Annotated in this window: 46 protein-coding genes and 2 pseudogenes (1 of these 48 running past the window's edge); 38 read left to right on the forward strand and 10 right to left on the reverse strand. The window is 34.9% G+C overall.

Annotation, left to right across the window (positions count from 1 at the left end; genetic code table 11):
- The coding region (locus SB773_RS11400; protein WP_410589973.1) for an LPXTG cell wall anchor domain-containing protein at nt 1-575 on the forward strand (575 nt) is incomplete at its 5' end.
- Nucleotides 576-796: 221 nt separating this feature from the next.
- Here the strand turns inward: SB773_RS11400 and opuD are convergent.
- Nucleotides 797-2347, reverse strand: coding sequence for a glycine betaine transporter OpuD (opuD, locus tag SB773_RS11405; protein WP_113734799.1), 1551 nt, complete (start codon nt 2345-2347; stop codon nt 797-799).
- 226 nt (nt 2348-2573) lie between these two features.
- Between opuD and colA the strand changes: the two genes are divergently transcribed.
- The 7 genes and pseudogenes from colA to SB773_RS11440 all read left to right on the forward strand — a co-directional run bounded on the left by colA (nt 2574) and on the right by SB773_RS11440 (nt 12854).
- On the forward strand, nt 2574-5471 hold the full coding sequence (colA, locus tag SB773_RS11410) for a collagenase ColA (RefSeq protein ID WP_410589975.1): 2898 nt from the start codon (nt 2574-2576) through the stop codon (nt 5469-5471).
- Between the two features lie 398 nt (nt 5472-5869).
- Nucleotides 5870-6418, forward strand: a complete 549-nt coding sequence (locus SB773_RS11415) for an NfeD family protein (protein ID WP_088032433.1) — start codon at nt 5870-5872, stop codon at nt 6416-6418.
- 12 nt (nt 6419-6430) lie between these two features.
- A complete protein-coding gene (floT, locus tag SB773_RS11420; protein WP_060750494.1) occupies nt 6431-8005 on the forward strand; it encodes a flotillin lipid rafts scaffold protein FloT in 1575 nt (524 codons plus the stop codon).
- A 262-nt stretch (nt 8006-8267) separates the two neighbouring features.
- Nucleotides 8268-9305 (forward strand): annotated as a pseudogene (locus tag SB773_RS11425) (HAMP domain-containing protein); the annotation flags it as partial.
- Nucleotides 9306-9425: 120 nt separating this feature from the next.
- Nucleotides 9426-10244 (forward strand): methyl-accepting chemotaxis protein, encoded by an 819-nt coding sequence (locus tag SB773_RS11430; protein WP_370671442.1) that lies wholly within the window; start codon nt 9426-9428, stop codon nt 10242-10244.
- Nucleotides 10245-10551: 307 nt separating this feature from the next.
- Nucleotides 10552-12162: an ATP-binding protein gene (locus tag SB773_RS11435; RefSeq protein ID WP_002010387.1), complete on the forward strand. Its 1611-nt coding sequence runs from the start codon at nt 10552-10554 to the stop codon at nt 12160-12162.
- Complete coding sequence (locus tag SB773_RS11440) at nt 12162-12854, forward strand: response regulator (RefSeq protein WP_044444439.1); 693 nt, start codon at nt 12162-12164, stop codon at nt 12852-12854. The genes SB773_RS11435 and SB773_RS11440 overlap by 1 nt, the downstream gene beginning before the upstream one ends.
- Before the next feature lie 69 nt (nt 12855-12923).
- Here the strand turns inward: SB773_RS11440 and SB773_RS11445 are convergent, their stop codons facing one another.
- Entirely contained in the window at nt 12924-14228 is a 1305-nt protein-coding gene (locus SB773_RS11445; protein WP_410589978.1) for a CitMHS family transporter, read from the reverse strand.
- Between the two features lie 255 nt (nt 14229-14483).
- Between SB773_RS11445 and SB773_RS11450 the strand changes: the two genes are divergently transcribed.
- The 20 genes and pseudogenes from SB773_RS11450 (at nt 14484) to SB773_RS11540 (ending at nt 34991) form a co-directional block, all read left to right on the forward strand.
- Nucleotides 14484-14738, forward strand: a complete 255-nt coding sequence (locus SB773_RS11450) for a hypothetical protein (RefSeq protein WP_060750498.1) — start codon at nt 14484-14486, stop codon at nt 14736-14738.
- Nucleotides 14739-14874: 136 nt separating this feature from the next.
- Complete coding sequence (locus SB773_RS11455; RefSeq protein ID WP_044444442.1) at nt 14875-15378, forward strand: nitrous oxide reductase accessory protein NosL; 504 nt, start codon at nt 14875-14877, stop codon at nt 15376-15378.
- 290 nt (nt 15379-15668) lie between these two features.
- A complete protein-coding gene (locus tag SB773_RS11460; RefSeq protein WP_410589981.1) occupies nt 15669-16541 on the forward strand; it encodes an ankyrin repeat domain-containing protein in 873 nt (290 codons plus the stop codon).
- Nucleotides 16542-16711: 170 nt separating this feature from the next.
- Nucleotides 16712-17392, forward strand: a complete 681-nt coding sequence (locus SB773_RS11465) for a GNAT family N-acetyltransferase (protein ID WP_044444443.1) — start codon at nt 16712-16714, stop codon at nt 17390-17392.
- A 307-nt stretch (nt 17393-17699) separates the two neighbouring features.
- Complete coding sequence (locus SB773_RS11470; protein WP_044444444.1) at nt 17700-18266, forward strand: glycerol-3-phosphate responsive antiterminator; 567 nt, start codon at nt 17700-17702, stop codon at nt 18264-18266.
- Nucleotides 18263-19360 (forward strand): ABC transporter ATP-binding protein, encoded by a 1098-nt coding sequence (locus SB773_RS11475; protein ID WP_410589984.1) that lies wholly within the window; start codon nt 18263-18265, stop codon nt 19358-19360. Before SB773_RS11470 ends, SB773_RS11475 begins: the two co-directional genes overlap by 4 nt.
- A complete protein-coding gene (locus SB773_RS11480) occupies nt 19360-20292 on the forward strand; it encodes a carbohydrate ABC transporter permease (RefSeq protein WP_044444445.1) in 933 nt (310 codons plus the stop codon). The genes SB773_RS11475 and SB773_RS11480 overlap by 1 nt, the downstream gene beginning before the upstream one ends.
- Nucleotides 20289-21110: a carbohydrate ABC transporter permease gene (locus SB773_RS11485; RefSeq protein ID WP_044444446.1), complete on the forward strand. Its 822-nt coding sequence runs from the start codon at nt 20289-20291 to the stop codon at nt 21108-21110. The genes SB773_RS11480 and SB773_RS11485 overlap by 4 nt, the downstream gene beginning before the upstream one ends.
- 27 nt (nt 21111-21137) lie before the next feature.
- Nucleotides 21138-22514 carry an ABC transporter substrate-binding protein gene (locus tag SB773_RS11490; RefSeq protein ID WP_107887615.1) on the forward strand — a complete coding sequence of 459 codons (1377 nt, stop codon included), beginning with the start codon at nt 21138-21140 and terminating at the stop codon, nt 22512-22514.
- 419 nt (nt 22515-22933) lie between these two features.
- On the forward strand, nt 22934-23638 hold the full coding sequence (locus SB773_RS11495; protein ID WP_289403015.1) for a metallophosphoesterase family protein: 705 nt from the start codon (nt 22934-22936) through the stop codon (nt 23636-23638).
- Between the two features lie 212 nt (nt 23639-23850).
- Nucleotides 23851-24522: a response regulator transcription factor gene (locus SB773_RS11500; RefSeq protein ID WP_002091066.1), complete on the forward strand. Its 672-nt coding sequence runs from the start codon at nt 23851-23853 to the stop codon at nt 24520-24522.
- Between the two features lie 11 nt (nt 24523-24533).
- On the forward strand, nt 24534-25772 hold the full coding sequence (locus tag SB773_RS11505; RefSeq protein WP_410589988.1) for a sensor histidine kinase: 1239 nt from the start codon (nt 24534-24536) through the stop codon (nt 25770-25772).
- Between the two features lie 232 nt (nt 25773-26004).
- Nucleotides 26005-26826, forward strand: coding sequence for a hypothetical protein (locus SB773_RS11510; RefSeq protein ID WP_060750507.1), 822 nt, complete (start codon nt 26005-26007; stop codon nt 26824-26826).
- Between the two features lie 43 nt (nt 26827-26869).
- Nucleotides 26870-27598, forward strand: coding sequence for a C39 family peptidase (locus tag SB773_RS11515; protein WP_410589991.1), 729 nt, complete (start codon nt 26870-26872; stop codon nt 27596-27598).
- 434 nt (nt 27599-28032) lie between these two features.
- Nucleotides 28033-28935: pseudogene (locus tag SB773_RS35360) on the forward strand (HAMP domain-containing protein); the annotation flags it as partial.
- A gap of 120 nt (nt 28936-29055) precedes the next feature.
- Nucleotides 29056-29874, forward strand: coding sequence for a methyl-accepting chemotaxis protein (locus tag SB773_RS35365; RefSeq protein ID WP_434476221.1), 819 nt, complete (start codon nt 29056-29058; stop codon nt 29872-29874).
- 78 nt (nt 29875-29952) lie between these two features.
- Nucleotides 29953-31551: a sensor histidine kinase gene (locus tag SB773_RS11525; RefSeq protein ID WP_410589993.1), complete on the forward strand. Its 1599-nt coding sequence runs from the start codon at nt 29953-29955 to the stop codon at nt 31549-31551.
- 1 nt (nt 31552) lies between these two features.
- A complete protein-coding gene (locus SB773_RS11530) occupies nt 31553-32260 on the forward strand; it encodes a response regulator (protein WP_060750776.1) in 708 nt (235 codons plus the stop codon).
- A 122-nt stretch (nt 32261-32382) separates the two neighbouring features.
- A complete protein-coding gene (locus tag SB773_RS11535) occupies nt 32383-33729 on the forward strand; it encodes a 2-hydroxycarboxylate transporter family protein (protein ID WP_016121435.1) in 1347 nt (448 codons plus the stop codon).
- A 59-nt stretch (nt 33730-33788) separates the two neighbouring features.
- Complete coding sequence (locus tag SB773_RS11540) at nt 33789-34991, forward strand: NAD(P)-dependent malic enzyme (RefSeq protein ID WP_088031327.1); 1203 nt, start codon at nt 33789-33791, stop codon at nt 34989-34991.
- Between the two features lie 69 nt (nt 34992-35060).
- On the opposite strand, the gene SB773_RS11545 is transcribed toward SB773_RS11540, so the two are convergent.
- Nucleotides 35061-35585, reverse strand: a complete 525-nt coding sequence (locus SB773_RS11545; protein WP_002029695.1) for a DUF4871 domain-containing protein — start codon at nt 35583-35585, stop codon at nt 35061-35063.
- Nucleotides 35586-35766: 181 nt separating this feature from the next.
- Entirely contained in the window at nt 35767-36693 is a 927-nt protein-coding gene (locus SB773_RS11550) for a DMT family transporter (RefSeq protein WP_410589996.1), read from the reverse strand.
- Between the two features lie 120 nt (nt 36694-36813).
- Between SB773_RS11550 and pdxR the strand changes: the two genes are divergently transcribed.
- Nucleotides 36814-38214, forward strand: coding sequence for a MocR-like pyridoxine biosynthesis transcription factor PdxR (gene pdxR / locus SB773_RS11555; protein WP_410589998.1), 1401 nt, complete (start codon nt 36814-36816; stop codon nt 38212-38214).
- Between the two features lie 34 nt (nt 38215-38248).
- Here pdxR and SB773_RS11560 read toward each other — a convergent pair whose 3' ends face one another.
- The 3 genes from SB773_RS11560 to SB773_RS11570 all read right to left on the reverse strand — a co-directional run bounded on the left by SB773_RS11560 (nt 38249) and on the right by SB773_RS11570 (nt 41120).
- Entirely contained in the window at nt 38249-38761 is a 513-nt protein-coding gene (locus SB773_RS11560) for a GNAT family N-acetyltransferase (RefSeq protein ID WP_410590000.1), read from the reverse strand.
- A gap of 146 nt (nt 38762-38907) precedes the next feature.
- A complete protein-coding gene (locus SB773_RS11565; RefSeq protein ID WP_002188251.1) occupies nt 38908-40371 on the reverse strand; it encodes a sensor histidine kinase in 1464 nt (487 codons plus the stop codon).
- Nucleotides 40372-40448: 77 nt separating this feature from the next.
- Nucleotides 40449-41120 (reverse strand): response regulator transcription factor, encoded by a 672-nt coding sequence (locus SB773_RS11570; RefSeq protein WP_002010439.1) that lies wholly within the window; start codon nt 41118-41120, stop codon nt 40449-40451.
- Nucleotides 41121-41449: 329 nt separating this feature from the next.
- Between SB773_RS11570 and SB773_RS11575 the strand changes: the two genes are divergently transcribed.
- The gene (locus tag SB773_RS11575; RefSeq protein ID WP_002125145.1) at nt 41450-41572 is read left to right on the forward strand and encodes a hypothetical protein; all 123 of its coding nucleotides are present in this window, start codon (nt 41450-41452) and stop codon (nt 41570-41572) included.
- Nucleotides 41573-41934: 362 nt separating this feature from the next.
- On the opposite strand, the gene SB773_RS11580 is transcribed toward SB773_RS11575, so the two are convergent.
- A complete protein-coding gene (locus SB773_RS11580; RefSeq protein WP_002010444.1) occupies nt 41935-42441 on the reverse strand; it encodes a GNAT family N-acetyltransferase in 507 nt (168 codons plus the stop codon).
- Between the two features lie 502 nt (nt 42442-42943).
- On the reverse strand, nt 42944-43750 hold the full coding sequence (fdhD, locus tag SB773_RS11585) for a formate dehydrogenase accessory sulfurtransferase FdhD (protein ID WP_002125147.1): 807 nt from the start codon (nt 43748-43750) through the stop codon (nt 42944-42946).
- 295 nt (nt 43751-44045) lie between these two features.
- On the opposite strand from fdhD, the gene fdhF reads away from it, so the two are divergent.
- The 8 genes from fdhF (at nt 44046) to SB773_RS11625 (ending at nt 56178) form a co-directional block, all read left to right on the forward strand.
- Nucleotides 44046-46988, forward strand: coding sequence for a formate dehydrogenase subunit alpha (gene fdhF, locus SB773_RS11590; RefSeq protein WP_410590004.1), 2943 nt, complete (start codon nt 44046-44048; stop codon nt 46986-46988).
- A gap of 12 nt (nt 46989-47000) precedes the next feature.
- The gene (locus tag SB773_RS11595; protein WP_002010449.1) at nt 47001-47483 is read left to right on the forward strand and encodes a helical membrane plugin domain-containing protein; all 483 of its coding nucleotides are present in this window, start codon (nt 47001-47003) and stop codon (nt 47481-47483) included.
- Nucleotides 47484-47637: 154 nt separating this feature from the next.
- Complete coding sequence (locus SB773_RS11600) at nt 47638-49509, forward strand: glycerophosphoryl diester phosphodiesterase membrane domain-containing protein (RefSeq protein ID WP_410590007.1); 1872 nt, start codon at nt 47638-47640, stop codon at nt 49507-49509.
- 370 nt (nt 49510-49879) lie between these two features.
- On the forward strand, nt 49880-51013 hold the full coding sequence (gene ald, locus SB773_RS11605) for an alanine dehydrogenase (RefSeq protein ID WP_002140333.1): 1134 nt from the start codon (nt 49880-49882) through the stop codon (nt 51011-51013).
- A gap of 103 nt (nt 51014-51116) precedes the next feature.
- The gene (locus SB773_RS11610) at nt 51117-52532 is read left to right on the forward strand and encodes an amino acid permease (protein ID WP_002125151.1); all 1416 of its coding nucleotides are present in this window, start codon (nt 51117-51119) and stop codon (nt 52530-52532) included.
- Between the two features lie 126 nt (nt 52533-52658).
- Complete coding sequence (locus tag SB773_RS11615; RefSeq protein ID WP_410590010.1) at nt 52659-53210, forward strand: class I SAM-dependent methyltransferase; 552 nt, start codon at nt 52659-52661, stop codon at nt 53208-53210.
- A gap of 209 nt (nt 53211-53419) precedes the next feature.
- Nucleotides 53420-53797, forward strand: a complete 378-nt coding sequence (locus SB773_RS11620; protein WP_002010461.1) for an ArsR/SmtB family transcription factor — start codon at nt 53420-53422, stop codon at nt 53795-53797.
- A gap of 20 nt (nt 53798-53817) precedes the next feature.
- Nucleotides 53818-56178, forward strand: coding sequence for a heavy metal translocating P-type ATPase (locus SB773_RS11625; protein ID WP_410590013.1), 2361 nt, complete (start codon nt 53818-53820; stop codon nt 56176-56178).
- Nucleotides 56179-56402: 224 nt separating this feature from the next.
- On the opposite strand, the gene SB773_RS11630 is transcribed toward SB773_RS11625, so the two are convergent.
- Nucleotides 56403-57671: the 3' portion of a nicotinate phosphoribosyltransferase gene (locus SB773_RS11630; RefSeq protein ID WP_002010465.1), read on the reverse strand. The gene runs 195 nt beyond the window's last position; the window shows 1269 of its 1464 coding nt (coding positions 196-1464); the start codon falls outside the window, past its right edge; the stop codon is at nt 56403-56405.

Consider the following 57671-nt stretch of genomic DNA (forward strand, 5'->3'; position numbering starts at 1 on the left):
TAAAAGAAGTTGAAGAAATAAAAGAAGAAGTAAAAGAGCCGGTAAAAGAAGTTGAAGAAATAAAAGAAGAAGTAAAAGAGCCGATAAAAGAAGTTGAAGAAACAAAAGAAGAAGTAAAAGAGCCGGTAAAAGAAATTGAAGAAACAAAAGAAGAAGTAAAAGAGCCGGCGAAAGAAATTAAAGAAACAAAAGAAGAAGTAAAAGAACCAACAAAAGAAGTTAAAGAAGCAAAAGAAGAAGTAAAAGAACCAACAAAAGAAGTTGAAGAGGTAAAAGAAGAAGTAAAAGAACCAACAAAAGAAGTTGAAGAGGTAAAAGAAGAAGTAAAAGAACCAACAAAAGAATTAGCAACTGGATTGAATCAAAAGCCAAAAGGGAATAATCAAGTTATTGAAAACGAAGAGAGAAAAGCAGACAATTTAAATAAACAACATGCTAATAAGCCAGAGGAAGGTAAGAAATCTTTAGCATCAACAGGCGGTGAAGCTAGCACATCGACTTTACTTTCTGGAATAACACTTGTTCTTTCCGCACTAAGTATGTTCATATTTAGAAAGAGATTATTTAAGAAGTAAATAACGTTTAATCTTATTATTATATATAACTATTTTTTCTTTTTTGAGAAGACATTATCATGGCAGTTTCATTAGAAACATGCATATGATGATGTCTTTTTGTATGAGAGAGAGTAAAAAACCCATTCGTATGAAATATAACTTTCATACGAATGGGTTTTATTAATTTACTTTTTCCCCTCAGTCATTACGGATTCAGAAGTAATTTGAGGTGCCAATTGTTACATAACCTTTTTTATTTTTTGCGGAACTTCTTTCGTTTGCGAATTAACATCTTCTTTTCGCAACTCTTTAAAGAGCGAGGTGACCATCAGAATGACTACAATAGAAAATGGTAGCGCAGCAATTATAGCTGCGATTTGTAGTGCATTCAATCCACCTGCCTGTAATAAAATAGCGGCAATTATCGCGATTGTTAATCCCCATATAAGTTTTAAACTATTTTTCGGTGATAAGCTTCCGTTACTCGTTTGCATAGCAACAACAAATGTTGCAGAATCAGCAGAAGTAACGAAAAATGTCGCAACTAAAATTAAGCCGATAATGGTTAAGAAAGTTGAGAATGGTAAGTGTGAAATGACAGCGAATAGCCCAATTTCAGTACCATTTTTCGCGATTTCATCAGCGATTCCAAGTGATTGGAACATTTCCATATGAATAGCTGTGCCACCAAAGACAGCGAACCAAAATGTACAAATGAATGTTGGGATTAATACGACGCCGATAATAAATTCACGAATTGTACGTCCGCGAGACACACGAGCAATGAAAGTACCGACGAATGGAGACCAAGAGATCCACCAACCCCAGTAGAAAATAGTCCAATTTTCAATCCAAGAAGAAGATTCTTTACTAAAAGCACCTAAATTTAATCCCATGCTTGGTAGTGCTCCAATATAAGAACCTAGTGTAGAAGTAAAATACTTCATGATAAAGACAGTTGGTCCTAAAATTAAAAAGGAAACGAGTAATATTCCGGCGAGGGAGAAGTTTAAGTTACTCAAATATTTAATCCCACGATCTAAGCCAGTTTGTGCACTTGTTAAATAGAGTACAGTGAAAATGGCAATAAGTACGAGTTGTGTACCAATTGTATTATTGATAGAAGGGAATAAATAGCTTAATCCTCCAGCGATTTGTTGTGCACCGATTCCGACAGAAGGTACAATCCCAAATACAGTTGCTAAAACAGCTAAAATATCGACTGTTTTTCCAATAGGAGAATTTTTCGATCGATTAAATAATGGAGTAACTGTAGCACCAATTGTACTACCTTTTTGTTTTCGGAATGTAAAATATGCAATTGTTAGAGCAACCATTGCATAAAGTGACCAAGGGAAGAGGCCCCAGTGGAAAAATGAATATTGCATAGCAAGTTTAGCGCTTTCCTCAGTTCCAGGTTCGCCAGTAAGCGGTGCCCCAAAGTGTGAAATGGGTTCAGTAATTCCATAAAAGAGAAGTCCGATTCCCATTCCTGCTCCAAATAACATGGAAAGCCAAGAGAGGTAACTATATTTCGGTTTTTCATCATCTTTACCAAGACGAATGGATCCATATTTTGAAAATGCTAAATAACCAGCTAAAAAAATCATTGTGGTCATAAGTAGAGAGTAAAACCAACCAAACTTATTGAGGATAAATGAGTTTAAGGAAGAAGTAACGCTTTGTAAATCATAGCCTTGTATCCAGCCTGCTGGAATTACACCCCATATAATAAATAAGGTTGTAAGCAAGATGGAGATATAGAATACACTGTTTTCTTTTTTTATCATAGAATCCCACCTTTATTTAATAAAGTTAACAATTATATTAATCATAACAATAAATCTAATAATTGTCAAAAAATTCATTTTTTATGATAGCTGTGTATAAGGAAAATCTTGTTCACGATATGGTCAAAATGTAGGAAGAAATCATATGAAATATTGCATTTTACATCATTTTATCTAGATAATATGTTAATTTCGTAAATGGAATATTTAAATAGGGGGCAATGATATGAACAAGAAATCGAAGTTTAATAAAGTGATGCTTAGTATTAGTACAATGGCTCTATCGCTCGGAGCAATTCAAACGAATGTATCAGCAGAAGAAAAGGTACCGTATAATGTATTGCATTCGAAACCAGTTGGAATTGAAAAACCAGTAGATGAGATCGGACACGCTTCTAAAGCCGAGGAAACATTATCATTTCAAGAACGTTTAAAAGTAGGAGATTTTTCACAGCGACCAGCATCTATTACGAAGAACTCGGCAGTAAAGCAAGCTAAAGAAAGCTATTCAATGGCTGATTTAAACAAAATGAATGATCAAGAATTAATTGAAACGTTAGGCAGTATTAAGTGGCACCAAATTACAGACTTATTCCAGTTTAATGAAGATGCAAAAGCTTTTTATAAAGACAAAAGAAAAATGCAAGTAATTATAGACGAATTAGCTCATAGAGGTAGTACATTTACGAAAGATGATTCAAAAGGCATTCAAACGTTTACTGAAGTGTTACGTTCAGCTTTTTATCTTGCATTTTATAATAATGAATTAAGCGACTTAAATGAAAGAAGCTTCCAGGACAAATGTTTACCAGCGTTAAAAGCTATTGCGAAAAATCCCAACTTTAAGCTTGGAACAAATGAGCAAGATACAGTCGTATCTGCATACGGAAAATTAATTAGTAATGCATCAAGTGATGTTGAAACAGTGCAATACGCAGCGAATATTTTAAAACAATATAATGATAATTTTCATACATATGTAGACGATCGTATGAAAGGACAAGCTGTATACGATATGATGCAAGGCATTGATTATGATATACAGTCTTACTTAAATGAGGCTCGTAAAGAAGCGAATGAAACGATGTGGTATGGAAAAGTAGATGGGTTTATTAATGAAATAAATCGTATTGCTCTTCTAAATGAAGTAACGCCAGAAAATAAATGGCTCGTTAATAATGGAATTTATTTTGCTAGTCGTTTAGGTAAGTTTCATAGTAATCCAAATAAAGGATTAGAGGTTGTTACACAGGCAATGCATATGTACCCGCGTTTAAGTGAGCCGTATTTTGTTGCAGTAGAACAAATTACAACAAACTATAACGGGAAAGATTATAGCGGGAATACGGTAGATTTAGAGAAGATACGTAAAGAAGGAAAAGAGCAATACTTACCAAAAACGTATACATTCGATGATGGATCTATTGTATTTAAAACTGGGGATAAAGTGTCAGAAGAAAAAATTAAGAGATTATATTGGGCTGCGAAGGAAGTAAAAGCGCAATATCACCGTGTGATCGGAAATGACAAAGCTTTAGAACAAGGTAATGCAGACGACGTATTAACGATAGTAATCTATAATACTCCAGACGAATACCAGTTAAATAGACAATTGTATGGATATGAAACAAACAACGGTGGGATTTATATTGAAGAGACAGGCACATTCTTTACATATGAGCGTACGCCAGAGCAAAGTATTTATAGTTTAGAAGAGTTATTCCGTCATGAGTTTACTCATTATCTTCAAGGGAGATATGAAGTTCCCGGTTTATTTGGAAGAGGGGATATGTATCAAAATGAAAGATTAACTTGGTTCCAAGAAGGGAATGCAGAATTTTTCGCAGGATCTACTCGTACAAATAACGTTGTACCAAGAAAGAGCATCATTAGTGGATTATCATCTGATCCTGCAAGCCGTTATACAGCAGAGCGTACACTATTTGCTAAATATGGTTCTTGGGATTTCTATAACTACTCGTTCGCATTGCAGTCTTACTTATATACTCATCAATTTGAAACGTTTGATAAAATTCAAGATTTAATTCGTGCGAATGATGTGGGAAATTATGATACGTATCGTGAGACTTTAAGTAAAGATTCTAAGTTAAATAAAGAGTATCAAGAGTATATGCAGCAGCTAATTGATAATCAAGATAAGTACAATGTGCCGGAAGTAGCAGATGATTATTTAGCTGAACATGCACCAAAAGCACTAACAGAAGTGAAGAAAGAAATTAGTGAAACGTTGTCTATGAAAGATACAAAAATGACAAAGCATACATCTCAATTCTTTAATACATTTACATTAGAAGGCACGTTTACAGGTAGTGTAACAAAAGGTGAATCAGAAGACTGGAAAGCAATGAGTAAAAGAGTAAATGAGGCTTTAGAACAATTGACGCAAAAAGAATGGAGTGGCTACAAAACGGTTACAGCATACTTCGTTAATTATCGTGTGAATAGCTCTAATCAATTTGAATATGATGTAGTTTTCCACGGTATCGCAAAAGATGACGGAGAAAATAAAGCTCCAACGGTTAATGTAAACGGACCTTATAATGGGCTTGTAAAAGAAGGAATTCAATTCAAAAGTGATGGGTCAAACGATGAAGATGGAAAAATCGTTTCTTATTTATGGGACTTCGGGGATGGAAGTACAAGTACAGAAGTTAATCCAGTACATGCATATGAAAGAGAAGGAACTTATAAAGTAGCGTTAAGAGTAAAAGATGATAAAGGTAAAGAGAGCAGAAATGAAACAACTGTTACGATTAAAGATGGGAGTTTAACAGAATCTGAACCAAATAATCGTTCAGAGGAAGCAAATCGTATTGGGTTAAACACTACTATAAAAGGTAGCCTTATCGGTGGGGATCATACCGATGTTTATACATTTAATGTCGCATCAGCGAAAGATATCGATATTTCTGTTTTAAATGAGTATGGAATCGGGATGACATGGGTACTTCACCATGAATCAGATATGCAAAATTACGCAGCTTACGGTCAAGCTAATGGAAATCATATAGAAGCAAAATTTAATGCAAAACCAGGTAAGTATTACTTGTATGTATATAAATATGATAATGGTGATGGAACATACACATTATCAGTAAAGTGAAACTTTAATCAGTGGGGGTTCTGTTCATCCCCCACTGATTATTAGTTGAACCAATCGGGCATTTACGGGCAGTTGATCTCCCACCTAACTTCCGCGCATTCGCCGAATTTTGAAGTGGGAGTCTTACTGCCCGTTAATGCGGGATAAAATAAGTACTCTTCCAATGTATGTTTAACTTTACTTTTTGTGGAAAATAGTATATTATATAGATATACAATATATCGGTTATTTACTAGGAGGAGCCTGTCACAATAGGTTTCTCCTGTTCTTTTTTAGAGACCTGTCTTACAGGTTTTTCTTTAAAAAGTAAATAACTGAAAATTAAGATTAATGATTTTTGAAAGAGGTGGGGCATACACATAACAAAAAAGGGATTGTTTAAGAAAGGGGGATAAGAAATGGTCTTGTTTGGTTATCCACTTGAAACAATTTATTTATACGGATTTATAATTGCAACTATACTTACTGTCATTTATATCTTCTTTGGAGATATATTTGAATCAATATTTAGCTTTGGTGGAGGATCTGTATCCATTGTAACTTTATTACTTAGTTTTTTTGCAATGTTATGTGGATTTAGTTATATAGGAGAATATTTATTTTCCTTTAATAGCATTATTATTTTTGGTGGCTCATTTGCTATATCCTTTATTGGTGTTTTCATAATGAAAATATTAATTTTAAAACCGATTGCAGAGGCAGAGCAAAATACAATGCACCGCATGGATGAATTTATTGGACGAAAAGGAGAAGTAATTATATCGATTCCGAAAGAAGGATTTGGAGAAGTATTAATCTCATCCCAATTTGGAAGTAATGCAATACCAGCGAAAACAATTGGGAAAAAAGATATTTCACAAGGAACCGAGGTCATTATCGAGGGAGTTCAAGATGGTGTTTTGCTTGTACAAAACATCGCTTATTCTTTAAAGAAACCAAAATTATAAGGGGGAATTTACATGACGATTCCATTAATTATCGGTGGAGTTTTACTCGCAATTTTACTTCTACTCATTTTAGTATTCATTACGAAGTATCGTACAGTTGGTCCAGATGAAGCATTAATTGTAACAGGGAACTGGCTTGGTGGTGGAAAGAATGTTGTTATCACTGATGATGGAAAGAAGATCAAGATTATCCGCGGTGGTGGTACTTTCGTTGTTCCAATTATGCAACGAGCAGAACTTCTTAGCTTATTAAACTACAAATTAGAAGTTGGAACACGTGATACGTATACGAAACAAGGTGTACCAATTACAGTAAACGGTGTTTCTATTATTAAAGTAGGATCGACAATTGAAGAAGTTTCTACAGCAGCTGAACAATATTTAGGAAAAGAAACGGAAGAGTTAAAAGTAGAAGCAAAAGAAGTTTTAGAAGGGCATCTACGTGCTATTTTATCTTCCATGACAGTAGAAGATGCTTATAGTAATAGAGAGCAATTCGCACAAAAGGTGCATGAAGTGGCTTCTACTGATTTGAAAAAGATGGGACTTCGCATCGTTTCCTTTACAATTAAAGAAATAATGGATAAAAACGGCTACTTAGATGCACTTGGTCAGCCGCAAATTGCAATGGTTAAGCGTGATGCAACAGTTGCGAATGCAGAGCGTGAAAAAGAGGCACGAATTGAAAAAGCTCGTGCTGAGAAAGAAGCAAAAGAAGCAGAATATCAACGTGATGCACAAATTGCTGAAGCTGAAAAGCATAAGGAATTAAAAGTACAATCTTATAAGAGAGACCAAGAACAAGCTCGCGCAGATGCAGATCTTTCTTATGAATTACAACAAGCGAAAGCACAACAAGGTGTTACAGAAGAGCAAATGCGAGTTAAAATCATTGAGCGTGAAAAGCAAATTGAGTTAGAAGAAAAAGAGATTGCGCGTCGTGAAAAGCAATACGATGCAGAAGTAAAGAAAAAGGCAGATGCAGATCGCTATGCTGTTGAACAATCAGCTGAAGCGGAAAAAGTAAAACAAATGAAAAAAGCAGATGCGGATCAATATAAAATTGAAGCAGAAGCAAGAGCACGTGCAGAAGAAGTTCGTGTAGAAGGTTTAGCAAAAGCAGAAATTGAAAAAGCACAAGGTCAGGCAAAGGCAGAAGTACAAAAGGCACAAGGTACAGCGGAAGCTGATGTTATTAGGTTAAAAGGTTTAGCAGAAGCAGAAGCGAAACAAAAAATTGCAGAAGCATTTGAATTATATGGGCAAGCCGCGATTATGGATATGGTTCTTAAAATGCTTCCAAGTTATGCGAAAGAAATTGCGAGTCCACTTAGCAACATTGATAAAATTACAGTCGTTGATACAGGCGGTGGTGGAAAGAATAGCGGCGCCGGAAAAGTTGCAGGGTATGCGACTGATTTAATGGCAACAATGCAGGAAACACTAAAAGCTTCTTCTGGTATTGATTTAAAAGAGTTATTAGAAGGGTTTGCTGGAAAAGGTGCCGTGCAGCAACTATCAAATGATAAACCTGTAGTATCAGTAGTAGAAGATGAGAAAAAAGAAGTAGAAAAAGATAAAAAATAGTAAGGTGGAAAGAACCTCTAGTAAATGGGATACTAGAGGTTCTTTCGTGAAATATAATATTTCGAATAATGTACATTTTTATATATTGTTTTAATTATTTAAATTCTATAGAATGAAAAAGGTATGTAACAATACTTTAAATGTAGAGAAAGATGAGGAAAAAGAGAAAGAGGGTCTCATCAATACATTTAAATCGTATGATTTGTATAAAGAGATTAAATGTAAAGTAATTGCATTTAAAACGGTATGGAGGGGTAGGAATATGTTTCAAGGAAAATTAAGGAGTAGAAGCTTAAAAACAAAGTTACTTGTATCATTTATTATTATTTTAATTCTTCCAAGTATTGTAATTGGTTGGACGTCTTATCAGCAGGCGAAGACAAATTTTAATGAAACAATTTTGCAATCAGCAAAAGATAACGTGAAGGTTTTAAATAATGTAATTAATAAAGAGTTAGATAGTAAGAAAGTAGACGCAGCATATTTTACAAAATTATTCACTGGAGCGAGCTATCAAGCAGATCAGCTTCAAAACGTGCAAAATAAATTAGAAGAATATAATAAATTACATCCAGAAATGGAAGCAATATATACTGGATCTAGTAATGGACAATTTATTCAATCACCGGTACTTCAAATGCCAGAAGGGTATAATCCTACAGAAAGAGATTGGTATAAAGAGGCAGTGAAAAAAAGTGGTGAAGTAATTATCACAGCTCCATATAAATCAAAAACGACAGGAAATATTGTTGTTACAATAGCAAAACAAAATGAAGATAAAAGTGGCGTTCTCGGTATTGATTTAATTATTAATGATATTGTAAATACTTCAAAAATGGTTAACATCGGTAAAGAAGGGTATGTTGCAATTTTTGATCAAGATAAAAATGTAGTAGCACATCCAACGTTAAAGCCGGGGGATAAGGTAGAAGAGAAACTTGAAAAAGAGCTGTACAAGCAGGAAATAGGTGATTTTAAATTCTCATTAGATGGTGAGGATCGTAATCTTACCTTTAAAACAAATAAGCAAACTGGATGGAAAATAGCAGGAATTATGCCTTCAAAAGAAATAATTGAAGCGGCTGAACCTATTTTCTATAAAACATTAACTGTTATTGGTATCTCGTTAATAATTGGTGGAATTGTAATTTACTTCATAATCGCTTCTATTATTAAACCGTTAAAGCAACTTGTTATATCAGCGAGGAAAATTAGCGAAGGTGACTTAACGGAATCAATTGCTGTTCGTTCGAGGGATGAAATTGGACAGTTAGGTGAAAGTTTTAATGAGATGGCAGCATCATTACATGATGTAATTTCAAATATTAATACTTCAGCTGGTCATGTAGCAGCTTCTTCGGAAGAATTAACGGCTAGTATGAAGCAAGCAAGTGAAGCAACAGAACAAATTACAAGGGCGATGGAACAAGTATCGAGTGGGGCAGAAATACAAACGCGGGAAGTTGAAGAAGGAGCGACTCTGTTAGAAGAAGTTACAGAAGGAATTCAGCGTGTTGCGGATAGCTCTTCATTAGTATCCACAGCCTCTATGTATACGAAGCAAAAAGCTGAAGATGGTGGAAAGTTAGTTGAACAAACTGTGAATCAAATGCAATTAATTCATGAGTCTGTGTCACAGTCAGACGAAGTCATTTCTTTATTAGATGATAAGTCGAAGCAAATTGGAGCTATTCTAGAAGTGATTCAACATATTGCACAGCAGACAAACTTATTAGCATTAAATGCTGCAATTGAGGCTGCAAGAGCTGGAGAGCAAGGAAGAGGTTTTGCAATTGTAGCAGATGAAGTACGTAAACTAGCGGAACAATCGGGACAGTCTTCTACGGAAATTGGAAAGTTAGTGAAAGAGATACAATTTGATATAAAAGAAACTGTAAGTTCTATGAATCAAGTTGGTACAGAGGTACAATCAGGGCTTGTAGTTGCAAATGAGGCGAAGCAAAGCTTTGTAGAAATATTGAAATCTACAAATGATACAGTTGTACAAATTGATAGTATGGTAGATGTAGCGAAGCGAATGACGATAGATACAAAACAAGTAAGTGCATCTATTAATGAAATTGCAGCAACGATTGAAGAAAATGCAGCAAGCGTTCAAAATATTGCTGGCTCCTCTGAAGAACAAGTAGCTTCAGTAGAAGAAATAAATTCAGCAGCAGTTCACTTATCGCGAATGGCTGAAGAATTACAAGAGATGATTGGTAAATTTAAAGTGTAATAACAAGCATTAAGAAACGAGGTAGTAATTTTACTTCGTTTCTTTTTTTATCCCGCTATTTGTGGGCAGTAAAACTCCCACCTCATAATTCGGCTGGAGCAAAGAAGTTAGGTGGGAGTCGGGCGGCACGTAGATGCCCGATTGGTGAAGGCTAATAATCAGTGGGGGATGAACAAAACCCCCACTGATTAAAGTTTCACTTTATGAAGATAAAGATAAAGAAATATATAGTAACCGTGTTATGATAAAAGGTGATAATTAAAAAACTGTATTTTCTTTAAATTCTATCTTCAGTAATGTTAGGGGAATGATTTTGAAATTGAAGAAATTGAAACTGCAACCGAGAATTACATTAACTATTAGTACACTTATTCTTGTTGTACTGCTGTTAACGAGTTATTTATTTTACTACATATTATCTGAAACAGTAGAAGACCAAATCGGAAAAAGAGCGCTGTATGTTGCGAAAACAGTTGCTGCTATACCGGAAATCGGGGAAGCTTTTCAAAAAGAAAATCCAGCTTCTATTATTCAGCCAATTGCAGAAAAAATTCGAATCGAAACAGATGCTGATTTTATTGTAGTTGGAAATAAAGATGGTATTCGTTATGCGCATCCTAAGCGAGATAAAATAGGAGAGAGAATGGTTGGCGGAGATAATGAAGGGGTTCTATTAGAAGGGGAATCTTACGTTTCGAAAGCAACGGGATCATTAGGGCCTTCACTACGCGGAAAAGTCCCGATTCGTAATCAGGATAATGAAATTATTGGTGTAGTATCTGTTGGTTTTTCAATGGATGATATTCATGGAGCGATAGAAGTGTATGGAAAGCGTGTGTTTTGGATTACAATAACAGGTCTGTTAATTGGGATAATAGGCTCTGTATATTTAGCAAAAAGTATTAAGCGGATGATGTTTGGAATGGAGCCAGAAGAAATTTCATCTTTATACGAGGAGCATAGTACAGTTATTCAATCTGTACGTGAAGGGATTGTAGTAATCGATAAAAATGGAATGGTTAGTTTAGTAAATCAAGCGGCATACGATATCCTTTCTTTAGATAAACAACAAAATATAATGGGAGAATTTATTTTAGATGTTATTCCTAATTCATCGATACTGGATGTACTTCAAACCGGAGAAGAACAATTTGATCGCCAATTAAATATAAAGGGACAGGATGTTATTGCCAATCGCCTACCTATTAAAGTTAATCATAAAGTAACTGGTGTAGTATCCAGCTTGCGCTTGAAATCTGAGATGGATCAATTAACAGCGGAATTATCTCAAACACGGCAGTATACAGAGGCATTGCGGGCGCAAACGCACGAATATAACAACTTATTGTATACGCTTTCAGGTCTTATTCAATTAGAGTCTTATGAAGATGCTTTAGAGCTTATTCATAAGGAAACGGCAGTATATCAAGAGTTCGTTCAATTTATTATGAAACGAATTCAAAATCCATGGTTAGGTGGGATTTTAATTGGATTTTATAATAGGGCGCGAGAGTTGAAGATTGATTTTATGTTAGATCGGGAAAGTAGTTTAGAAGAGTTAAGTCCGCATATTGAGAGTAATTACGTTGTTTCTATTTTAGGGAATTTGATCACGAATGCATTTGAAGCAATTGAAAGAAATCAAGATCATGATAAGAAAGTAAGAATGTTTGTAACAGATATTGGGGAAGAAATATTAATTGAAGTAGAAGATTCAGGACAAGGTGTTCATGATGAAATAATTACAAGTATATTCTATAAAGGTTTTTCGACGAAAGTGGGCGAAAAACGTGGATATGGATTAGCGAAAGTGAAAGAGTTAGTGGAAGATTTAAATGGAAGTATTGCGATTGAAAAAGGGGATTTAGGTGGTGCTTTATTTATCATTGCATTACCGAAAGAGAGAGGCGAATTGTAATGAATGAGGGGATTGAAGTATTGATTGTAGAAGATGATATTCGGATTGCGGAAATTCATCGTCGTTTTACTGAAAAAATTGAGGGGTTTAAAGTAATTGGAACAGCAACGACTGGGGAACAGGCGAAAGAATGGTTAGAGTTTGTAAAGCCACAACTCGTTTTATTAGATGTATATTTACCTGACATGCAAGGGACTGAACTCGTCACATATATTAGGCATAATTTGCATGATACAGATATTATTATGATTACAGCCGCATCAGAGACGGATGTAGTGCGACATGCTTTAAGAGGCGGAGTAACAGATTATATTGTAAAGCCACTTACATTTGATCGGTTTAAAACAAGTTTAGAAAGTTATCAAAAGAAGATTACGAAGTTAAAGAAAAATGCTCAATTATCTTCAGAACAGATTGAACATCTATGGTCCCAAAGAGGGGTGCAGGCAAATCCAATAGAATATGCGCCAAAAGGAATCGATCCTTTAACGTTAGCAAAAATAAAAAAGCATATGCTAACTATTAATGAAGAGGGAATTACTGCAGAGATACTAAGTTCAATGGTAGGTGTAAGCCGATCAACTGCTAGGCGCTATTTAGAGTATTTGATCTCTGGAAAGAAAGTGCATGCAGAGCTCATATATGGAAGTGTGGGAAGGCCAGAAAGAAGGTATTTCCGCGTTTCTTCATAGGGGATTTTTACAACAATAAAAACAGTAGAGGATTATTACATTTCCTCTACTGTTTTTTCTAGTTTCATCTTATATTGGAATAATTCCAATTATAATTCCAGTAATCAACATAACCATTGTCGTTCCAACAGCCCAAAGTAAAGTGAATCGTTGGTGTTCACCAAAATCAACCTTGGCCATTCCGACTAATAAATAAGTGGAAGCCACGAGGGGACTCAGTAAGTGAACAGGTTGACCGAGTAACGAAGCACGTCCCATTTCTGCTGCACTAATTCCGTAAGCGGCAGCAGCTTTCGTTAAAATAGGTAATACACCGAAGTAAAAGGCATCATTAGACATGAAAAATGTGAACGGCATACTTAGTAAAGCTGTAATAATTGGAAGTTGGGGGCCAAGTGCATCTGGTATAAGAGTAACAACACTTTGAGCCATTGCATCTACCATTTTTGTTCCAGATAGAATACCTGTGAAAATTCCAGCAGCAAAGACGAGAGAAACAACCGCTAATACGTTTCCAGCGTGAGACGCAATACGCTCTTTTTGCTGTTCTAAGTTAGGATAGTTAATCATAACAGCAATAGCAAAAGCGACTGTAAATAGAACAGGTAGCGGCATAACTTCTAGTATGAGACAGACAAGTAATGTAGCGGTCAATAAAAAGTTAATCCATAGAAGTTTAGGGCGTTTATGCACGGCAGCTTCAACCGTCGCAGCTTGCTCATCCATTGTTTGCATTTGTTTTAAATATTGTACATCCATAATTCCTAAACGTTTTCTTTCTTTTTTTCCAAGATAATAGGCAACGAAAACTACCCAAATTGCACCAGCAATCATTCCTGGTATAAGTGGTGTGAAGAGTTCTGATGCATCAAGTCCAAGAGCACTCATAACCCGAGCTGTTGGTCCACCCCAAGGTGTAAGATTTGTCACACCTGCTCCTAACATAACAATCCCAGCTAATATAAGTGGATTCATTCCAAGACGTTTATATAGTGGATACATTGCGGAAACTGTAATCATATATGTTGTTGTTCCGTCCCCATCTAATGAAACGATAATAGTAAGGATAGCCGTACCAACAACAATTTTTAAAGGATCACCTTTTACAAATTTTAAAATTTTACTAATAACAGGATCAAATAAACCACTATCAATCATAATCCCAAAATATAAAATGGCGAACATAAGCATAATACCAGTAGGTGCTAGCTTTTGAATTCCTTCTAACATCATCGGGCCCATATTCGCATAAAAGCCACCAATTAATGCGAAAATAATTGGAACTAATATTAATGCTACTAATGCTGACATACGTTTAGTCATAATCAAAAACATAAAGACAAATACCATTGAGAATCCGAGTAATGCTACCATGTAATCTCCCCCTCAAAAAATGATTGCGCTTTCAATATAAAATGAAAATTCAGATAAAAGGTTTTTTATTTATAATAAAAGGTTCAATTCGAATGGTAAATAATTAAAGAAATAACATCATTAGAAACATAATCTTTATTTTGATCATTTTGTTCATGAGGTAATTTTGAATTTTTAAAAAGATAAATGCCTTCGTACAAGAATGGTAGAATAAGGTGAAAACGAGAAGCGCGTGAAGTAGGGAGTAGATTTTGAATGGAAACAAGAATAGAAGAGATATATAGTTCATGTAAAGGCAAAGTAGAGGAGATTTTTATTAATGAATCCTCTTACGTATATGAATGGGAAAAATTAATGATGATTCGAAAGTACGATGGTGAGCTTGAGAAAATCGGGGTAGGGATCAGTGGAAATATAAGATTAGTAAATGTAGAAGTTGGACAGGAAATTGATACGGATACATTATTAGTTAAGTTAGAAGATGATTTGTTAATTACTGGTTGTGAATGATGAGAGATGTGTAGAAGTAACTGCACATCTCTTTTTTGTTCCATATATTACAAAAAGAACATTGTTTTTTCACAAATCTCACACAACCTTTTGGTATTCTTTTCGTGGAGTATACGGTTTCTAGGGAGGAATATTGATGAAAGTAAAATATGTCGTACTTGCTATATGTTTATGTTTCATATTTACGATAGTAGGATGTGGGAAAAAAGAACTAACAGCTGTTGCGATTAATGAGAAAAATGATAAGTGTGACATTTGCCAAATTGGGGTAATCGATAATCAATTCGCAACCGAAATTATTTTAGAAAATGGAAAAGCATTAAAGTTTGATGATATTGGTTGCATGTATAAATGGATGGAGATCAATTCAGGTGAAAAGACGAAAGAAAAATTTGTTCGAGATTATGATTCGAAAGATTGGGTTTCGTTGGAAGATGCTACTTACGTATATGATAAAACAATAACGACACCGATGGCTTATAATGTCATTTCATTTAAAAATAAAAAAGATGCAGAGAGTTTTGTATCTAACTATAAGGGGAAAGTTCTTTCGTATAAAGAGCTATCAGAGCATAAATGGGAAATGAATAAAGAGATGATGGGAAAACCGAAAACAGGGAATCACGGTGGGCATCATTAATAATAGAAACAGACAACTATATAGTTGTCTGTTTCTATTATTACTCAGGTGCAAATATAGAAAAGGTGTAAAATTTTTAGAAGAACGGTTACAATGGAATATAGTAACCTAAAGCAATCATTTATGTACTTTTTAGAAATGTATACAAATGCGGTAAAAACGTGCTAAACTAATTGCTTCATAATGTTAATGATGAGGCCATCAGGCGTATCATTCCAATAGGTTGAGAAACATCGATATAAGTTTAGAATAATTCGATTAAAGAAGGAATCTAAAGGGCTTATGGATAAATGTACTCAAGAAGAATTATTGTATGTGATGGAGGAATGGTTAAGAAAACATTATCTTTCATAGGAGCTGTAGTTGTGAGAAAACAAAAAATTTTATTATGTATGTTATTAGGACTTTTAATGACGGTAGTGGCTTGCGATAAGCAAGAGGAGCCAGAATCAAAACCGGTTCATGTGAAAAACGAAAAGAAAAAAGAAAAGCATAAAGAACAGGAAGAATCTAAAGAAGAAAAAAGTATAAATTTAATGGACAAACAGTTGCTACTTTCTGCGACGCTTGGAGACACAGAAACAGCTATGAAGCTGATCCAAGATGGAGCGAATATCAATGTAGAAGGTGACAACGGAGAAACGCCTGTCCTTGCAGCGACGTATCAAAATCATGTAGAGACAGTTAAAGCATTAATTGATGCGGGTGCTGATATTGAAATTCAAGACGAAAAACAAAGCAATCCATTTCTTTATGCAAGTAGAGAAGGATATGCGGATATTGTAAAAGTATTAATTAATGCAGGAGTTAATACGAAGGAAACGACTAAGTCAGGTGGAACAGCACTTATTTCTGCATCTGAGCGTGGCCATGTAGAGGTTGTTAAAGAATTATTAGAGCATACAGATATTGATGTGAATTATAAGAATGAACGTGGTGGAACAGCTTTATTAGAAGCAATTGTATTAGGAAATGGTAGTGAAAGTCATAAGAAAGTAATTCAAATGCTTATTGACCACGGGGCAGATGTAAATATGGCCAATAAGGAAAATATTACGCCGCTGCAATATGCTGAAAAAAGAGGTTTTAAAGATATTGCGAATATGTTGAGGATAGCTGGAGCGAATGAAGTAGTACAGCCGCAACCACAACTGGCGGAATAACAAGCTGAAGAAATAAAAAGCACGAAATAATCCCATTTAGATAGACAGAATGAAGAAGTCATTTTAGTATGATGGATTCAGTAATGTGTATTTAAATGGGATTTTTGTTTTGAAAAAATGGATGGATGCTATATCGAGAAGGCTACAAATAGTAATTAAGGAGGGTATAAATGCGATTTTCAGAACTTGAGTTAATAGCAATTCAGGCAGAAGTTTTATTTGTTCATAATCAAGTAGGAAGAATAAAGTGTGTAAATGAAAATGGAAATCTGAAAGCACCACGTTTTTTTCTTAGCAGAACTCGTGAAGGGAATATAACGAGGTATCATTATAAACTGCATGGTGAAATGATAAGTAAGATTGAGAAATTAATTCGAGAATGCTCAAATCACATTGAGATAGCAAAGATCATTAAAGTATTAAATGAAGAGAGAACGGTGGAGAATATTTGGGTGGGTCCTGCTTTCATGTTCCCTAATAATTTACATAAGCCAACTAGAACAATACAAATAACAGAGAAGAATAAAGAGCTTTTGCGAGAAAATTTTTCTAATCTAATAGAACAGATGGAATGGAGGCGACCTTATTTTGCAATTGTAAATAATGAAAAGGTAGTTTCTATATGTTGCAGTGCCAGAAGTACGCCCGTAGCTGCTGAGGCAAGTGTGGAAACTTTAGTGGAGTTTCAAGGGAATGGATATGGTGCTGATGTCGTTACAGCCTGGGCACTATCAATACAAGAGGAAAAGCGCATTCCGCTTTATAGTACTTCTTGGGATAACTTTGCTTCGCAAGCAGTGGCAAGAAAACTAGAATTGATTAATTATGGAATGAATTTGCATATCACTTAAATTTTAAACACAGTTGTTTGCTGTTGGAGTTTATTCGTATATCTAGATTATTGTAAAAGTAATATGGTGAATATTAACATTCGATTAACATCTAATTAACAATTTATCAAAACTGACTTAATAAATGCGTAATATAGTAAAGGTAACAAAATAACTAGGGTAGAGAACATTTGAGAACACCCGCTTACATATAACGTGCCGCTTTCTTAAGTGTGCTCTATTCCCTAGAGTTCAAATAAGGAGAAAGGTGTTCTATGTAAGTAGGTGTTTTTAGTTTGGATAAAAATAGAAAAGCTAGGTGGAATAAATGTTTAAAGAACCTTATATTGCGATGATAAAGGATTGGAAAGGGTACAAAACATACAAAAAATTACCGAAAACAGTTTTTCTTATGACTGGTTCAATGCTGGAGTTACCAGAGCGTGTATATGAACTACAGAGACATGGACACGATGTATTTCTTCATTGTGATTTTATACAAGGCTTAAATACGAACACAGAGGAAGCACTTTTATATATTCAAGATGTTATCGGAGCACAAGGTATTATTTCGACAAAGGGATCGACAATTCGAAATGCCAATAAAATTGGATTGAAAACGATTCAACGCATTTTTATTGTTGATACTTTATCTCTTACAAAATCAATTGAAAATTGTAAAACGACTAAACCGAATGCAGTAGAGATTATGCCTGGCATTATGCCTTCTATTATTAAACAGCTAGCGGAGGAAATAAAATTCCCTATTATTGCAGGTGGGCTGATTCAAACGCGAGAGGATGCAGAAATCGCAATTCGTGCAGGAGCAAGTGCAATTTCAACGAGTCATTATGAAGTGTGGATACAAGAAGAAAAAAGGAGTGCAACCTTGTGATTGAATTGAAAAATGTTTCAAAGGTATATAAAAATGCGGAAGAGACAGCAGTTAAAGACGTATCAGTTCATATTAAAAGAGGAGAATTTTTTGTTTTAGTTGGACCTTCTGGATGTGGAAAAAGTACATTATTACGAATGCTGGCTGGTTTAGAAGAAATTTCTTCGGGAGATTTAATTATTAATGAACATGTTGCAAATGATTTAGAGCCAAAAGATCGTAATCTATCAATGGTATTTCAAAATTATGCGCTATACCCACATTTATCTGTAGAAGAAAATATTTTATTTGGACTTAAGGTAAGAAAAGTACAGAAAGAAGAACGACAAAAACGATTGATGGAAGCTGTTGAGATGGTAGGGTTGAAGGAATATGTCAAAATGAAGCCTGGGCAACTATCAGGTGGACAAAGACAGCGTGTTGCACTTGCTAGGGCCATCGTCAGTCAAGCACCGATTTGTTTAATGGATGAACCACTTTCGAATTTAGATGCGAAATTACGTGCCCAGATGAGGATTGAAATTAGAGAAATTCAGCAACGATTAGGAATTACGATGATTTACGTTACTCACGATCAAATAGAAGCAATGACTATGGGAGATCGTATTATGGTTTTAAATAAAGGAAGTATACAACAAGTTGGAACACCGCTTGATATATATAACGAACCAGCAAACGAATTTGTTGCAAGTTTTATAGGTTCTCCTTCTATGAATATAAATGATGGGGAAGTGGATAAAGAAAAAGGCATATTACATATAGGGCAATTGCAAATTCCATTATCTATTGGACAGTTAAAGCAATTACCAGAAGGAATAATTCGAATCGGCATGCGTCCTGAGCATATTGCATTGTCTGCGGAAGGACAAGAAGTTACGCTGCAATCTGTAGAAGTATTAGGGAATGAATCTATATTAAACTTTGCGGTAAATGGAGCAACTTGGAGTGCGAAAGTCATCGGACAGTTACTCCTGAACAAAGGTGACAAAGTAAAATTATTATTCTCGCAAGAAAAACTATGCTTCTTTCACCAAAATACGAATGAACGATTAAAAGTGGTGGCTGAAGAAGAGTTGAAAGTGGTGGCGAAATAATGATTGAAGTAGGTAAGTTACCAGTTCAAACAACAGTGTCAAAAAAGAAGAGTTTATGGGGCAGAACGAAAGATTTAAGAATAGGATTATTGTTTTTGGCGCCATCTATTTTGTTATTTTCAATTTTTCTTTTCTATCCATTGTTTAGGACGATCTACTATAGCTTTTATTTAACAGATATACACGGAGAAGCTAATCTTTTCGTGGGCTTAGAAAATTATCAATATTTATTTTCGGATCCTGCTTTCTATAAAAGTATAAAGTCAACTTTATTATTTGTTTTATATACAGTGCCTACTAGTATTGTATTCGCCTTATTTCTTGCATTACTTGCAAATGAAAAAGTAAGAGGGATCGGATTATTCCGAGTTCTCTTTTCTTCAACGATGGGAATATCAGTAGCTGCTAGTGCAGTGATTTGGCTATTTTTATTTCATCCAAGTGTAGGGTTATTTAATAATATATTAGCCTCTATGAATCTTCCTGCAATCGCATGGTTAACGAGTCCAGAATGGGCACTGTTTTCTGTATCGGTTACAACGGTTTGGGTGAATACAGGATTTGCATTTTTAGTTATATTAGGTGGTTTACAAAATATTGATACGTCTTTATATGAGAGTGCATCTATAGATGGTGCCAGTTATTTGTATAAGCTTCGCCGCGTTACATTACCGATGCTGTCACCAACTTTATTTTTTATCGTGACAGTAACGTTAATTAGTGCGTTCCAAAGCTTTGGACAAATTGATATTTTAACGCACGGTGGACCAAATGATGCAACGAATTTAATTGTGTACTCGATTTATAAAGAAGCATTTGTGAATCATCAATTTGGAACAGCAAGTGCACAAGCAATGGTATTATTCGTTTTCATTTTTATTGCTACATTGATTCAATTCAAGTTTGCTGAGAGAAAGGTGCATTATAAATGATCGTTAAACAGTGGAAACAAAATTTCCTATTATACATGCTGCTCATTATTAGTGCAGTAATGGTGTTTTTTCCTGTACTCTATGCGTTTTTAATAAGCTTTATGACACCAGATGATATTCAAATGAGAAGGTTATTTCCAACTCAATTTACTTTCGATAATTTTATTAATATCTTTCAAAAAGTACCGCTTTTTACATACTTGTATAACAGTTTAATTGTATCGACGATTGTTATGGTTGGACAACTTATCGTATCCAGTTTAGCAGCTTATGCTTTTGTTTTTCTTCAGTTTAAAGGGAGAAACGTAATTTTCTTCCTGTTTATTTCAACGATGCTTATTCCGTGGGAAGCAACGATGGTACCGAATTTTTTAACGATTCAAAACTTTGGTTGGATCAATAGCTTTGCTGGGATGACAGTGCCATTCTTTGCAACAGCTTTCGGTATTTTCTTACTACGTCAACATTTTATGACACTTCCGAATGAACTGAAAGAAGCTGCTTTTATTGAAGGGATTGGAAATGTAAGGTTTTTATTCAGTGTTGTAATTCCGTATTGTAAAACGAGTTTTATTACGCTTGGAGTATATAGCTTTTTAACAACGTGGAATATGTATTTGTGGCCGCTCTTAGTAACCACTGATGAAAAAGTAAGAACGGTTCAAATTGGTGTAAAGCAGCTTCAATCTCAAGAAGTTGCAACTGATTGGGGCAGTGTAATGGCCGGTGTTACGGTTATCGTCATTCCAACGTTGATTTTACTATTTTTAGGGCAAAAGCAATTACAAAAAGGATTAACAAAAGGTGCAATTAAATAAGCATACATAGGAAAAGGTGGGATTGAGATGAGTTTATTGAAAAAAAGTGCTGCTCTTTTAATGGCAGCCACAATGGCATTAACCGGCGCAGCTTGTTCAAATAGTAAAACAGAGGGGAAACCTGAAGCACAGGCAAAAGTAGCTCCAGTTGAAAAGAATGGTGATAAAACTGTAATTCGTTTCTGGCATGCAATGGGTGGAAAAACACAAGGTGTACTAGATGGGCTTGTTGCAGACTATAATAAGTCGCAGAATAAATACGAGATAAAGGCAGAGTTCCAAGGAACATACGAAGAGTCTTTAACGAAATTTAAAACGATGTCTGCAACGAAAGAAGCGCCAGCTCTTGTTCAATCGAGTGAAATTACAACGAAGTATATGATTGATAGCAAAAAGATTACGCCTATCGATAGCTGGATTAAAAAAGATAAGTACGATACATCAAAATTAGAAAAAGCAATTACGAACTATTATTCAGTTGATGAAAAAATGTATTCTATGCCGTTTAATTCATCTACACCAGTATTAATTTATAATAAGGATGCTTTCGCGAAGGCTGGATTAGATCCAGAGAAAGCTCCGCAAACATATGATGAGTTAAAAGAAGCGGCGAAAAAGTTAACGATTAAAGAAGGCGGAAATGTAAAGCAGTATGGATTTTCAATGCTGAATTATGGTTGGTTCTTTGAAGAGTTGTTAGCGACACAAGGTGCTTTATATGTAGACAACGAAAACGGCCGTAAAGATGCTGCAAAGAAAGCGGTATTTAACGGAAAAGAAGGTCAAAAAGTATTTGGGATGTTAGATGAATTAAATAAAGCTGGTGCACTTGGAAAGTATGGAGCAAGTTGGGATGATATTCGTGCTGCGTTCCAGTCTGGACAAGTTGCTATGTATTTAGATTCTTCAGCTGGTGTTCGTGATTTAATTGATGCATCTAAGTTTAATGTAGGCGTTTCGTATATTCCGTATCCAGAAGATTCGAAACAAAATGGTGTTGTTATTGGCGGTGCATCGTTATGGATGACGAATATGGTTTCAGAAGAAACGCAGCAAGGTGCTTGGGACTTTATGAAATATTTAACGAAGCCAGATGTACAAGCAAAATGGCATACTGCAACAGGATATTTCTCAATTAATCCAGATGCATATAATGAGCCGTTAGTAAAAGAGCAGTATGAAAAGTATCCGCAGTTAAAAGTAACGGTAGAGCAATTACAAGCAACGAAGCAATCTCCAGCAACTCAAGGTGCATTAATTAGTGTATTCCCAGAATCAAGAGATGCAGTCGTAAAAGCATTAGAAGCAATGTATGACGGGAAAAATAGTAAAGAAGCGTTGGATGAAGCTGCAAAAGCAACAGATAGAGCAATTAGTATTTCAGCTCGTACGAATCAAAAATAAGAGAAAGCCGTATCCTTATGAGGGATACGGCTTTCTTTATAAGGAGATAAGGGATCAAAGAAATGATGAATTCTTATCTATTTTATATGAGTAAAGGGTCCAGGAAGAGTATTGTTCTTTTCATTATTTGTTTAACTCCATTGCAACTTGTTTACCATTTACGAAAACCTCTGCCACTGCTACTATAACTTCCATCACTTTTTTCATATCTCATCTCTCCTTGTTTTTTGTTTCATTTCTTACTTTTAGTATAAAGAAATATAGTAATTGCAACTATCGAATTGGATGACAAGAGACTTACAGTGTTGTAAGGATAATAGTTTTATTTGTAATAAATGCTATTTTGGATTATGATTCAGAAATTTCTGTCGTTTTAATCTATAATTAGAAAGAGAATGGTTTAGAAAGAAGGGGAAGAAATGAAGAGAATACTTGTTATTAGTGATATTCATGGAGAAATAGAAAAGTTCGAACAGTTATTGGAAGAAGCTCAATACGATGCAAGACAGGATCAATTGATTTTATTAGGGGATTATGTAGATCGTGGTCCAAATGCGTGTGCAGTAATTGAAAAGGTAAAAGAGTTAAAAGAAGCGGGAGCCCTCGTTCTAAAGGGCAATCATGAAGATATGATGATTAAGGCGTTAACGACAGATGAGGAACGTTCATGGAACCATTGGGTAAAAAGGAATGGTGGGGATAAAACGTTATATAGCTATGGATTTGTAGAAGAAGACATTGCGGTTAATGAGGAAAACTTCCAAAAACCGATTTTACAATCTCATATATTAGAGGAACATGTAACGTTTATTCAAGAATTAGATCATTACATTGAAACAGAAGAGTATATCTTTGTACATGCTGGTGTTGAGCCGATGAATCGAGTTTCTGAATCAGAACCATATACATTAATGTGGATCCGTAATGAATTTCATAATGGATATAGCGGCGAAAAGGTTGTTGTATTTGGCCATACGGAAACAAAAACACTTCATGGTAGTGAGAATTGCGGAGTGTATTTTGGTAGTAATCGTATTATTGGAATTGATGGCGGGGCTGTGTATGGTGGTCAGTTAAATTGTTTGGAGTTGCCAAGTAAAAAGGTATATGTAGTAAAAAATTGAAAGAGATAAGAGGAATCTTATTTCTTTCAATTTTTTATTAAGCAAAATTTAAGAAAGAGCCTTTATAATAAAGGTTCAAAATTTTATATCGAGCAAAACTTTAGAAGGAAATAGTTGAAAATGAAATTACATAATATGATTACATTATTTCGTTATGAAGAGAAGAGATGCAATAATAAAGAGAGTTGAAATAGATTGTGGAAGGTGAGAATATGCGCTTACTTGTAGTAGAAGATAATGCCTCGTTATTAGAGTCTATCGTACAAATTTTACGTGATGAATTTGAAGTGGATACGGCAATGAATGGGGAAGACGGCTTGTTTTTGGCGCTGCAAAACATTTATGATGCAATTTTGCTTGATGTGATGATGCCAGAAATGGACGGATTTGAAGTGATTCAAAAAATACGTGATGAAAAGATTGAAACGCCAGTCCTGTTTTTGACAGCGAGGGATTCTTTAGAAGATCGAGTGAAAGGATTGGACTTTGGTGGAGATGATTATATTGTTAAACCGTTTCAGGCCCCTGAATTAAAAGCGAGAATTCGTGCATTACTACGCAGAAGTGGTAGTTTAACAACACAGCAGACCATTCGCTATAAAGGGATTGAATTGTTCGGAAAAGATAAAGACATTCAAGTAGATGGACAAGGTATTAAGCTGACATTAAAACAATATGAGCTACTAGAGTATCTCATTCAAAATAGCGGAAAGATTTTAATGCGTGAACAAATTTTTGATCGTGTTTGGGGATTTGATTCTGATACGACAGTAGCAATTGTAGAAGTGTATGTACATCATTTACGTAAAAAATTAGAACCATTCGGTTATCAGAAAGATATTCAAACCGTTCGTGGTATTGGATATATATTAAAAGAACAATGAGAAAGGGAAGCATGTTTCAAAAGACACGTATTCGTCTAACTATATTGAATTCGTTAGTATTTATCCTATTAATAGGTGTATTAGGTAGTATTATTTATTCGTACACATACAAGCGTACTTATAATGAAGTGGATCAATCTATAAAAATGATAACTCAGTATAGAGAAAAATTTGATGTTAAAATGCCACCACCAAGAAAACGTATAGAGAATATCAAAATTCGAGACCCACGGATAACTATAATAACTTGGAATGGAAAAATAGTGGAGATAGAAGGCGATAACCATAAATTTCGCTCTAACTTTGAAGGGGATTTGGAAAAGTTTTCTCCAAAAAAGGTAGAGGATTTGCAAGATATTGAAGTGCAAGGACGATATTTTAGAACGTTTGCGTTTCAAGAAGATGGAAAAATAGTTCAAATTGTACGTGATACAACAGCTGAAGAAGAAATGTTAAATACTTTATTTTTAATTCTCATAATAGGTTGTAGCATAGGCAGTCTATGTGCAATAGGTATCGGTTTTTTCCTAGCTGGCAGGGCACTCATACCTATTCAAAATTCATGGGAGAAACAGCAGCAATTCGTTTCCGATGCATCACATGAATTAAGAACACCGCTTGCAGTTATTCAATCAAAAACGGATGTATTATTCCAGTCCCCATCCGCTACGATAGAAGAAAAAGCCGTGGATATCTCTACAATTTCAAAAGAATGTAGGCGGCTATCGAAACTCGTTAGCAATTTATTGTTGTTAGCACGTTCGGATTCTAATCAAATTGAGATGGAAAAGAAAACATTTGAACTGGATAAGTTGTTAGAGGAAATTATAAATCCATATAAAGAAATTGCCTCTTATCAAGAAAAAGCGATGATATTAAAAGTAGAACGTGATATAACGTTTATGGGTGATAGAGAGAGAATCCATCAAATGATGGTCATATTGTTAGATAATGCGATGAAGTATACGAATGAAGATGGGCATATTCAAATTGATTGCACACAAACGAGTAATTCAATTCGTATACGGGTGAAAGATAATGGGATAGGAGTTAAAGAAGAAGATATTCCAAATTTATTTGATCGTTTTTATCAAGGAGACAAAGCAAGAAGTATGTCAGAAGGAGCTGGGTTAGGTCTTTCAATCGCTAATTGGATTGTAGAAAAGCATTATGGAAAAATATCGGTAGAGAGCAAATGGGGAGAAGGAACTTGTTTTGAAGTGATTTTCCCAAAAAATCAAAGATTATAAGTGAGAAGACGACCTTGTTTTTACAAGGTCGTCTTTTTTAAGGGAAAGTTAAGGAATAACTTGTAGCATGTATTACATAATGGAAACTTGTGATGGAAAGAAAAGATGTAAGTTTTTTTGAATGAACTGGATAAATCATAAGGTTATTTCTAACAGAGATGAAGTTTATGTATAGTATAAAAAAATTTATGGGAAAGCTGGAAAAAGAAAGCGTGAGAGGGAGGAAGAAGTCTTGAAAAAGAAAATGATGACGGTATTCACTATTGGAGTAATGAGTTTAAGTATATTAGGGGGTGCCTCCCCTTCTGGAATGACAAAAGGAAAGACAGATTACACGCAGCGTAGTAAAGAACAATTAAATGATGGGAAAATACATGCAATGCATACGGAAGAAAAAGCGGAAAAGTTAGGCATTGAAACGGATGGGAAAGAACAAATTACGTTAGAAAAAGAAATTCATGAGACCGAAGTAGGAAGAGAAGCTAATCAATTAGGTATCTCGGCAGAAGGGAAAGATGTTGGAATTCTTTCAGAAGAAATTTATGAAACAAAAGTGAGGAAAGAAGCGTTGAAACTAGGAATATCTATAGAGAATACGTCGATTGTAAGTTTAATTGATCAAATTAATAAGATTAAAATTAATAATGAAGCAGAAAAGCTTAGTGTTTCAACTGAAGGAAAAGAAATAGAAGAGATTGAGGAAGAAATCTACGGAACGAAAGTTAGAGAAGAAGCAGAAAAGCTAGGTATTGCTCAACAAGGAAAAGAGATGGAAGAGTTAGCACAAGAAGTGTACGAACAAAAAGTACAGGAAGAAGCAAAAAAATATCATATTGATTTATATGGCAAAGATATATATCAAGTATTAAGAGAAATAAATGAGCAAAAGGTAATAGAAATAGCAGATGAGCTAGGTATGGACAGAACGAATTTGAAGATTCAAGATTTAGCGGAGAAGATAAATCTTGAACAACCTGAAAAGGGAAAAGAGCTTAAGTTTGTTCCTATGGTTCAAACAGATGCTGATGCGTTTTATTCGTATTTAACGAATTAAAAAGGGCGTGAGAGTGATACGAAAATGGAAGTGGTATATATGTATGGCCTTACTATGTATAGGGGTATGGGGTGCATATACAAATGGAATTACAAAGTATGTAGAGAAAGTAAAGGGGTTACTATTTTCAAGTGTACAAAGTCAAAAACGAATAGAGTTTAGTAATAACGATGAAAAAGTCATGTTATCAAATGTGCCTTTAATTCAGCAATTACCAGAGTTAGATAGAGGCTGCGAAGTAACAAGTTTAGCGATGATGTTACAATACGCAGGTGTTTCTGTAGATAAGATGAAATTAGCAAATGAAATAAAAAAAGTTAATTTTATGGAAGATGGTGTACGTGGGAATCCGAATGAAGGATTTGTAGGGAATATTTATACCTTTTCTGAATCCGGATACGGTGTATATCACGGACCACTTTTTAAGTTAGCAAAAAAATATTTACCGAATAAAGCTGTGGACTTAACAGGGAAGAGTATTGAAGAACTTTATAAGAGTGTAAGTAATGGGCAACCGGTAGTAATGATTACGAATGCAACATATGCTCCTTTAGATGAAGCTGAATTTACTACATGGGAAACAAATAGTGGGGATGTTTCTATTACGTATAATGAACATTGTGTTGTACTTGTTGGGTACGATAAGGAATCTGTATATATTCGAGATCCCCTCGATGATAGCTTAGATGTAAAAGTGCCAAGAGGAAAATTTGAACAGGCATGGGTGCAGATGGGGAGTCAGGCAATTAGCTATGTAAATAACTCCAAATAAATTAGGAAGAAGAGCATGAACTATATAACTATAAGGTGAAGGATAAAGATTTAAGGAATTGTAAGAGAAGTTTTGCAGATTTTTTTGAAGAGAAGCTGTTAAAAAACAAGAGAACTTTAGCATATTATATATGCTAAAGTTCTCTTGTTTTTTAGGATTAAAATGTTTAGGAGAAGTGGATATGTAAAAATGCATAATTGACGAAAGAATTACATGTTATCATTATATATTGTTTTATACATGTTGATTGTATAAAATTACACAAGTGTTCTATTACATAAAGGAGGCTTATTATGCAAAATATATTTAACTGGGTTAAAAGTATGAGTATCAAGAAAAAATTAATCATTTCATTTTTTATTATTTTAACTATACCAGGACTTATTATCGGTGGTGTTTCATATCAAACTGCCAAAACAAATTTTGAACATCAAATGACCGATAAAGCAAAGGAAAATATTTCAGTTTTAAATACTGTTATTTCTCAAAATATAGAAGAGAAATTTGTTGATGCGACGTACTTTGCAGACATCTTAACAGAGGATACATATCCAAACGGACAAGAAGAAATAGTAAGAACGAAGTTAGCGCAATATATAAAACTTCATCCAGAAGTAGAAGGTATTTATATTGGAACACAGGCGGGAAAGTTTATAAGAGAACCATTTATCCAAATGGCTGATGGGTATAATCCAACAGATAGATCTTGGTATAAAGAAGCACATGAAAATAAAGGGAAAGTAATTGTTACTGCACCATATCAATCAGCATCTACTAAAAATATGGTAGTGACAATTGCTAAAGAAGTAAAAGATGGTAAAGGTGTTATAGGAATTAACTTAAATTTAGATAACATCTTAAAAATTTCCAAAATGATTAACATTGGTGAAAAAGGTTATGCAGTTATTTTAGATCAAAATAAGCAAATTGTTAGTCATCCGTCTAGAAAACCAGGTGCAAAAGTTACTGATCCGTGGATTAAACCAATTTATGAAGAAAAACAAGGAAATGTGTCTTATACAGAACAAGGTGATAAAAAGAATTTAATCTTTGAAACAAATGAGAAAACAGGATGGAAAGTAGTTGGAGTTATGTTCGACGAAGAAATTACCCAAGCTGCGAATCCAGTGTTTTATAAGACTTTGATTGTCATTGCTATCGCTATTGTATTTGGTAGTGTACTAATTTATTTCATTACAAAGTCTATTACAAGGCCATTACGAAAAATAGCTGATTCGGCACATAAGATTAGTAAGGGGGATTTGACAGAAAAAATTACTATTTACTCCAAGGATGATATAGGAAAATTAGGGGATTCATTTAATGAAATGTCTGCCTCTTTACAAGATGTGATTACTCAAATTAGTTTTTCAGCAGAACATGTCGCTGCATCGGCTGAAGAGTTAACAGCGAGCGTACAGCAAGCAAATGATGCGACAGATCAAATTACAATTGCAATGGAACAAGTATCAGGTGGGGCTGAATCACAAAGTCAAGGTGTTGAAGAAGGTGCGGCTACATTACAACAGGTAAATACAGCAATTCAAGATGTAACTGGAAGCGCGGAATCAATTTCTATCTCCTCATTACATGCGAGAGAAAGAGCTGAAGAAGGGGAAGAATTGGTTGAACAAACAGCAAAACAAATGCAGTCTATTTCTAAATCGGTATCCGAGTCAGATGCTATTATTAAACTTCTTGATGAGAAATCAAAGCAGGTAGGAGCTATTTCTGAAGCAATTCAAAATATTGCTACTCAAACGAACTTATTAGCTTTAAATGCGGCTATTGAGGCGGCAAGAGCAGGTGAGCAGGGAAGAGGATTTGCTATTGTAGCTGATGAAGTTAGAAAATTAGCAGAGCAATCAGGAGAATCATCTGGAGAGATTGCAAATTTAATTGCAGAAATTAAGGCTGATATTGAACATACTGTTAAGGCAATGGATAATGTGAGTGGGGAAGTTCAACAAGGCTTAGATGTTGTAACAAAAACGAAAGTAAGTTTTACAGAAATTTTAAGTTCTACTACTCATATTGTTTCTCAAGTTAATCAAATGGTAGAAACAACGAAGAGAATCGCTGGAGATGCAAATGAAGTGACAAACGCTATTGATGAAATTGCAGCGGCTGCAGAAGAAAATACAGCTAGTATGCAAAGTGTTGCAGCTTCAACAGAAGAACAAGTAAATTCGATGGAAGAAATTAGTTCGGCTTCGCAAAACTTAGCTGAGATGGCCGAAGAACTACAAGCAATGACTAGTAAATTTAAAGTATAATAACAGCAAATAAGTAAGGTGAAAATAATATCACCTTACTTATTTTTCTATTCAGTAATTAGGGGAGTCATTAACGGGATGAAAAAAAGAAAAAGACTATGGAATTTATGGAAAACGATTACATTGTTAGTTTGTACAGTTGTCATTTTTTCTTTACTTGTGACAGATATATTAATTAGTCATAATGTAGAACGGACAACGGAGGAAAGCCAAGCAGAGAAAGCGAAAACAATTGCACACATTGTGGCGAATGATTCAGTTGTAATCAATGGTTTGATTGGGAAAGCAGATACTTCAGCAATCCAAACGTATACAAATAGAATATTAAAAAATACAGGTGTTCAATTTATTGTAGTTATGGATATGGATGGAATAAGAAAATCTCATCCAAATCCTCAAAAAATAGGTCATCATTTTATTGGGGGAGATGAAGGACCTGCATTGAAAGGGAAGGAACATGTATCGCTAGCAGAAGGAACTTTAGGTATTTCAATGCGAGTGTTTGTACCAATATTTTCTGAAACAGGTGAACAGCTTGGAGCAGTAGCTGTCGGTATTTCAGCAGATAATGTAAAAGAAAGAGTTAAGCAAAGTAGACATATTATTTATATTGGTGTCGGAGTTGGAGTATTAGTTGGGATTATAGGAGCAATATTGCTAGCTAGACATATAAAGAAAAGTTTATTTGGTCTTGAGCCGCATAGGATAGCAAAAATTCTTGAAGAAAGAAATACGATGTTGCTTTCGGTGAAAGAAGGTATTATTGCTGTAGATAAAGAGGCGAATGTAACTTTAATAAATAATGAGGCAAAACGATTATTTAAGAAAAGTGGACTTGAAGAAGACTTTATTGGTAAAGATGTTGAATTGTATATGCCAAATTCACGTATAAAAGAAGTGTTGCAAACAGGCGAGGTACAATTAAACGAAGAACAAAATATTTACGGAATTACGATTGTCACAAATCGTGTTCCTTTATATGTAAAAGGAGAAATAGTTGGCGCGATCGCAACATTTCGTGATAAAACAGAAATTAGAAAATTAGCAGAGGAACTAACTGGTATTAGGCTATATGCGGAAGCGTTACGGGCACAATCTCATGAATTTATGAATAAAATGCATGTCGTATTAGGGCTAACACATATGAAACAGTATGAAGAATTGCAGAAATATGTAAGTAGTATGGTATCAGAGCATCAATATGAAATTGGGGGGATTATGAAAAAAATTCAAAGCCCAGTATTTGCTGGTTTTTTATTAGGTAAACTTAGCTATGCTAGAGAGAAAAATATAAAGTTAATTATAAAAGAAGATTCTTACTTACCAGAAATATATGATGAACGTATCATTCATGAACTGATCACCATTGTCGGAAATTTGATTAATAATGCATTAGACGCAGTGATGAATTGTGAGAAGAAGCAGGTTGAAGTTGGAATACAATATGGGGATACATTAATCATTACAGTACAAGATACGGGGAAAGGCATAAAAGAAGATGAAATTGATGCATTATTTATAAAAGGTTATTCCACAAAGGGTGATAATCGGGGGTATGGTTTGCATCTTGTAAAGGAAAGCATACAGCGAATAAATGGGAGAATTTATGTTCATTCATTGTTAGGAGCGGGAACGATAATAACGATTGAAATACCTAAAAGTAGGGATGAGAGATAAGATGATCAAAGTTTTGATTGTAGAAGATGATCCGATGGTTGCGATGTTAAATACGCATTATTTAGAGCAAGTGGGAGGATTTGAACTTGTTCATGCAGCTAAATCAGTAAAAGAGGCGATAGAAGTATTAGAGAAATCACGAGTAGATTTAGTATTACTTGATATTTTTATGCCTAAAGAGACTGGATTTGAGCTGTTAATGTATATTCGGAATCAAGAAAAAGAAATTGATATTATGATGATTTCAGCTGTACATGATATGGTGAGTATTAAAAAGGCATTACAATATGGCGTAGTAGATTATTTAATTAAACCATTTACATTTGAACGATTTAAAGAGGCATTAACTGTATATCGAGAAAAACTTACTTTTATGAAAGAACAACAAAAAATTAGTCAATCGGAATTAGATTCATTAATTTTGCAAAAAGAAAAAAGAGAATCTTTTGTTAATAAAGAACTTCCAAAGGGATTAACGAAGCAAACATTGCAATTAATTTGGAAGAAAATCGAATCACTTAATGGACAAGCATTTACAACTGATGAAATGGCGCAATTAGTAGGGGTTTCGAGAGTTTCTATTCGAAAGTATGTAATGTTTTTGACTGAAATCGGAGTATTAGAGAATGAAATGGTGTATCAAAATGTGGGAAGACCGGTGAGTAAATTAAGGTGTATTGACCGGAATAAAATAGACTTTTACGTATAAGCGGCTTATTATAAGTCGCTTATACTTTTTTTAATTACAAAACCAATTACAAAACTTACAAAAACTATTTTTACTATTGAAAGCGTTTTAATATTGTTATTAAGAAAACAAGGGGGTGCCATATGGGAATTCAAAAAAATGTGGAAGCGATATCATTTTCTGAAGGCAATGAATTGAAAAGTGAATCTTTCGCTTCTAAAATTATGAACGTTAAAATCGGTGTTATACCTTTACCGTTATATGTAGTATTGGCTGCTATTATTTATGGAGCATCTGTATATAATAAATTACCAGCAGATATGATTGGTGGTTTTGCAGTTATTATGATCATGGGTATTTTCTTAGGTGATATTGGAATGAGAATTCCAATATTAAAAAATATCGGTGGTCCAGCAATTCTCTCATTATTTATTCCATCGTTACTTGTATTTTTTAACTGGATGAATCCAGCTTCAATGGAAGCTGCGACTATGTTAATGAAAAAATCGAACTTTTTATATTTATATATTTCTTGTTTAGTAGTTGGAAGTATTTTGGGAATGAACCGTAAAGTGTTAGTGCAGGGGTTCGTTCGTATGTTTATTCCTTTAGTAGTAGGAACGTTAGCTTCTGTAGCAGTGGGCTTATTAGTCGGTTCACTATTTGGATTTGAAATGAAGCAGACATTTTTCTTTATCATCGTACCAATTGTGAGTGGTGGTATCGGAGAAGGGATTTTACCATTGTCGCTAGCTTATAGTGATATTTTAAATGAATCATCAGCAACGTTTGTATCACAGCTTATTCCGGCAGCTATTATTGGGAATATGTTTGCAATCGTGAGTGCAGGGTATATGAAGCGTTTAGGTGAGAAGAGACCTGAGCTTAGTGGTAATGGTGTATTAGTAAAAACAGACAATCAAGCAGATTTATTAAAGGAGCAAAATACAGAAAAACCAATTGATTTCTCATTAATGGGAGCAGGATTATTGATTGCATGTACATTCTTTATTTTCGGAGGATTCGCTTCTAAGTTTATCGGTATTCCAGGAGCAATCATTATGATTTTTTCAGCGGCAATTGTGAAGTACTTTAATCTAATGCCAGCAAAAATGGAGCAAGGAGCATTCCATTTATATAAATTCATTTCAAAGAATTTAACATGGCCATTAATGGTCGGTTTAGGATTGCTATACATTCCGTTAAAAGACGTAGCAGCAGTTCTTTCGGTAGGATATGTTGTTGTGTGCGCATCGGTTGTTCTTACAATGGTAGCGTCAGGTTTTCTTGTAGGGAAAGTGATGAAAATGTATCCAGTTGAATCAGCGATTGTAACTGGATGTCACAGTGGTTTAGGTGGAACTGGAGATGTTGCTATTTTATCAGCTTCAAATCGTATGGAATTAATGCCGTTCGCACAAATTTCAACGCGTTTAGGTGGGGCTGCAATGGTCGTAACAGCGACAATTTTATTAAAAATGTTTTCATGATCAAACAAGCTAGCTATATTCATATAGCTAGCTTGTCAAATTAAGGGGAGATTATAAGTATGTTAGAAAAACAAATTAATGAAAGATCATTGTTATTGCATAAAGAATTAGTAGGGAAAATTGAAATTACAAGTAAAGTAGAAGTGAATACAGCGGACGATTTAAGTTTGACTTATACACCGGGGGTAGCAGAGTCTTGCAAAGCAATTGCGGCAGATGAAGAAACAGCGTATGACTATACAGCAAGAGGGAATATGGTTGCAGTTGTTTCAGATGGAACAGCAGTACTTGGTTTAGGGAATATTGGACCGAAAGCGGCTATGCCTGTTATGGAAGGGAAAAGTATTTTATTTAAAAAGTTTGCGAATGTAGATGCTTTCCCGTTATGTTTAGGGACGACTGATGTGGATGAAATCGTTACCCTTGTTAAAAATTTAGAGCCTACATTTGCAGGAATTAATTTAGAGGATATTGCAGCACCACGTTGCTTTGAAATTGAAAGACGATTAAAAGAAGAAACGAATATTCCTGTATTTCATGATGATCAGCATGGGACGGCTATTGTTGTTTTAGCAGCTGTTATTAATGCATTAAAAGTTGTAAGTAAACAAATGGACGATGTGAAAATTGTTATTAACGGTGCGGGTTCGGCAGGAATTGCAATTGGAAAATTATTATTAAAAGCTGGCGCAAAACACATTACGTTAGTTAGTTTAGAAGGTATTGTTTGTGAAGGTGAAACATGGATGAACGAAGCGCAAATCGAAGTTTCAAAGAAGACAAATCGAGAATATGTACGTGGAACATTAAAGGAAGCGATTCATCAAGCTGATATTTTCATCGGTGTATCTGCTCCAAACGTATTAACGAAAGAACTTATACAGACGATGAACGAGAAACAAATTGTGTTTGCAATGGCGAATCCAATCCCAGAAATATTCCCAGAGGACGCATTAGCAGCTGGAGCTGCTGTAGTTGGAACTGGTCGTTCTGATTATTCAAATCAAGTAAATAATGTATTAGCGTTCCCTGGTATATTCCGTGGTGCATTAGACGTACGCGCGACTGATATTACAGAAGAGATGAAATTAGCAGCAGCATATGGGATCGCTAACATAATTACGGACGAAGAGCGTAATGCGAATTATGTAATTCCAAATCCATTAGATAAAAGAGTTGTTCCAAGTGTTGCAGAAGTAGTAGCGAAAGCAGCCATTGATTCAGGTGTGGCACAGATTACGAAAATGCCAAGTTATAAATAGTCAAAAGCAGCGCCTTAAAAAGGCACTGCTTTTTTTGAGATAAGAAATCAAAATAATGAAGAAGTGTATTTACTCGGCATTAATTACAAATTGATCATAATATCTTTCATTCACATATATGTTTAATACCCATAATCCAGATGAAGGTAGTGACATTACGAGAGGGAGTTCCTTTACGGTTGTATCGACTGTATTTGAAGTAGTCCAAGTTTGTTTGGAGGTTTCTTTTTGAAAGAGTACTGGTGTTGGAGTTGTAGTTCCTTGTTTTAACGCGATAATAGATAGTTTTCCAGTTGGCATTTCAGGATCCAGGAAGAACCACATTATTTCATTTTGCTCATTTGCGATAATAGAGCTATCAGCCATTGCAATTTTTCTTTCAATGCCTTTTAACGGTATTTTTCCTTCTACGAATGATGGTGCTTCTTCCCAATTTACATCTTTTAAGACACTAAGGTGAAAAAAGGAAGGTGCGTTAATTTGAGAGGATGACGTTTCTATTACTTCTTTTTTAGGTGCTGTTGAATCGGGTTGCGATTGCGCGCAGCCAGTAATGAGGAAGGAGAAAAGTAGCATAGTTCCGATTTTTTTCATGGTGCCACACTCCTAATTTTTATTGTTAGTGTAATTGTATTTGCTAGAAGACGAGACAATTCCTTTAAATCATAAAAAGAGGTCGTAAGTTTTGTACGACCTCTTTTGACATTTTCTATCCCAATTGGTGAGGGCTAATAATCAGTGGGGGATGGAACCCCCCACTGATTAAAGTTTCACTTTATATTTGTTCAGTTGAAAAGGTTGGTTCTCTCTCTTTTTGAGGCATTGTTAAGAAAATAACAGAAAGGACGATACATACTCCGCCTAATAATTGATATGCTCCAAAAGATTCATTAAGCCAAGCGATTGAAACGATGGCAGCTACAAGTGGTTCAATGCTAGATAAAATACTTGTTTCTGTTGCTGCTAAATATTTAAGACTCCCGATATAAAGAAGGAAAGAAAGAGTGCCACTTATAATGATAAGAATAAGCATAGAAAAAGTTTGAAGTGTGAAAGTTTGCGAAATCTGATTCCATCCAAAAGAACGATTACAAATAAGCAGTGCAATCCCTCCAATTAACATCCCCCAGCCAATTACTATAATTGTTCCGCATTCTTTAATAAGGGAAGCCGGATGAAGGGTATAAAACGCAAAACCAATCGCTGTTAATAGGCCGAAAGTAATAGCTGCTTTAGATAAAACAATATTTTCAATTGAACCGTTTGTAATAATAAAGTATGTCCCTGTTAGAGCAGTTATAATTGCGAGTATTTGCATAGAAGCAGGGAATTTCTTTTGCTCAAACGCAACGTAAATGGTAATAAGAACAGGGCCTAGAAATTGAAATAGCGTTGCCGTTACGGCATTACTAATATGAACTGTTTCGATAAAAGCGTACTGCGCACCAAGCATGCCAAGAATAGAGAAAATAATAAGCTGTATAGAATGTCTAGGGTGTTTCCAAATTTGAAATATGTTTTGTTTCTTTATTAGTAAGAAAGACAAAATAAATATTCCTGCAAGCAACAAGCGAATTGTTAAAAAATCAAGTGATGATACGTTAGTATGTTGAAATAGCCATTGAATCATCGGTCCAGATAATCCCCATAATGTGGCTCCTGTAATAATCATAATGAGTCCAATACGTCTACTTTTGTTCATTATCATGCATCTCCTCTCTAGTATTTGATTATTAATGCGTTACATGATAAAAGGAATTATATAGAACTTCTGGTACTGTAAAAAGTATCAGTTATGTGTTTTTGAAAGGGGTCAGTTATTGTGTTAGAATTAACGCCTAATTTGAATGCAAATAGTAAGACGGCATTGTATGTACAATTGTATGAGTATATAAAAAAAGAAATTAAAGATGGAACGATTCTATCTTTTACGAAATTACCGGCTAAGCGAAAGTTAGCAACACATTTACAAGTAAGTAAAAATACAGTAGAGGCAGCTTATGAGCAACTTCTTGCCGAAGGATATATTGAGTCGATTTCTAGAAAAGGTTATTTTGTATGTGAAATCGAGCAAATGATTCATGCGGAAGGTAGCGAAGAGGTAATAGGGGAAGTACCTTTTCAAGAGCAGGTGTATAAATTTGACTTCACTCAAACGGGTGTGGATACTAGCACTTTTCCGTTTCATGTATATCGAAAAATTACGAACGAGGTATGGCAATTTGAAAATAAAGATTTACTTTTTATTGGACATCCGCAAGGGGAGGTAAGTTTACGAGAAGCAATCGCGAGCTATTTGTATGAATCTAGAGGTGTGCGATGTTCGGCTAGTCAAATTGTAATCGGAGCTGGTACGCAAATATTAGTGAAGTTGTTATTTCAATTGTTAAAAGGAAGTGGTTATGCAGTTGAAAATCCAGGCTACCACCGAAAGATGGTTGTTTTCGAGCAGGGTGAACAAAATGTTCAAATGTTATCTTTAGATAAAGATGGTATTTGTATTTCAGAGTTAGAAAATAGTTCAGCTAATATTGTGTTTGTTACACCTTCTCATCAGTTTCCATATGGGATGATTATGCCTATCACGAGAAGGATGCAGCTTTTACAATGGGCGAAGAAAGAAGAAGGTAGGTATATTGTTGAAGATGATTACGATAGTGAATTTCGTTATTCGGGAAAACCTATACCGGCACTGCAAGGGTTAGATACAGACGGGAAAGTTATTTATATGGGGACGCTATCTAAAGCATTGTTGCCATCATTACGGATGAGCTATATGGTGTTACCAAAGAAATTGATTAAAAAGTATCAACAACAATATTTATTTTACACACAAAGCGTTTCAAGAATGGATCAAGAGATCATTAGGAAATTTTTAAATGACGGGCATTGGGAAAAACATATTCATAAAATGCGTGTTGTGTACCGAAAGAAGAGAGACCGTCTTGTTTCGGTATTAGAAAAATATTTTTCTAATCGCATTGAAGTAATAGGGGAAGATTCCGGCCTACATATTTTATTAAAAGTGCATAATGGGATGGAAGAGAAAGAATTAATGGAAGCTGCAGCTGAAAGGAGTATTAAAGTGTATCCTGCTTCGATATATTATAAGGAAGGGACTTCTCCCAAAAGTACAGTATTGCTTGGATTTGCGACTTTATTAGAGGCAGAAATTGAAGAGGCCATTCAATTATTATATACAGCATGGTTTACAAGAAAGTAAAAAAACATCCTCATAAATGGAGGATGTTTTTTTATTACTTTTCTTCATCTAGGAAAAGAACCATATGCTCTTCATCCCAATATTGTCCGTTATATTTTAATGAACGTTCTTGCACGCCAAACGTTTTAAAGCCTAATGACTCATAAAGTTTTTTTGCACCATCGTTTCCGACAACAACATCAAGCATAACTTGCTCTACTTCTAAAGATTTAGCAAGCTCAAGACATTCTTTAATAAGTGCTTTTCCCGCTCCAAGTCCGCGTGCTTTTGGAGACACGTATACTGAACCGATTTTTGCTTTATGTTCTTGTTTTACATATGGTTTCGTTTCCAGTGTTGCAACTCCGATTAAAGTGCCATCTTTAAATGCACCTAGTGTATAGTTCTCATCTTGTGCTAATTTTTGAGCTTTATATTCAATAGCACACTCTTTATTAATAATATCTTCATAAGAAGAGCTGAAAGCTTCCGGATTTTTTTTTAATCCTTCTACTCGAAGTTCTAAGTAAATTTCTGCTTCGTCTTTTGTTAATACATGGATATCCAATTGTATCACCCTCCAAATCTTTGACAGTTATACCTATATTTTATATTGAAATAAGAATAATTTCAAAAGCTTAGCTTATAATAGTTGGTTTTATAAATAAAATAGCACCAGTAGTGTTGACTACCACTGGTGATTTCACGCATATATTATACAAATGGTAATTCAATTATAAATTCTGTTCCGACTTCTAATTCGCTTTTAACTTCAATAGAACCATTATGAAGTTCTACAATTTCTTTTGCAACAGCCAGTCCGATACCTTTTCCACCTGTAGCTCGTGTTCTGGATTTATCGACACGGTAAAAGCGATCAAAAACATGTGGGATATCTTCTTTTGGAATACCTTCACCTTCATCTTGTACACTTATTGTAAAAGTATTCGCACTGGTTAGTACACGTATTATTATAGAAGTGTTTTCTGGTGAATGTTGATAGGCATTGTGTAATAAATTTAACATAACTTGTTCCATACGTCTTTCGTCTATGCAAACTTCTAAATCATCTTTGCAATGTACATGGAGTTGCATTTGTTTGTTTGTTAATGTTGTTTTTGTTTTTTCAACCATTCGTTCTAAAAATGGTTTAAGAATTACTTTTTGTTTTTTTATAACAAACTGGTGTTGCTCTAATTGTACAAGCATAAATAAATCTTGTACGAGATCGGTTACACTATCCGTTTCGTCTTCGATGATTTGTAAGTATTCTTCACGTTCTTCTTTCGTTAGAGAATCTCTTTTTGCTACCTTTGCATAACCTTTCATATAGGTTAATGGAGTTAGTAATTCATGCGCTACACTAGCGAGAAATTCGTTTCGTTCTTTTTTCATATACGTAAGTTCACTAGATAAATCTTCAATCGTTTTTGCTAAGCTTCCAAGTTCATCATTTCGTTTAATTCCTAATTGAATCGGCTTATTTAATTTTGACATTTTTTCTGTCGCCCGCTTCATTTTTATAAGCGGTTCTGTAATAACACGAGAAAAAACAAAGACAGAAATAGTAGTTAAAATAATTGTCAAAACACTAATGATAAGAAATTGATTCATGAGTTTAAGTAACATATTTTCTAAGAAAGATGTCTTTAATAACATATATAACTTACCTTGAAATCCTTGAATTTCCAGCGGGCTTACTGTTGAGATGAATTTTGATTTTTTCCAGTTTTTTTCAACGATTAATCCACCTTCTGGGATAGTCTCAGTTTTACAAGTAAGTTGTTTTTGCATTTCTTTCGTTACGGGTTCTGAGGTAGAAATAATTTTGCCGTTATTGTCTGTTATAATGATAGCTATATCAGAGTTAGCAATTAATTCTGATTCAACTAAGTGTTCAGCCTCAGTGTTGATATCAAACTCGGGGTACACAGCACGTTTAGGCCGTTTACTGTGTTCAGCGCTTTCTGTGAGTTGCCTTTCTTTAGAATATGCACCCCACTTCGCGCGGTTTTTAATCATTTTACTATAGCGATTTCCTTTCTCTAAAAGAGCAAGAGTTTCCTCTTCAATGCGTATGTTTGAAAGGTTCTTATAAAAAGATACGAAGGCAATTGTTTCAATACATAAAGCTAATATTAAAAAGTATGTCCCAACTTTAAGGGAAAGTTTGCTCATTTTCTCACCATACCTTATTTCATATAGAGTGAAACTTTAATCAGTGGGGTTTTATCCATCCCCACTGATTAAAGTAATTATTCACTTTTCCATTTATATCCGACTTTATAGACGGTTTCTAAGTAATCTTCAACTGGAAATTCTTTTTTGCGTAATTTATCACGGATATTACGAATATGTGAATCGATAGTTCTGTATTCGATGTCTGTTTGATATCCCCAAATTTTTTCAATTAAATCATCACGGCTGTAAGCACGGTTTGTATTTTGTAAAAAGAGTCCAAGTAACGAGAATTCAATAGGAGTTAGTGAGATTCTTTCACCATAAACTGTAACAGTATGTTTCGTTTTATCCCACTCAATACCATTGAAGCTAACAAAGCCATCTTTCTTCGTACGGCGTAATATAGCCTCGATTCGCGCGACTAATACATGCTCATCGAATGGTTTTGTAATGTAGTCATCTGCTCCCATAGTCAGACCTTTGACCATATCATAATTTTGGTTGCGAGCTGTTAGCATAATAATTGGAACGTTGGAAATTTGACGGATTTGATAGCAAGTATCCCACCCATCCATATTCGGCATCATAACATCTAATAAAATAATATCGAAGTCCTTTTGTTCGATTAATTCTAGCGCTTCAAGGCCAGAAGTAGCTTTCATACAAAAATAGCCACGAGGGCTTAAGAACAGATCTAACAATCGTAACATACGTTCTTCATCGTCTACTAATAAAATTTTCACCATAATCTTGTGCACCCCAAACTATTCATTCTACTTGTATAGTTTACATGAAAATAATAAAAAACTCTTTTTATGTGATTGAATGGATGGCTGATTTTTTCAATCAGGGCAATTGACATAAAAAATGCACTAGTTTTGCACAACTATTTTTTATAATAGAAAACGTAGCGACACAAATACCCTATGTTGCGACATAACGTCATGTCATTTTATTTATAAAATGACAATTCCATTCTATTGTGTATGTGAGATAGAGAGGGTTTTCGTATTCACCTCGCATCGGATAAGAAAAATTTCCTATCTCACACTTTTTTTAAAAGGGGATTGTACACATGAGTAAAAAAGTAGAGCATTTACAAAAAGAAAAGCAAGATCGTAATGCGGTTGTAATGTGTGTTGCGGTATCTATGCTTATTATGATAAGTTGTGTAAATAAATTTTTCGGGATTTTATAATAGAAAAAAAGCTTATTGCTTCTTAAGAAGCAATAAGCTTTTTTTATGTATTCTATATAATAAACCAAGGTAAAATTGCTAATCCAGAAGTTACAATTGCTGTAGCAAATATTAAAAAGATAGCTTGTTTGTTTTGTTTCATGTTACATTCTCCTCTACATATCAATTGCATGCTATACGTTCATTTAATAATTAGCGGGAGACGGATCCTCCTCGCTGAGTGAAGTTTCACTTTATATTTTTAGTATAACGAATGGAAAGGATTGGAACGATCGATAAAGGTGACATGAAGATTACATTGTTGTAATGAAAAAAGCATCTTAATTAATAAGAAGATGCTTTTGAGAAATTATATTTAAATGTTAATTATTTAAGAATAAAACCATATGCTCTTCGTCCCAATATTGGCCATTATGTTTTAAGGAACGTTCTTGCACGCCGTAAGTTTGGAAGCCGAGGGACTCATATAATTTTTTTGCAGCAGTGTTATCAGCGACAACATCAAGCATGAGCTGTTCTACATGTAATTTATCGGCATTTTCAATAATCGCTTTAATTAAAGCTCGTCCTGCACCGAGGCCACGCGCTTTTGGAGAAACAAAAACTGAGCCGATTTTTGCCTTATGCTCTTGCTTAATAAATGGCTTTGTTTCTAGAGTAGCAATACCGATTAAATCATTATCTTTGAAGACACCTAGAGTATACTTATCCGGATTGCTTAATCGCTTTGCCATAGCAGCGACAGGGTTTTCCTGTTTAAGAACATCTTCATAAGAAGAGCTAAAAGCCTCAGGGTTTTTCATTAAACCTTCCATACACACTTTCAAATAAATTTCTGCATCCTCTGTTGTTAATAAGCGAATTTCCATAGTTGTAACCTCCTAGATTGATTCAAATTTAATTCATTAACTTTGTAAGATTAAGTTTAGTTAAATGTATTCTGTGACTATTCTTTCTTAATTTGTAAAAGAATGAAAAGATTATGTTACTATGTTTTCATTTTATTTATCCCGCTATTTGTGGGCAGTAAAACTCCTACCTTAAAATTCGGCTGGAGCAAAGAAGTTAGGTGGGAGTCGGGATGCCCGTAAAAGCCCGATTGGTGAAGTCTAATAATCAGTGGGGGATGAACACCCCCATACTGATTATAGTTTCACTTTATGTAATGAAATTATATATTAACTTTATTAACTATTCAAGGTTTTAATATATTACATTTTTATAACTAAAATTCCCACTTTATAAAGGAGTCATTTTTATCCAACTATTCGTGGGAGTCGGATTGCCCGTAAAACCCCGATTGGTTGGGCTAATAATTATTGAGGAGGGAAAAACCCTCCACTGATTAAATTTCCACTTTCTTTTACGTATTCAATCGTTTATTTTGTAGCCATCGATTCGTTCTGGATGTGTATAAATATTGCAAGATCCATTTCGAATAAATCCTACTACGGTAATACCTAAATCGTGGGCGAGTTGCAGAGCTAGTTTAGTTGGAGCTGATTTAGATAGAACAATTTCGCAACCTATTTTTGAAACCTTTAACAAAATTTCAGATGAGATGCGTCCGCTAAACGCAATGATTTTCCCTTGAACAGAGATATTGTTTCGTAAACAATGACCGTATATTTTATCTAGCGCATTATGTCTTCCGATATCCATTCTTGATAAAAGAATGTTATTTCGATCACATAAAGCGGTATTATGCACACCACCCGTTTGGCGAAATGTAGTTGAAGATTGTTGTAAGGAAGTCATTAGGTGAAAACATTCTTCCGGAGTAATAGTTATATGTATATCATGTAACTTTTTTGCTTTTGCTGCATCGTTGACGAAAACAAAACCTTGTCTACTTTTCCCGCAACAAGAAGTTACGTACCGTTTATTATATAAAGTTTGATAGAGCGGATTAATTTTTGATGATTTTACATGGACAATTCCGTTTTCTTTTTGGATCCATAATTCTTCAATATCTTTATAAGAAGAAATAATTCCTTCAGAAATTAAAAAACCGGTTACCATATCTTCAATGTAATTAGGAGTGCATACAACTGTTACGTATTCTTCGCTATTTAATTTAATTGTAATAGGAGATTCCGTAACAACCTCATCGGTTTGTTTTGAAAATGTACCAGATTGATAACGTACAATTGTATATGTTTCTTGAATAGGCCCCATATTAAATTCCCCTTTATATGTATTTTTCTCCATATTTATCATAAAACATCGAAAAAACAAAAGCATCTACTAACAAGAAGATGGCAGATTATTTTGGTTATTATTGTATATGTACGATATAATAGATTTGTAGAATAGCGACATTTTCAAGCTTTCGTAGTTATACCTTATAACATCTAGAATCGACTTCCAAAGGAAAGTATTTCAACAGGGCGCTTCAAAAATATGTACAACACAATTATGAAAACGGATTCATAATTGTGTTGTACAGTTAGTTGTAAGGAGAGGGGAAACTATGACAGAACAGACATTCCGTGTAACCGTTGATGGTAAAGAATTTTTCGTATCAGGTGAAAAGACGATAATCCAATTGTTTAACGAAAGTAATTTAGAACATCCTCAAATTTGTCATGTACCAGAGGTAGATCCTATTCAAACTTGTGATACATGTATTGTAGAAGTGAATGGAAGTTTACTACGTGCCTGTTCGACGAAGTTGGAAGATGGCATGCATATTGAGAGGCAATCGGAACGTGCAAAGGAAGCACAAACTGAAGCGATGGATCGAATATTAGAGAATCATTTATTGTATTGTACAGTATGTGATAACAATAATGGTAACTGTAAAGTCCATAATACAGTACATATGATGGAGATTGAAGAACAGAAATATCCATATGAACCGAAAGTAAGTGCATGCGAAGTGGATACGTCGCATCCATTCTATCGATACGATCCAAATCAATGTATTGCTTGTGGGCAGTGTGTAGAAGTATGCCAAAATTTACAAGTAAATGAAACTTTATCGATTGATTGGAGTTTAGACCGTCCACGTGTTATTTGGGACAATGGTGTGAGTATAAATGACTCGTCTTGTGTTAGCTGTGGGCAATGTGTAACAGTTTGTCCTTGTAATGCATTAATGGAAAAAACGATGCTAGGAGAAGCTGGATTTATGACTGGTTTAAAACCAGATGTGCTAAATCCAATGATTGATTTTGTAAAAGATGTAGAGCCTGGATATAGCAGTATTTTAGCAGTTTCAGAAGTAGAGTCCGCGATGCGTAAGACGAAAATTAATAAGACAAAAACAGTTTGTACATTTTGTGGTGTAGGTTGTTCATTTGAAGTATGGACGAAAAATCGTCAAATTTTAAAAGTGCAACCTGTTTCAGATGCACCGGTTAATGGTATTTCCACATGTGTAAAAGGAAAATTCGGATGGGACTTTGTGAACAGTGAAGAGCGTATTACAAAGCCGTTAATTCGCCAAGGGGATATGTTTGTTGAGGCTTCATGGGAAGAGGCTCTTGAATATGTTGCATCTAATATGCAACATATTAAATCAGAGTATGGTAGCGATGCGTTTGGGTTTATTTCTTCTTCGAAAGTAACAAATGAAGAAAACTATCTTATGCAAAAACTAGCTCGTCAAATATATGGAACAAATAATATAGATAACTGTTCACGTTATTGCCAATCTCCAGCAACAGACGGTTTATTTAAAACTGTCGGTATGGGCGGAGATGCTGGAACAGTGAAAGATATTGCTGAGGCAGGTCTTGTTATTATTGTTGGGGCAAATCCAACAGAAGGACATCCTGTACTTGCAACTAGAGTGAAGCGTGCTCATAAATTACATGAACAAAAACTAATTGTCGCAGACCTTCGTAAACATGAAATGGCGGAGCGTGCTGATATATTTGTTCACCCGAGTCAAGGGACGGATTATGTATGGCTTGCTGGGATAACGAAATACATTATCGATCAAGATTGGCACGATAAAAAGTTCATAGCTGAAAATGTAAAGAATTTTGATGAATATAGCAAAATGCTAGAAAAATATACGCTTGATTATACTGAGGGAATTACAGGGATTTCTAAAGCTCAGTTAAAAGAAATGGCTCGTATGGTATATGAAGCAGATGGTACTTGTGTACTTTGGGGAATGGGTGTAACTCAAAATACAGGAGGAAGTACAACGTCAGCAGCAATTTCAAATTTACTTCTCGTTACAGGTAACTACCGTCGTCCTGGTGCCGGTGCGTATCCGTTACGCGGGCATAATAACGTACAAGGTGCTTGTGATATGGCGACATTACCGAACTGGCTTCCGGGTTACCAAGCTGTTTCAGATGATGTGCATCGTGCGAAATTTGAAAAAGCATACGGTACTACCATTCCGAAAGAACCGGGATTAAATAATATCGCAATGTTACTTGCGGCCGAAGAAGGAAAACTGCGTGGTATGTATGTTATGGGAGAAGAAATGGCTTTAGTAGATTCAAATGCCAACCATGTACAACATATTTTAGCGAATTTAGACTTCCTTGTTGTTCAAGATATGTTCTTATCGAAAACAGCTCGTTTCGCCGATGTTATTTTACCAGCAGCACCAAGCTTAGAAAAAGAAGGAACGTTTACGAATACAGAGCGCCGTATTCAAAGATTATACGAAGTATTGAAACCGCTTGGTGATTCAAAACCAGATTGGTGGATTTTACAAAAAGTAGCTCGTGCACTGGGCGGAGACTGGAATTATGGAAGTCCAAGTGAAATTATGGACGAAATTGCATCGCTTGCACCGTTATACTCTCAAGCGACGTACGACCGTCTAGAAGGCTGGAATAGTTTATGTTGGGGTAGCCATGATGGTAGTGATACACCATTATTATATGTAGATGGATTTAACTTCCCAGACAAACTAGCACGTTTATCACTAGATGAATGGGTTCCGCCAGTTATAGCACCAGATGAGTATGATTTACTATTAAATAATGGCCGTATGCTAGAGCATTTCCATGAAGGGAATATGACGAATAAGTCGGCTGGTATTTTATCTAAAGTGTCTGAAGTATTTGTTGAAATTTCACCTGAACTTGCTAAAGAACGCAATGTGAAAGATGGTGGTCTTGTAGAGTTAGCATCACCATTTGGAAAAATCAAAGTACAAGCGCTTGTTACAGATCGTGTAACTGGAAATGAGTTATATTTGCCGATGCATGCGACAGTAAATGAAGAGGCAATCAATATTTTAACAGGAACAGCAACAGACATTTATACGTGTACACCAGCTTATAAACAAACAATGGTGAAACTGCGCGTATTACGTGAAAAAGGAAATCGTCCGTTACCATCTTCAAACCCGAGAGATAAAAAACGTCATCCGCAAAATGGTGTTGAAATCGAGCGAAAGTGGCAAAGAAAACAATACGTATCACTTGTGGACCAGAATTAGGGGGCGGAGATAATGGCAAAAGAGATTACTTTAATTAAAAAGAAGATTGTAACAGAAGAAGAAAAAAAACAGCAAGTAACAGATGAGTTGTTAAATGATCTAGCTGAAAATAGAGAAGCAGTAGAAGAGACGATGCAGCTATTAGCGCAGTTGCAAAAAGCTGGAATTTTAGATGCAGCAATTAGTTTACTTGCTGCAAAAGAAGATGTTTCCAAAATAGCTGTTGAACAATTGAATCGTGAACCAGTAAAAAACGCATTAAACAATATGATGGGGGCAGGAGAGGCATTATCTTCAGTGGACCCAGAAATAACGAAACAAATAACATCTAGTTTAGTCACTGGATTACAATTTGCAACGGATGAGCTGAAAAACGGAAAGAAAACAAAAGTGATGGATTTCTTTAAAGTGTTAAAAGATCCAGATATCAATAGAGCAATTACATTCGGTTTTAGCTTCTTGAAAGCATTTGGTCAAGGGTTAGAGAAAAAATAGAGTAAATGAAAAAGTGATGGCAAGTAGCCATCACTTTTTCATTGTATGTATAAGAGTGTTCATGTTAAGCGGAATATATTATTATTAAAAAGATGGGTTGGAAATGGAAATATGGAATCCATCTCAAATATCGTTTTAGAATGTGGAGGAATATATGCAACACCGTAAAAGACTATCTATACCAGGGGTAATGGGACATTCCTTTCAAACAGTTAGATTTGCTTTTTGGAATGTATTAACCTTTCAACTTGCTTATAAATTATTAGCAGCGATTGTATTTGTCCCGCTATTTGGGATCATTTTTAATAAGTTATTGTATTTTGGTGGTTATGCAAATGCGACGAATGATGAATTATTAGCGTTTTTAAAGACACCATACGGCATTTTGGCAATCGTAATTTTATCATTGTTAGCACTGTTTCTTATCTTTACGGAATTTGCGGTGCTTATTATCATTTCGTACTTCGCTCATAAAAGACAAAAGGTGAAATTACGTCCGATTTTATATAAAACCGTAACGTATTTACCTACTCTTTTCACATATTGCTTACCAGGATTTATTTTATATGCTGTCGTATTGTTACCTCTTTTAAATCTTGGATATGAAACGGCATTAATTCCGCAAATTCAAATTCCTAACTTTATTACAGGAGAACTGTTTAAGACAACGATGGGACAAGTTGGTTATTACACGTTCTTTGCTGTAGTTGCGTATTTGAACCTTCGCTGGATTTTTGTTCTACCTATTGTTGTTTTAGAGCAAAAGCCGTTTCGCACAGCAGCACGTAAAAGTGCAACGTTAGTAAAAGAAAGTTTTTTTAAAGTACTATTCTTTTTAGTAGGATTTTTTATTTCAATAGGGATTGTGTACGGTGTATTTTTTGGAATGTATTTATTGTGTCTATGGGGCATGTATGAATTTACAAATCCACAGGGAACATTTGCATTATTAGCAGAATCAACAATGTCTGTATTTTTAACGAGTACATTGTATTTATTTAGTTTTATCGTGACGCCATTTTATATTATGGCAATAACACGATTGTATTTACAAAAGGTTCCGGTTGAAGATGTTTTATTAGAAGAAGGATTAGATTATTCGAAAACAAAAGCAGATAAATGTTTCTTCCAAAAACATCGTTGGAAATTTATTAGTGTATATATTGTAGGAATTATTACTGCCGGAATGGTCGTTGCCTTCATTGTAACGTTTATTTCAAATTCATATAAAGAACCAATTATTATGGCTCATCGTGGTTATATTTCAAAAGGTGTAGAGAATACGAAAGAAGCTCTGCAGGGGGCTATTGATGCCAAAGCAGACTACGCTGAAATTGATGTACTGCAAACAAAAGACGGTGAACTAGCAGTTATACATGATTTGAAGCTAAAACGTCTTGCGAATGCTAATGTTCACGTGTCAGATTTAACGATGGAGGAGTTAAGACAGCTTACCCTTAGTCAAGATGGGTTTTCAGGACAAATAAGTACACTTGATGAGATCATTAAGCTGGCAAAAGGAAAAATCAAACTTAATATTGAAGTGAAGCTCCATGGTGGCGAAAAAGATTTTGTAAACAAAGTATTAAAAGCGATTAAAGATAATGAATTTGAGAAGCAATGTGTCATTCAAACGTTACACTATCCGCTTATTAAAGAGTTTAAACGTGCAAATCCAAATATAAAAGTAGGATATATACTGTATGCGAGTAGAGCTGACTTAAAGAATGTGAAGGCTGATTTTTATGTAGCAGAAGAATACATGTTAAATAAGAAATTAGTAAAAGAAGCAAGGAAGCTAAACAAGCCAATTTACGTATGGACAGTAAATGATATGGAAAGTTTAAAGGCATATTATAAGTTAAACGTGGATGGTATCATTACCGATTATCCTGAAGACGCACGTGAAACAATTAAGATATTAAAAGAGCAAGAAGATCGTGAAAGTGATATGTTTGATAAAATTACCGAGACGACAGAAGATCTATTTTCAAAGTTATTTATGATCTATCCAGCTGCTGGCTAAATGCTAGTAGCTGTTTTTTTATGAAAAGAATATATTTCTAAAGTATTGTACAAAGTAATAAGTGTATATGTATACGTCAATGCTTAGTTTTTTTACATTGTTACATTATTGTCAAATAATAAATAATCACTATGCATTTTGAATGGATATAATGAAAATAGAGTGATAGATAATGAAATGGTACGAACAAACCAATAGAATCAATGTTTTATATATTTACACTATTCTAAATATATAAACTTTAAAAAAATAGTATGTTAGCGTTTTCATAACTTTTAAGTTATGCTAGAATAAGGACATAAGTTATTAATTATTACAAAAAGAAAAAAGACTTTCTTTTTTCTGTTAATTATAAGGGGGGCATTTCATTATGCGTATTGGGGTACCAGCAGAAATTAAAAACAACGAAAACCGTGTGGCAATGACACCAGCAGGTGTTGTACATTTAGTTCGTAACAATCACGAAGTATTCATTCAAAAGGATGCAGGTGTAGGATCTGGTTTCACAGATGCTCAGTATGTTGAAGCGGGAGCAAAAATTGTTGATACAGCTGAAGAAGCTTGGAACATGGAAATGGTTATGAAAGTTAAGGAACCAGTTGAAAGCGAATACAAACATTTCAGTGAAGGTTTAATCTTATTCACATACTTACACTTAGCTCCAGAGCCAGAATTAACAAAAGCGTTAATTGAAAAGAAAGTTGTTGCTATCGCATATGAAACAGTACAATTAGAAAACCGTTCATTACCATTACTTGCACCTATGAGTGAAGTAGCTGGTCGTATGGCTGCACAAATCGGTGCGCAATTCCTTGAGAAAAACAAAGGCGGTAAAGGTATCTTACTTGCAGGTGTTCCAGGAGTTAAACGTGGTAAAGTAACAATTATCGGTGGTGGACAAGCTGGTACAAATGCTGCTAAAATTGCAGTTGGACTAGGTGCGGATGTAACAATCATCGACTTAAGTGCAGAACGTCTTCGTCAATTAGATGACATTTTCGGAAACCAAGTAAAAACTTTAATGTCTAATCCTTACAATATTGCAGAAGCTGTAAAAGAATCTGATCTTGTAATCGGTGCAGTATTAATCCCAGGTGCAAAAGCGCCAAAACTTGTAACAGAAGAAATGATTAAATCAATGGAACAAGGTTCTGTTGTTGTAGATATCGCGATTGACCAAGGTGGTATTTTCGAAACAACTGACCGTATTACAACTCATGATAACCCAACTTATGAAAAACACGGCGTTGTTCACTATGCAGTTGCAAATATGCCAGGTGCGGTTCCACGTACATCAACTCTTGCATTAACAAACGTAACAGTACCATATGCAGTACAAATTGCTAACAAAGGCTACAAAGAAGCTTGCCTAGGCAACTCTGCATTATTAAAAGGTATTAACACATTAGAAGGCTATGTAACATTCGAAGCAGTTGCAGAAGCTCACGGTGTAGAGTACAAAGGTGCTAAAGAATTATTAGAAGCAGAAACAGTATCTTGCTAATAGAAGCATTATACAAAACAAAATCGAACAATATATAAAACAACATGATAAGAGCTAAGAGATAATACCTCTTAGCTCTTCTTGGTAAAAGGGGGCATTCATCGTGGCCAACCTATTTAAAAAGAAATCCGTTACGCAATTGTTAGGGGAAAGTAAAAGTAAAACTTTGACGAAAACGCTAGGGGCATTTGACCTAACAATGCTAGGGATTGGTGCGATAATTGGTACAGGAGTTCTAGTATTAACGGGATTAGTAGCAGCAAGAGATGCTGGTCCAGCAGTTATTTTTTCATTCATGATTGCAGCAATTGTTTGTGGATTTGCAGCTTTATGTTATGCAGAGGTTGCATCTGCACTTCCTGTTTCAGGTAGTGTGTACACATATTCATATGCAACAATTGGTGAGTTTGTTGCCCATTTAATGGGGTGGACATTGTTATCCGTATATGTCGTAACGACTGCCGCAGTAGCTGGCGGATGGACAGGTTATTTCAATAATTTAGTGAGTGGATTGGGACTTGAAATTCCAAAAGCGTTGTTAACGATTCCATCGCAAGGTGGTATGGTGAACTTACCCGCAGTTATCGTTACGTTGGTGATAACTTGGTTATTATCACGAGGTACAAAAGAAAGTAAGCGTGTGAATAACATAATGGTATTAATTAAAATTGGTATTGTTGTTTTATTCATTGCAGTTGGTGTATTCTATGTGAAACCAGAAAACTGGATACCATTTGCACCGTACGGCTTAAGTGGAGTCTTTGCCGGAGGAGCAGCAGTATTCTTCGCTTTCTTAGGATTTGATGCATTAGCAACTTCTGCTGAAGAAGTAAAAAATCCGCAACGTGATCTACCGATTGGTATTATTGCTTCATTAGTCATTTGTACAATCATTTATGTTGTAGTTTGTCTCGTTATGACAGGTATGGTTTCTTATAAGGAATTAGATGTACCTGAAGCGATGGCCTATGTATTAGAAGTTGTAGGACAAGATAAAGTGGCTGGTGTAATCGCTATTGGAGCTGTAATTGGTATTATGGCTGTAATTTTCGCATACATCTACGCTACGACACGTGTATTCTTCGCTATGAGCCGTGACGGTTTATTGCCAAAATCTTTTGCGAAAATTGACAAGAAGACAGAAGCACCAACATTTTCAGTTTGGTTAACAGGAATTGGTAGTGCTTTAATTGCCGGATTTATCGATTTAAAAGAATTGTCGAATTTAGCGAATATTGGAGCGTTATTAACATTTGCGATGGTTGGTGTAACTGTCATCATTCTTCGTAAAACGCATCCGAAATTACAACGTGGATTTATGGTACCACTTGTACCAATCTTACCGATTATTTCAGTTGCAAGCTGTCTATTCTTAATGGTAAATCTACCGTTAAAAACATGGATATACTTCGGTGTTTGGTTAGCAATCGGAGTGGTTGTATACTTTGTTTATTCGAAAAAACATAGTCATTTAAAAGACGATGGAAGTTCGCAAGATAGTTTAGAAAAAGCTAATTAAAGGGATATAAAGTTAGTAAGCCTTGTGCGTCTAGGGAGCGCGCAAGGCTTTTTCTTTTGGGGAAATAAAGGAGACCAATGTTATGTTGTCGAATTTTTATGTCGGAATATAAGAAGGGGTGGAAAGATGGAGACGAAAGTTGTCGTTGGATCAGAGGGATATAATAATAACCCAGGTTGGTTACATACGAATGAAGAAGAATTAAATTTATTAAAAAGAGAAACGTGGCTTAATAAATTTCAGCCTAATTCTTTATCAGTAATTTTGGCTGAACACGTATGGGAGCATTTATCGTATGAAGAAGGTATAGAAGCAGCTAAAATATGCTTTGAGTTTTTACAAGATGATGGTTATATTCGTTGTGCAGTGCCGGATGCATTTTTCCCCAATGAAGAATATCAGCGTGGTGTGCAAGTGGGAGGACCCGGTCCGTTAGATCATCCAGCTGCAAGTCATAAAATTGTACATAACTACAAAACGATTATATCTATGTTTGAAGCAGCGGGTTTTCAAGTAAAGCTTTTAGAATACTGTGATGAGAATGGCCAGTTTCATTATAGTGATTGGGAAGAGAACGGTGGATTTATTTATCGATCGAAACGTTTTGATCATAGAAATCAAGATGGTAAATTAGGATTTGCTTCGTTAATTGTGGATGCAGTAAAAGTTAATAAATAAGAAGGGATGCACGGTAATTTTCGTGCATCCTTTTTGTATGAAGAGCATGATAGATGCGGAGAATATTTATATGTTTATTTTGAAATATGAACGAAATGTTTTGAAAAATGTATGAGAATTCATTGACACATATGAATGGATGCTCATATAATAAAGGTATAAGACATATGAATAGTTGTTCATATGTTCAAATAAAGAGGTGAGCTGTGATGGCTGAAAATAAAGTAGAAACGCAACAGGAAGCATGTTCTCAAACGGTAATTCACGAGGAAATCGTGGATCAAGTAAAACAAACAATTCCGACTGATGAAAGTTTAAGTAAAGTAGCAGAATTATTTAAAGTATTAGGTGACCGTACACGTACGAGAATATTACATGCATTATTTGAAGCTGAAATGTGTGTTTGTGATTTAGCTTATTTATTAGGAATGACGCAATCTTCAATCTCACATCAGCTTCGTGTATTAAAGCAAGCAAAGCTTGTAAAGAACCGTAAAGAAGGAAAGGTAGTTTATTATTCATTAGCTGATCAACACGTAATTCATATCTTCGAGCAAGCGTTTGAACACGTAAACGAGGAAGAATAAAAAAGCGAGGAGGGAGAACGATGGCAGAAGCATTAGTGAAAAAGAAACTTATGCTAGAAGGTTTAGATTGTGCAAATTGTGCAATGAAAATTGAAAAAGGTGTTGGGAATATAGAAGGAGTAACGTCTTGTTCCGTAAACTTTGCAACAAAAACGATGCTTTTAGAAACACCGCAAAATAAAGAAAATCAAGTTGTTACGGAAGCGAAGCAACTTGTTACAAAATTAGAGCCGCATATTAAAGTGCAAGAAGAGCAAAAAACAAAATTAATAAAAGAAGTGTTTGTATTAGAAGGCTTAGACTGTGCAAATTGTGCAATGAAGATTGAAAATAAGGTAAAGGAAATGCCAACAGTTTCAGAAGCAACTGTTGATTTCGTATCAAAGAAATTACGAGTAGAAGTTGCAAATAAACGAGAACTTGAATCGACTGTACAAAATATAAAAAATGTTGTTCAAAAGCTAGAGCCTGATGTAAAAGTTGTTCGTGAAGAGGAAAAAGGACACGACCACGGCCATGATCATGGTGATGGAAATGTGAAAAAGATGATAGGAAGATTAGTAGTCGGCGGAATTTTGACAGGGATTGCTGCGTTAGCCGGATTACCGCAAATGATAACAATTCCATTATTCGTCCTTGCGTATTTATTAATTGGTGGAGATATTGTTTGGAGAGCAGTAAGAAACATAACTCGCGGCCAAGTGTTTGATGAAAACTTTTTAATGGCAATCGCAACTGTAGGAGCTTTTGCAATTCAACAATATTCAGAAGCTGTTGCGGTAATGCTATTTTATCAAGTGGGGGAACTATTCCAAAGTATTGCGGTAAATCGCTCTCGAAAATCAATTACTTCATTAATGGATATTCGTCCTGATTATGCGAATGTGAAAGTTGGAAATGAAACGAAACAAGTATCACCAGAAGATGTGCAAATTGGTGAGTATATTATCGTAAAACCAGGTGAAAAAGTACCGTTAGACGGAAAAGTAGTTGAGGGAACATCAATGATGGATACTTCAGCACTTACAGGTGAATCTGTACCGCGAGAAGTAGAAGTTGGTAATGACGTATTAAGTGGTTTTGTAAACCAAAATGGTGTATTAATTGTTGAAGTTACAAAAGAGTTCGGTGAATCGACTGTATCGAAAATTTTAGACTTAGTACAAAATGCAAGTAGCAAAAAAGCGCCAACAGAAAACTTTATTACGAAGTTTGCACGTTATTATACTCCTGTTGTAGTTATAACAGCAGCAATAATGGCATTTATTCCACCACTTATTTTAGATGGTGCTACATTCTCCGATTGGATTTATAGAGCTTTAGTATTCTTAGTAATCTCTTGTCCATGTGCGCTCGTTGTATCGATTCCTCTTGGATTCTTTGGCGGTATTGGTGGGGCATCTAAAAGTGGTATTTTAGTAAAAGGAAGTAACTATTTAGAAGCATTGAATGATGTGAAATATATCGTTTTTGATAAAACAGGAACATTAACAAAAGGTGTCTTTAAAGTTACGAAGATGGAGCCTAGTGAAGGTATCACAGCTGAAGAGCTATTAGAATATGCGGCATTTGCAGAAGTATATTCAAATCATCCGATTGCACAATCTATTCGAAATGCATATGGAAAATCAATCGATGAAAATGCTATTGAAGACTATAGTGAAATTTCTGGTCATGGTACGGTTGTAAAAGTACAAGGAAAAGAAATTTTCGCAGGTAATGCTAAATTAATGAGCAAAGAAAACATTACATTTAAGCAACCAAATACAGTAGGTACACTAGTTCATGTTGCTGTAGATGGTAAATATGCAGGGTATATTGTTATCTCTGATGAGGTAAAAGAGGATTCAAAACAAGCAATTCAAAAGTTAAAAGAACTAGGTATTAAGAAGACAGTCATGTTAACTGGTGATGCAAAATCAGTCGGGGAAGCTGTTGGTAAAGAATTAGGTTTAGATGAAGTTCATGCCGAATTATTACCACACCAAAAAGTAGAAGAAATCGAAAAAATTGATGCAGCAAAACGCGGTAAAGAAAAGATTGCATTCGTCGGTGATGGTATTAATGATACGCCAGTACTAGCAAGGGCAGACGTTGGTATTGCGATGGGCGGCTTAGGGTCAGATGCAGCAATTGAAGCTGCTGACATCGTTATTATGACTGATGAGCCTTCAAAAATTGTGACAGCAGTAAAAATTGCAAAACGTACACGTAGCATCGTATGGCAAAATATTATATTTGCATTAGGGGTAAAAGGGTTAGTGTTATTACTCGGCGCCTTTGGTATTGCAACAATGTGGGAAGCAGTCTTCTCAGATGTTGGTGTGACGTTACTTGCAGTATTAAATGCAATGCGTGTACTACGAGTAAAAGATTTATAAAAAAGAGGACGCAATTGCGTCCTCTTTTTTATTGGTTATTTTGTTGAAATTGACTCAAGAAAATAATATCAAATATTATTTTGTTTTTAAATAATTTAATATATAAATTTACAAAAATATAATATTCTTCTTATTATTTTAATATATTTTTTACAAATATCCATATAGTATTGAAAAATGGAGAAGTGGGGGAGGGACAAAACCCCACTGATTAAAGCTTCACTTTATTTTTGTATGTTTTTTTCAACCTGTTCTCGAACAGTTTGAATATAATTCATTTTATGATCCCAACATTCTTGGCTTAAATCGACAGGGTACTCTTCTGGGTTTAAAGTTCGCATATACTCTTCCCAAAATAGTGAGAGGCTGCGTTCATTATACTTTTGAATATCTAATATATTAGGTAATTCATACGCTCTTTTACCGTTAATGAAAATATCTTGATGTAGTTCGCGTGCTTCAAAGCTTGTTACGAATTTACTTATATATGTATGAACTGGATGAAACATTTTTAAACGCTCTTCTTTTCCGGGTTCTTCTGACTCTAAAGCAATATAATCGCCCTCTGCATGATCGTTAACACGGTTAATAATACGATAAATTCGTTTAAGTCCTGGGGTTGTAATTTTTTCAGGATTAGATGAAATCTTAATCGTATCATTTAATTTTCCGTCAGTATCTTCAATAGCGACTAGTTTATAAACAGCCCCTAATGCTGGCTGCTCAAAGGATGTAATCAGCTTTGTACCAACACCCCATACATCAATTTTTGCCCCTTGAGATTTCAAGTGCATAATCGTATATTCATCTAAATCGCTAGAAGCGATAATTTTTGTGTTTGTAAATCCAGCTGCATCAAGTTGTTTTCTGGCCTCCTTTGATAAATATGCCATATCACCACTATCAAGGCGAATGCCATAAAAATCGATACGATCCCCGAACTCTTTTGCAACACGAATCGCATTTGGAACACCAGATTTTAATGTGTCGTATGTATCGACAAGAAATACACATTTTTTATGTGTTTCAGCATATTTTTTAAATGCAACATATTCATCGCGATATGCTTGAACGAAAGAATGGGCATGTGTGCCAGCTACAGGGATGCCAAATCGTTTCCCTGCGCGAACGTTACTTGTAGATGAAAAACCACCAATAAAGGCAGCTCGTGTTCCCCAAAGGGCAGCATCAAACTCATGAGCGCGTCTTGTACCGAACTCTAAAAGCTCATCATTATTTGCAGCGTGCTTCATACGTGCAGCTTTTGTAGCAATTAATGTTTGGTAATTTACAATATTTAAGAGGGCAGTTTCAATTATTTGTGCCTCGCCAAGCGGTGCATCAACACGTAATAATGGTTCGTTATTAAAAACAACTTCGCCTTCTTGCATACTACGAATCGTGCCAGTAAATTTCATGTTTTGTAAATAATGAAGGAAGTCTTCTTCAAATTGCAGCTCTGCTAAATAAGCGATGTCACTTTCGGTAAAGCT

It is taken from the genome of Bacillus sp. SIMBA_074 (assembly GCF_046534555.1).
GTDB lineage: Bacteria > Bacillota > Bacilli > Bacillales > Bacillaceae_G > Bacillus_A > Bacillus_A mycoides.

What these genes read in the sequence shown, in the direction of transcription:
- SB773_RS11580 (WP_002010444.1), bottom strand. Translation starts at nt 42,441, where the DNA reads ATGGAAATTCGCTTATTAACAACAGAGGATGCAGAAATTTATTTGAAA.
- SB773_RS11455 (WP_044444442.1), top strand. Translation starts at nt 14,875, where the DNA reads ATGAAAGTAAAATATGTCGTACTTGCTATATGTTTATGTTTCATATTT.
- floT (WP_060750494.1), top strand. Translation starts at nt 6,431, where the DNA reads ATGACGATTCCATTAATTATCGGTGGAGTTTTACTCGCAATTTTACTT.
- SB773_RS11535 (WP_016121435.1), top strand. Translation starts at nt 32,383, where the DNA reads ATGGGAATTCAAAAAAATGTGGAAGCGATATCATTTTCTGAAGGCAAT.
- ald (WP_002140333.1), top strand. Translation starts at nt 49,880, where the DNA reads ATGCGTATTGGGGTACCAGCAGAAATTAAAAACAACGAAAACCGTGTG.
- SB773_RS11515 (WP_410589991.1), top strand. Translation starts at nt 26,870, where the DNA reads ATGGCCTTACTATGTATAGGGGTATGGGGTGCATATACAAATGGAATT.
- SB773_RS11435 (WP_002010387.1), top strand. Translation starts at nt 10,552, where the DNA reads ATGATTTTGAAATTGAAGAAATTGAAACTGCAACCGAGAATTACATTA.
- SB773_RS11445 (WP_410589978.1), bottom strand. Translation starts at nt 14,228, where the DNA reads ATGGTAGCATTACTCGGATTCTCAATGGTATTTGTCTTTATGTTTTTG.
- SB773_RS11530 (WP_060750776.1), top strand. Translation starts at nt 31,553, where the DNA reads ATGATCAAAGTTTTGATTGTAGAAGATGATCCGATGGTTGCGATGTTA.
- SB773_RS35365 (WP_434476221.1), top strand. Translation starts at nt 29,056, where the DNA reads ATGGAACAAGTATCAGGTGGGGCTGAATCACAAAGTCAAGGTGTTGAA.
- SB773_RS11570 (WP_002010439.1), bottom strand. Translation starts at nt 41,120, where the DNA reads ATGGTGAAAATTTTATTAGTAGACGATGAAGAACGTATGTTACGATTG.
- SB773_RS11575 (WP_002125145.1), top strand. Translation starts at nt 41,450, where the DNA reads ATGAGTAAAAAAGTAGAGCATTTACAAAAAGAAAAGCAAGATCGTAAT.
- SB773_RS11615 (WP_410590010.1), top strand. Translation starts at nt 52,659, where the DNA reads ATGGAGACGAAAGTTGTCGTTGGATCAGAGGGATATAATAATAACCCA.
- SB773_RS11540 (WP_088031327.1), top strand. Translation starts at nt 33,789, where the DNA reads ATGTTAGAAAAACAAATTAATGAAAGATCATTGTTATTGCATAAAGAA.
- SB773_RS11525 (WP_410589993.1), top strand. Translation starts at nt 29,953, where the DNA reads ATGAAAAAAAGAAAAAGACTATGGAATTTATGGAAAACGATTACATTG.
- SB773_RS11470 (WP_044444444.1), top strand. Translation starts at nt 17,700, where the DNA reads ATGTTTAAAGAACCTTATATTGCGATGATAAAGGATTGGAAAGGGTAC.
- SB773_RS11465 (WP_044444443.1), top strand. Translation starts at nt 16,712, where the DNA reads ATGCGATTTTCAGAACTTGAGTTAATAGCAATTCAGGCAGAAGTTTTA.
- SB773_RS11550 (WP_410589996.1), bottom strand. Translation starts at nt 36,693, where the DNA reads ATGAACAAAAGTAGACGTATTGGACTCATTATGATTATTACAGGAGCC.
- SB773_RS11485 (WP_044444446.1), top strand. Translation starts at nt 20,289, where the DNA reads ATGATCGTTAAACAGTGGAAACAAAATTTCCTATTATACATGCTGCTC.
- colA (WP_410589975.1), top strand. Translation starts at nt 2,574, where the DNA reads ATGAACAAGAAATCGAAGTTTAATAAAGTGATGCTTAGTATTAGTACA.
- SB773_RS11595 (WP_002010449.1), top strand. Translation starts at nt 47,001, where the DNA reads ATGGCAAAAGAGATTACTTTAATTAAAAAGAAGATTGTAACAGAAGAA.
- SB773_RS11490 (WP_107887615.1), top strand. Translation starts at nt 21,138, where the DNA reads ATGAGTTTATTGAAAAAAAGTGCTGCTCTTTTAATGGCAGCCACAATG.
- SB773_RS11625 (WP_410590013.1), top strand. Translation starts at nt 53,818, where the DNA reads ATGGCAGAAGCATTAGTGAAAAAGAAACTTATGCTAGAAGGTTTAGAT.
- SB773_RS11500 (WP_002091066.1), top strand. Translation starts at nt 23,851, where the DNA reads ATGCGCTTACTTGTAGTAGAAGATAATGCCTCGTTATTAGAGTCTATC.
- SB773_RS11415 (WP_088032433.1), top strand. Translation starts at nt 5,870, where the DNA reads ATGGTCTTGTTTGGTTATCCACTTGAAACAATTTATTTATACGGATTT.
- SB773_RS11450 (WP_060750498.1), top strand. Translation starts at nt 14,484, where the DNA reads ATGGAAACAAGAATAGAAGAGATATATAGTTCATGTAAAGGCAAAGTA.
- opuD (WP_113734799.1), bottom strand. Translation starts at nt 2,347, where the DNA reads ATGATAAAAAAAGAAAACAGTGTATTCTATATCTCCATCTTGCTTACA.
- SB773_RS11545 (WP_002029695.1), bottom strand. Translation starts at nt 35,585, where the DNA reads ATGAAAAAAATCGGAACTATGCTACTTTTCTCCTTCCTCATTACTGGC.
- SB773_RS11495 (WP_289403015.1), top strand. Translation starts at nt 22,934, where the DNA reads ATGAAGAGAATACTTGTTATTAGTGATATTCATGGAGAAATAGAAAAG.
- SB773_RS11480 (WP_044444445.1), top strand. Translation starts at nt 19,360, where the DNA reads ATGATTGAAGTAGGTAAGTTACCAGTTCAAACAACAGTGTCAAAAAAG.
- fdhF (WP_410590004.1), top strand. Translation starts at nt 44,046, where the DNA reads ATGACAGAACAGACATTCCGTGTAACCGTTGATGGTAAAGAATTTTTC.
- SB773_RS11565 (WP_002188251.1), bottom strand. Translation starts at nt 40,371, where the DNA reads ATGAGCAAACTTTCCCTTAAAGTTGGGACATACTTTTTAATATTAGCT.
- SB773_RS11600 (WP_410590007.1), top strand. Translation starts at nt 47,638, where the DNA reads ATGCAACACCGTAAAAGACTATCTATACCAGGGGTAATGGGACATTCC.
- SB773_RS11620 (WP_002010461.1), top strand. Translation starts at nt 53,420, where the DNA reads ATGGCTGAAAATAAAGTAGAAACGCAACAGGAAGCATGTTCTCAAACG.
- SB773_RS11505 (WP_410589988.1), top strand. Translation starts at nt 24,534, where the DNA reads ATGTTTCAAAAGACACGTATTCGTCTAACTATATTGAATTCGTTAGTA.
- SB773_RS11440 (WP_044444439.1), top strand. Translation starts at nt 12,162, where the DNA reads ATGAATGAGGGGATTGAAGTATTGATTGTAGAAGATGATATTCGGATT.
- SB773_RS11460 (WP_410589981.1), top strand. Translation starts at nt 15,669, where the DNA reads ATGTACTCAAGAAGAATTATTGTATGTGATGGAGGAATGGTTAAGAAA.
- SB773_RS11430 (WP_370671442.1), top strand. Translation starts at nt 9,426, where the DNA reads ATGGAACAAGTATCGAGTGGGGCAGAAATACAAACGCGGGAAGTTGAA.
- fdhD (WP_002125147.1), bottom strand. Translation starts at nt 43,750, where the DNA reads ATGGGGCCTATTCAAGAAACATATACAATTGTACGTTATCAATCTGGT.